At 69.7% G+C, this 55,915-nt stretch carries 56 protein-coding genes (2 of these 56 running past the window's edge); 28 read left to right on the forward strand and 28 right to left on the reverse strand.

What is annotated here, in order from left to right; translation table 11 throughout:
- Positions 1-97: the 5' end (the start) of a DMT family transporter gene (locus QSJ59_RS12615; RefSeq protein WP_285759655.1), read on the reverse strand. 794 nt of this gene lie to the left of the window's left edge; 97 of the gene's 891 nt are visible here — the first part of the coding sequence; its start codon is at positions 95-97; its stop codon lies off the left edge, out of view.
- A gap of 302 nt (positions 98-399) precedes the next feature.
- Here QSJ59_RS12615 and QSJ59_RS12620 point away from each other — a divergent pair, with 302 nt between their 5' ends.
- On the forward strand, positions 400-831 hold the full coding sequence (locus tag QSJ59_RS12620; protein WP_285759656.1) for an SMI1/KNR4 family protein: 432 nt from the start codon (positions 400-402) through the stop codon (positions 829-831).
- A gap of 62 nt (positions 832-893) precedes the next feature.
- On the opposite strand, the gene QSJ59_RS12625 is transcribed toward QSJ59_RS12620, so the two are convergent.
- From QSJ59_RS12625 to QSJ59_RS12635, 3 genes are all read right to left on the reverse strand, one after another.
- Complete coding sequence (locus QSJ59_RS12625; protein ID WP_285759658.1) at positions 894-2,120, reverse strand: MFS transporter; 1,227 nt, start codon at positions 2,118-2,120, stop codon at positions 894-896.
- Between the two features lie 67 nt (positions 2,121-2,187).
- Positions 2,188-3,678 carry an amino acid adenylation domain-containing protein gene (locus QSJ59_RS12630; RefSeq protein ID WP_285759660.1) on the reverse strand — a complete coding sequence of 497 codons (1,491 nt, stop codon included), beginning with the start codon at positions 3,676-3,678 and terminating at the stop codon, positions 2,188-2,190.
- On the reverse strand, positions 3,675-4,802 hold the full coding sequence (locus tag QSJ59_RS12635) for an acyl-CoA dehydrogenase family protein (protein WP_285759662.1): 1,128 nt from the start codon (positions 4,800-4,802) through the stop codon (positions 3,675-3,677). Before QSJ59_RS12635 ends, QSJ59_RS12630 begins: the two co-directional genes overlap by 4 nt.
- 301 nt (positions 4,803-5,103) lie before the next feature.
- Between QSJ59_RS12635 and QSJ59_RS12640 the strand changes: the two genes are divergently transcribed.
- Genes QSJ59_RS12640 through QSJ59_RS12665 form a run of 6 tightly spaced genes read left to right on the forward strand, consistent with a single transcriptional unit; the run spans position 5,104 to position 9,988 of the window.
- A complete protein-coding gene (locus QSJ59_RS12640) occupies positions 5,104-5,373 on the forward strand; it encodes an acyl carrier protein (RefSeq protein ID WP_285759664.1) in 270 nt (89 codons plus the stop codon).
- 4 nt (positions 5,374-5,377) lie between these two features.
- On the forward strand, positions 5,378-6,715 hold the full coding sequence (locus QSJ59_RS12645) for an NAD(P)/FAD-dependent oxidoreductase (protein ID WP_285759666.1): 1,338 nt from the start codon (positions 5,378-5,380) through the stop codon (positions 6,713-6,715).
- Between the two features lie 21 nt (positions 6,716-6,736).
- Positions 6,737-8,116 (forward strand): TrpB-like pyridoxal phosphate-dependent enzyme, encoded by a 1,380-nt coding sequence (locus QSJ59_RS12650; protein WP_285759668.1) that lies wholly within the window; start codon positions 6,737-6,739, stop codon positions 8,114-8,116.
- Positions 8,109-9,062 (forward strand): amidohydrolase family protein, encoded by a 954-nt coding sequence (locus QSJ59_RS12655; protein WP_285759670.1) that lies wholly within the window; start codon positions 8,109-8,111, stop codon positions 9,060-9,062. The genes QSJ59_RS12650 and QSJ59_RS12655 overlap by 8 nt, the downstream gene beginning before the upstream one ends.
- 9 nt (positions 9,063-9,071) lie before the next feature.
- Positions 9,072-9,506: a MaoC/PaaZ C-terminal domain-containing protein gene (locus QSJ59_RS12660; RefSeq protein ID WP_285759671.1), complete on the forward strand. Its 435-nt coding sequence runs from the start codon at positions 9,072-9,074 to the stop codon at positions 9,504-9,506.
- An 8-nt stretch (positions 9,507-9,514) separates the two neighbouring features.
- A complete protein-coding gene (locus tag QSJ59_RS12665) occupies positions 9,515-9,988 on the forward strand; it encodes an aminoacyl-tRNA deacylase (RefSeq protein ID WP_285759672.1) in 474 nt (157 codons plus the stop codon).
- Between the two features lie 11 nt (positions 9,989-9,999).
- Here the strand turns inward: QSJ59_RS12665 and QSJ59_RS12670 are convergent, their stop codons facing one another.
- Complete coding sequence (locus tag QSJ59_RS12670) at positions 10,000-10,578, reverse strand: LysE family translocator (protein WP_432707476.1); 579 nt, start codon at positions 10,576-10,578, stop codon at positions 10,000-10,002.
- Positions 10,579-11,259: 681 nt separating this feature from the next.
- Between QSJ59_RS12670 and QSJ59_RS12675 the strand changes: the two genes are divergently transcribed.
- The gene (locus tag QSJ59_RS12675; protein ID WP_285759676.1) at positions 11,260-11,832 is read left to right on the forward strand and encodes a response regulator transcription factor; all 573 of its coding nucleotides are present in this window, start codon (positions 11,260-11,262) and stop codon (positions 11,830-11,832) included.
- A 60-nt stretch (positions 11,833-11,892) separates the two neighbouring features.
- Here the strand turns inward: QSJ59_RS12675 and QSJ59_RS12680 are convergent, their stop codons facing one another.
- From QSJ59_RS12680 to QSJ59_RS12705, 6 genes are all read right to left on the reverse strand, one after another.
- Positions 11,893-13,614, reverse strand: a complete 1,722-nt coding sequence (locus tag QSJ59_RS12680) for a dihydroxyacetone kinase family protein (RefSeq protein ID WP_285759678.1) — start codon at positions 13,612-13,614, stop codon at positions 11,893-11,895.
- Between the two features lie 106 nt (positions 13,615-13,720).
- Entirely contained in the window at positions 13,721-14,590 is an 870-nt protein-coding gene (locus tag QSJ59_RS12685) for a dihydrodipicolinate synthase family protein (protein ID WP_285759679.1), read from the reverse strand.
- Between the two features lie 31 nt (positions 14,591-14,621).
- Positions 14,622-16,148, reverse strand: a complete 1,527-nt coding sequence (locus tag QSJ59_RS12690; RefSeq protein WP_285759680.1) for a tripartite tricarboxylate transporter permease — start codon at positions 16,146-16,148, stop codon at positions 14,622-14,624.
- Entirely contained in the window at positions 16,145-16,645 is a 501-nt protein-coding gene (locus QSJ59_RS12695; RefSeq protein WP_285759682.1) for a tripartite tricarboxylate transporter TctB family protein, read from the reverse strand. The genes QSJ59_RS12690 and QSJ59_RS12695 overlap by 4 nt, the downstream gene beginning before the upstream one ends.
- A gap of 5 nt (positions 16,646-16,650) precedes the next feature.
- Positions 16,651-17,628, reverse strand: coding sequence for a tripartite tricarboxylate transporter substrate binding protein (locus QSJ59_RS12700; protein WP_285759684.1), 978 nt, complete (start codon positions 17,626-17,628; stop codon positions 16,651-16,653).
- A 208-nt stretch (positions 17,629-17,836) separates the two neighbouring features.
- Positions 17,837-18,496 carry a GntR family transcriptional regulator gene (locus QSJ59_RS12705; protein ID WP_285759686.1) on the reverse strand — a complete coding sequence of 220 codons (660 nt, stop codon included), beginning with the start codon at positions 18,494-18,496 and terminating at the stop codon, positions 17,837-17,839.
- A 449-nt stretch (positions 18,497-18,945) separates the two neighbouring features.
- On the opposite strand from QSJ59_RS12705, the gene def reads away from it, so the two are divergent.
- Genes def through QSJ59_RS12720 form a run of 3 tightly spaced genes read left to right on the forward strand, consistent with a single transcriptional unit; the run spans position 18,946 to position 20,593 of the window.
- Entirely contained in the window at positions 18,946-19,614 is a 669-nt protein-coding gene (gene def / locus QSJ59_RS12710) for a peptide deformylase (protein WP_285759688.1), read from the forward strand.
- 53 nt (positions 19,615-19,667) lie between these two features.
- A complete protein-coding gene (locus QSJ59_RS12715; RefSeq protein WP_285759690.1) occupies positions 19,668-20,057 on the forward strand; it encodes a VOC family protein in 390 nt (129 codons plus the stop codon).
- A gap of 26 nt (positions 20,058-20,083) precedes the next feature.
- Positions 20,084-20,593 carry a hypothetical protein gene (locus QSJ59_RS12720; protein WP_285759692.1) on the forward strand — a complete coding sequence of 170 codons (510 nt, stop codon included), beginning with the start codon at positions 20,084-20,086 and terminating at the stop codon, positions 20,591-20,593.
- Positions 20,594-20,605: 12 nt separating this feature from the next.
- Here QSJ59_RS12720 and QSJ59_RS12725 read toward each other — a convergent pair whose 3' ends face one another.
- A complete protein-coding gene (locus QSJ59_RS12725) occupies positions 20,606-21,745 on the reverse strand; it encodes a carboxylate-amine ligase (protein WP_285759693.1) in 1,140 nt (379 codons plus the stop codon).
- 199 nt (positions 21,746-21,944) lie between these two features.
- Between QSJ59_RS12725 and QSJ59_RS12730 the strand changes: the two genes are divergently transcribed.
- Entirely contained in the window at positions 21,945-22,919 is a 975-nt protein-coding gene (locus QSJ59_RS12730; protein WP_285759695.1) for an LLM class flavin-dependent oxidoreductase, read from the forward strand.
- Between the two features lie 237 nt (positions 22,920-23,156).
- Here the strand turns inward: QSJ59_RS12730 and QSJ59_RS12735 are convergent, their stop codons facing one another.
- The gene (locus QSJ59_RS12735; RefSeq protein WP_285759697.1) at positions 23,157-23,789 is read right to left on the reverse strand and encodes a TetR/AcrR family transcriptional regulator; all 633 of its coding nucleotides are present in this window, start codon (positions 23,787-23,789) and stop codon (positions 23,157-23,159) included.
- Positions 23,790-23,890: 101 nt separating this feature from the next.
- Here QSJ59_RS12735 and QSJ59_RS12740 point away from each other — a divergent pair, with 101 nt between their 5' ends.
- The 4 genes from QSJ59_RS12740 (at position 23,891) to QSJ59_RS12755 (ending at position 26,577) form a co-directional block, all read left to right on the forward strand.
- Positions 23,891-24,466, forward strand: coding sequence for a dihydrofolate reductase family protein (locus QSJ59_RS12740; protein ID WP_285759698.1), 576 nt, complete (start codon positions 23,891-23,893; stop codon positions 24,464-24,466).
- Between the two features lie 79 nt (positions 24,467-24,545).
- Entirely contained in the window at positions 24,546-25,253 is a 708-nt protein-coding gene (locus QSJ59_RS12745) for an SRPBCC family protein (RefSeq protein ID WP_285759699.1), read from the forward strand.
- Positions 25,250-25,927: a DUF4166 domain-containing protein gene (locus QSJ59_RS12750; RefSeq protein ID WP_285759700.1), complete on the forward strand. Its 678-nt coding sequence runs from the start codon at positions 25,250-25,252 to the stop codon at positions 25,925-25,927. Before QSJ59_RS12745 ends, QSJ59_RS12750 begins: the two co-directional genes overlap by 4 nt.
- Positions 25,928-25,935: 8 nt before the next feature.
- Positions 25,936-26,577 carry a TetR/AcrR family transcriptional regulator gene (locus QSJ59_RS12755; protein ID WP_285759702.1) on the forward strand — a complete coding sequence of 214 codons (642 nt, stop codon included), beginning with the start codon at positions 25,936-25,938 and terminating at the stop codon, positions 26,575-26,577.
- Here the strand turns inward: QSJ59_RS12755 and QSJ59_RS12760 are convergent.
- The 5 genes from QSJ59_RS12760 to QSJ59_RS12780 all read right to left on the reverse strand — a co-directional run bounded on the left by QSJ59_RS12760 (position 26,523) and on the right by QSJ59_RS12780 (position 32,446).
- Positions 26,523-27,779, reverse strand: a complete 1,257-nt coding sequence (locus tag QSJ59_RS12760) for a macrolide family glycosyltransferase (protein ID WP_285759704.1) — start codon at positions 27,777-27,779, stop codon at positions 26,523-26,525. The two genes, QSJ59_RS12755 and QSJ59_RS12760, sit on opposite strands and share 55 nt — an antisense overlap.
- A 233-nt stretch (positions 27,780-28,012) precedes the next feature.
- Complete coding sequence (locus QSJ59_RS12765) at positions 28,013-28,750, reverse strand: SDR family oxidoreductase (protein WP_285759706.1); 738 nt, start codon at positions 28,748-28,750, stop codon at positions 28,013-28,015.
- Positions 28,751-28,881: 131 nt separating this feature from the next.
- Complete coding sequence (locus QSJ59_RS12770; RefSeq protein ID WP_285759708.1) at positions 28,882-30,954, reverse strand: xanthine dehydrogenase family protein molybdopterin-binding subunit; 2,073 nt, start codon at positions 30,952-30,954, stop codon at positions 28,882-28,884.
- Positions 30,951-31,943, reverse strand: coding sequence for an FAD binding domain-containing protein (locus tag QSJ59_RS12775; protein WP_285759710.1), 993 nt, complete (start codon positions 31,941-31,943; stop codon positions 30,951-30,953). Before QSJ59_RS12775 ends, QSJ59_RS12770 begins: the two co-directional genes overlap by 4 nt.
- Complete coding sequence (locus tag QSJ59_RS12780) at positions 31,940-32,446, reverse strand: (2Fe-2S)-binding protein (RefSeq protein ID WP_285759711.1); 507 nt, start codon at positions 32,444-32,446, stop codon at positions 31,940-31,942. The genes QSJ59_RS12775 and QSJ59_RS12780 overlap by 4 nt, the downstream gene beginning before the upstream one ends.
- Before the next feature lie 277 nt (positions 32,447-32,723).
- Between QSJ59_RS12780 and QSJ59_RS12785 the strand changes: the two genes are divergently transcribed.
- From QSJ59_RS12785 to QSJ59_RS12795, 3 genes are all read left to right on the forward strand, one after another.
- The gene (locus QSJ59_RS12785; protein WP_285759712.1) at positions 32,724-33,620 is read left to right on the forward strand and encodes an NADP-dependent oxidoreductase; all 897 of its coding nucleotides are present in this window, start codon (positions 32,724-32,726) and stop codon (positions 33,618-33,620) included.
- 183 nt (positions 33,621-33,803) lie between these two features.
- The gene (locus QSJ59_RS12790) at positions 33,804-34,145 is read left to right on the forward strand and encodes a hypothetical protein (protein WP_285759714.1); all 342 of its coding nucleotides are present in this window, start codon (positions 33,804-33,806) and stop codon (positions 34,143-34,145) included.
- 109 nt (positions 34,146-34,254) lie between these two features.
- Positions 34,255-34,608 carry a VOC family protein gene (locus tag QSJ59_RS12795; protein ID WP_285759715.1) on the forward strand — a complete coding sequence of 118 codons (354 nt, stop codon included), beginning with the start codon at positions 34,255-34,257 and terminating at the stop codon, positions 34,606-34,608.
- On the opposite strand, the gene QSJ59_RS12800 is transcribed toward QSJ59_RS12795, so the two are convergent.
- From QSJ59_RS12800 to QSJ59_RS12815, 4 genes are all read right to left on the reverse strand, one after another.
- The gene (locus tag QSJ59_RS12800) at positions 34,577-35,119 is read right to left on the reverse strand and encodes a GNAT family N-acetyltransferase (RefSeq protein WP_285759716.1); all 543 of its coding nucleotides are present in this window, start codon (positions 35,117-35,119) and stop codon (positions 34,577-34,579) included. The genes QSJ59_RS12795 and QSJ59_RS12800 overlap by 32 nt on opposite strands.
- Before the next feature lie 278 nt (positions 35,120-35,397).
- The gene (locus QSJ59_RS12805; RefSeq protein ID WP_285759718.1) at positions 35,398-36,552 is read right to left on the reverse strand and encodes an epoxide hydrolase family protein; all 1,155 of its coding nucleotides are present in this window, start codon (positions 36,550-36,552) and stop codon (positions 35,398-35,400) included.
- A gap of 603 nt (positions 36,553-37,155) precedes the next feature.
- Entirely contained in the window at positions 37,156-38,367 is a 1,212-nt protein-coding gene (locus tag QSJ59_RS12810) for an NAD(P)/FAD-dependent oxidoreductase (RefSeq protein ID WP_285759719.1), read from the reverse strand.
- 108 nt (positions 38,368-38,475) lie between these two features.
- A complete protein-coding gene (locus tag QSJ59_RS12815; RefSeq protein ID WP_285759720.1) occupies positions 38,476-39,402 on the reverse strand; it encodes an RNA polymerase sigma-70 factor in 927 nt (308 codons plus the stop codon).
- A gap of 129 nt (positions 39,403-39,531) precedes the next feature.
- Between QSJ59_RS12815 and QSJ59_RS12820 the strand changes: the two genes are divergently transcribed.
- The 6 genes from QSJ59_RS12820 to QSJ59_RS12845 all read left to right on the forward strand — a co-directional run bounded on the left by QSJ59_RS12820 (position 39,532) and on the right by QSJ59_RS12845 (position 45,660).
- Entirely contained in the window at positions 39,532-40,041 is a 510-nt protein-coding gene (locus tag QSJ59_RS12820) for a hypothetical protein (RefSeq protein WP_285759722.1), read from the forward strand.
- A gap of 231 nt (positions 40,042-40,272) precedes the next feature.
- A complete protein-coding gene (locus QSJ59_RS12825) occupies positions 40,273-41,424 on the forward strand; it encodes a Gfo/Idh/MocA family protein (RefSeq protein ID WP_285759723.1) in 1,152 nt (383 codons plus the stop codon).
- A gap of 92 nt (positions 41,425-41,516) precedes the next feature.
- Positions 41,517-42,683: a dihydrodipicolinate synthase family protein gene (locus QSJ59_RS12830; RefSeq protein WP_285759725.1), complete on the forward strand. Its 1,167-nt coding sequence runs from the start codon at positions 41,517-41,519 to the stop codon at positions 42,681-42,683.
- Complete coding sequence (locus QSJ59_RS12835) at positions 42,680-43,576, forward strand: sugar phosphate isomerase/epimerase family protein (protein ID WP_285759727.1); 897 nt, start codon at positions 42,680-42,682, stop codon at positions 43,574-43,576. The genes QSJ59_RS12830 and QSJ59_RS12835 overlap by 4 nt, the downstream gene beginning before the upstream one ends.
- Before the next feature lie 59 nt (positions 43,577-43,635).
- Complete coding sequence (locus tag QSJ59_RS12840) at positions 43,636-44,541, forward strand: 5-dehydro-4-deoxyglucarate dehydratase (protein ID WP_285760149.1); 906 nt, start codon at positions 43,636-43,638, stop codon at positions 44,539-44,541.
- A gap of 3 nt (positions 44,542-44,544) precedes the next feature.
- Positions 44,545-45,660, forward strand: a complete 1,116-nt coding sequence (locus tag QSJ59_RS12845) for a mandelate racemase/muconate lactonizing enzyme family protein (protein ID WP_285759729.1) — start codon at positions 44,545-44,547, stop codon at positions 45,658-45,660.
- A 144-nt stretch (positions 45,661-45,804) separates the two neighbouring features.
- Here the strand turns inward: QSJ59_RS12845 and QSJ59_RS12850 are convergent, their stop codons facing one another.
- Complete coding sequence (locus QSJ59_RS12850; protein ID WP_285759731.1) at positions 45,805-47,205, reverse strand: hypothetical protein; 1,401 nt, start codon at positions 47,203-47,205, stop codon at positions 45,805-45,807.
- Between the two features lie 437 nt (positions 47,206-47,642).
- Here QSJ59_RS12850 and QSJ59_RS12855 point away from each other — a divergent pair, with 437 nt between their 5' ends.
- Together QSJ59_RS12855 and QSJ59_RS12860 are read left to right on the forward strand one after the other, a co-directional pair.
- Positions 47,643-48,485 carry a glycosyltransferase family 2 protein gene (locus QSJ59_RS12855; protein WP_285759732.1) on the forward strand — a complete coding sequence of 281 codons (843 nt, stop codon included), beginning with the start codon at positions 47,643-47,645 and terminating at the stop codon, positions 48,483-48,485.
- A gap of 665 nt (positions 48,486-49,150) precedes the next feature.
- Positions 49,151-50,020: a 3-hydroxyacyl-CoA dehydrogenase family protein gene (locus tag QSJ59_RS12860; RefSeq protein WP_285759734.1), complete on the forward strand. Its 870-nt coding sequence runs from the start codon at positions 49,151-49,153 to the stop codon at positions 50,018-50,020.
- A 50-nt stretch (positions 50,021-50,070) separates the two neighbouring features.
- Here QSJ59_RS12860 and QSJ59_RS12865 read toward each other — a convergent pair whose 3' ends face one another.
- The 5 genes from QSJ59_RS12865 to QSJ59_RS12885 all read right to left on the reverse strand — a co-directional run bounded on the left by QSJ59_RS12865 (position 50,071) and on the right by QSJ59_RS12885 (position 55,511).
- Positions 50,071-51,363 (reverse strand): alpha/beta fold hydrolase, encoded by a 1,293-nt coding sequence (locus tag QSJ59_RS12865; protein WP_285759736.1) that lies wholly within the window; start codon positions 51,361-51,363, stop codon positions 50,071-50,073.
- 49 nt (positions 51,364-51,412) lie between these two features.
- Positions 51,413-52,447: a LacI family DNA-binding transcriptional regulator gene (locus QSJ59_RS12870; RefSeq protein ID WP_285759738.1), complete on the reverse strand. Its 1,035-nt coding sequence runs from the start codon at positions 52,445-52,447 to the stop codon at positions 51,413-51,415.
- Between the two features lie 72 nt (positions 52,448-52,519).
- On the reverse strand, positions 52,520-53,413 hold the full coding sequence (locus tag QSJ59_RS12875; RefSeq protein WP_285759740.1) for an NAD-dependent epimerase/dehydratase family protein: 894 nt from the start codon (positions 53,411-53,413) through the stop codon (positions 52,520-52,522).
- Positions 53,414-53,472: 59 nt separating this feature from the next.
- Entirely contained in the window at positions 53,473-54,330 is an 858-nt protein-coding gene (locus QSJ59_RS12880; RefSeq protein ID WP_285760150.1) for a DUF6807 domain-containing protein, read from the reverse strand.
- Positions 54,331-54,353: 23 nt separating this feature from the next.
- On the reverse strand, positions 54,354-55,511 hold the full coding sequence (locus QSJ59_RS12885) for a Gfo/Idh/MocA family protein (RefSeq protein ID WP_285759741.1): 1,158 nt from the start codon (positions 55,509-55,511) through the stop codon (positions 54,354-54,356).
- Positions 55,512-55,778: 267 nt separating this feature from the next.
- Between QSJ59_RS12885 and QSJ59_RS12890 the strand changes: the two genes are divergently transcribed.
- Positions 55,779-55,915 carry the beginning of an aldehyde dehydrogenase (NADP(+)) gene (locus QSJ59_RS12890; RefSeq protein ID WP_285759744.1) on the forward strand. Its footprint extends 1,396 nt past the window's final position, so the window shows 137 of its 1,533 coding nt (coding positions 1-137); its start codon is at positions 55,779-55,781; its stop codon lies off the right edge, out of view.

Consider the following 55,915-nt stretch of genomic DNA (forward strand, 5'->3'; position numbering starts at 1 on the left):
CGAGTTGGGCGGCCAGGTGGCGCTGGGCCACGGCTCCGCCCGCGTATCCCAGTGCCGAGACCGCCGAGAGTCCCACGGCGATGCACAGTGCGCTCACTCCCGCTCCCCTCGTGCGCGCTCGTGGTCGGTGACGGTCATGGCTCCACTGTGGCGGTGGGGCGTCTGCGGTGTCGTCGTCCAGGGCGAGACTGTTGCGGCTACTGCGTTGGTAGTAGCACTACGTAGAAGATGCCCTTTTTTCGGGGTTCTCATCGTTGTTGTGGTGGGTCGTGCCCGGGTGCGGGGCGGGTGATCGCGGTGGTGGGCGGGCTGGGCGGCTTGGTGAATTGCGGCACGGATTCGCGCGACTTGCGCCTGTTGATTTCCCGTGACGTATGCGGACCTGTGATCATTACCAGCGTGTGGCGTTTATTGATCGGTGACCTGTATCCCGACGCGGAATTCTCCGAGCCGGCGAAGGAGGCTGTGTTCTGGCAGATCGAGAAGGCGTTGGGCCTTCCCGTGCCGCTGGACCTGGTGGAGCTGCTGCGTGAGACCAACGGGGTCGCCAACGAGTACGGCGACGCGGTGGTGTGGTCGGCTGAGCGCATCGTGGAGGACAACCTCGCGATCCGCGCCGAGCCCGACTACCGGGAGTTGTATGCGCCCTTTGACGATCTGCTGTTCTTCGGCGACTCCGACATGGGGCCGCAGTTCGCCTACGTGCACACCGGTTACGGGGCGGGCATCGTGGTGTGGGACCACGAGACCGACGAGCGCACGCTCACGGTGGTGTCGCTGCGCGACTACCTGGTGCGGTGTTTCAACGACGGCAACGACTGGTTCCGCTGAAGCGGTCAGGGGCGGTGGTGGCACACTGGCCCCCGGAGACGGCGGCCGGTGCCGTTTGGGCCTCAGCGCACCGTTACCGGGGCGGGAGCGGGGGATCGGCCGGCGTGTCTGCGCCGGTCCAGCAGCCCTGAGGCGCCCATGAGGCCCAGGCCCAGCACCGCCAGCACCGACCCCACCAGGTTGGGGGAGGCGTAGCCGTAGCCGGCGGCGATGACCAGCCCGCCCAGCCACGCGCCCGCGGCGTTGGCCAGGTTCAACGCGGAGTGGTTGAGGGCCGCTGCCAGCGACGGGGCGCCGTGGGCGACGTCGATGAGGCGGGTCTGCAGGGCGGGGACCAGGGCGCTGCCGGCGACCCCGATGAGCAGGACGGTTGCGACTGCGGTGACGGGGTGGCGCGCGGTGACGTAGAACAGCGCCAGCAGCACGATCATGGCGGTGAGGGAGGCGTACATGGTGGCCATGAGGCGGCGGTCGGCCAGGCGCCCGCCCAGGACGTTGCCCACGGTCATGCCTACGCCGTAGACGGCCAGCACGAGGGGGACCGCGGCCACGTCCAGGCCGGCGACCTCGGTCATCATGGGTTTGATGTAGGTGTAGGCGGCGAACATGCCGCCAAATCCCACGGCTCCGGTGAGCAGGGCCAGCCACACCTGTACGCGTTTGAGTGCGCCCAGTTCCGAGCGCATGGTGGCCTGGGGGGCGGGTGGGGTGCGCGGGACGAAGACCGCGAGCAGGGCCAGGGTGAGGGCGCCCACGCCCACCACGATCCAGTAGGTGCTGCGCCAGCCCAGGGTCTGGGCGGCCAGGGTCGCGGCGGGGACCCCCACGATGTTGGCGATGCTCAACCCCACCAGGATCATCGAGATGGCCTGGGCGCGTTTGTGCGCGGGGACAAGGCCGGCGGCCACCACCGAGCCGATCCCGAAGAACGTCCCGTGGGGGATGCCGGTGAGGACGCGCGCGGCCAGCAGCGTGGTGAAGGTGGGGGCCAGGGCGGCTGCTGCGTTGCCTACGACGAACAGCACCATGAGGGCGATGAGCAGGAATTTGCGGTCCACGCGTGCGCCCAGGGCGGTCAGCAGCGGGGCGCCCACGACCACGCCCAGGGCGTAGCCGGAGATGAGGTGGCCGGCCGAGGGGATGGACACGCCGAAGTCGGCTGCGACTTCGGGCAGGATGCCCATGGCGACGAATTCAGTCGTTCCGATACCGAATCCGCCGGCGGCCAGGGCAAGGATCGCGAGGCCGGCCGGGCGCGCGGCGGCGGAGGTGGGGGCGGTGGTAGGCACGATAGGGGGGAACGGTCGAGGCGCCGACGATGTTCCTCATCGGGTCATCCCAGGTGTGTGAGTCGTGTCATGGATGTCGGTGTGGTGGGGGCTGGGCGGCGAGCACGCGCCGGTCCACCTTGCCGTTGGGGGTGCGGGGCAGGGCCCGGAGATAGTGGGCGGCGTCGATGACCATGGATCTGGGCAGCCGGGTGGCACAGTGGCTCTTGAGGTCGACGATGTCGGGACGGTGGCTGCCCGCGGGGACCAGGAAGGCCACCAGGCGGGCCTCCAGGCCGGCGCCGGTCACCACCACTGCCGCGGCTGCGAGGTGGGGGTGGTCGTGGAGGACCGACTCGATCTCGCCCAGTTCCATCCGGTGGCCGCGAACCTTGACCATGGAGTCGTTGCGCCCGAGATAGTGGTAGTCGCCCTTGCTGTCCTCGACCACTCGGTCGCCGGTGGGGTAGGGGCCGGTTTGGGGGGCGCGGCCCCAGTACCCGAGCATGACCGTTGGGCCGCGCACGACCAGTTCGCCTTCTTCGCCCGCCTCCACCCGGTCGCCGTTCTCGTCCACGGCCCAGACCTCGTTGTCGCAGCAGGCGCGGCCGATGGCCACCGGGTGGATCCGGTCGGCGGGGATCTGGTCGACTTCCCAGAAGGTGCACACGTTGGTCTCGGTGGGGCCGTAGAAGTTGAACAGGCGCGCGTGGGGCAGGTGCGCGCGCAGGCGGCGCAGGTGGGGAAGCGGGTAGGGCTCGCCGGCGAACGCCACGACGCGCAGCGCCGGGAGAGGCGTGTGCAGGAGGCCGCCGTAAAGGGCCATCAGCATGAGCGCCGACGGCACCGAGTACCACACGGTGATCTCGTTGTCCTGCGCGAAGCGCACCAGTGACCGCGCAGCGTAGGCGGCGTCCTCGGGGACCAGGTAGACGCAGGCACCGGACCGGAAAGCGGTGTAGAGGTCGAAGACCGACAGGTCGAAATGCAGGGGGGCGTGGCAGGACAGGCGGTCTGTGGCGGTGAGCCGCAGCTCGGCCGCGGCCCAGTCGACGAACGCCATGGCGTTGGCGTGTGACAGGCATACGCCTTTGGGGCGGCCGGTGGACCCCGAGGTGTAGAGGATGTAGGCGAGGTCGCCGGGGCCGTCCAGTGCCGGGAGCGGTGCGGGCGTGGATCCCGGCACGTCCCCGACGTGCAAGGAATCGGCGCACAGCAGAGCCGTGTGCGCCCCGGCCTCGGTGAGTATGCGCAGGCGGGGGGTGTCGGTTGCCACCGCGGCGGCGGCGCAGTCGTCGATGATGTGGCGGGCCCGCTCCAGGGGCGCACCGGGGTCGATGGGGACGTAGGCCGCCCCCAGGCGGAGGGCGGCTTGGGTCACGGCGACCGCGTGCACGGACTTGGTCATCCACATCGCGACCCGGTCGCCGGCTCCCACCCCAAGCCCGGCCAGTGCCGCGGCCAGCCGGTCGGCTTCGGTGTCGAGGTCGCGGTAGGTGAATGCGGCGGTGGCATCGACCACCGCGCGGGCGTGCGGGGTGCGGCGGGCGGCCGCGCGCACCAGGGCCTCCAGCCTCACAATCCCAGCTCCTTGGCGATCTGCTCCAGTTGGATGTCGCAGGTGCCGGAGAAGATCGTGGCGGCCACGGCGTCGTCGAGGTCGCGGCCCACTCCTGAGGCCGCGTGTACGCCGTGGCCCGCGAAGATCCGTGCCGTGTCCAGCGCGGCGGCGAGAGAGCCTTCGGCGACTTCGTGTTTGGCCATGGCCACCTCCAGGCGGGCGGGCCGATCGCGGTCCAGGAGCCAGCACGCCCGCCACAGCAGCAGCCTGGCTGCGTCGAGGCGGATGCGCATGCGCGCTATGCGGTGCGACACGGCCTGATTGGCGGCGATGGAGCGGCCGAACTGGCGGCGCTGGCGCGCGTGGGCGATGCAGCGGTGCAAAAGACGCTCGGTGCGGCCGAGGTAGGCGGCGAACAGGCAGGTGCGCTCCCAGCGCATGCCCTGTTGGAATATCGCCGCACCCTGGCCGGGGGCGCCCAGGAGGGCGGCTGCGGGCACCGTACAGCGGGTGAGGTGGACGTGCGAGGCCGGGCAGCGGCGCAACCCGGTTTTGGCGAAGGGCGCGCCGACGGTGAGGCCGGGGGCGGTGCGCTCCACCGCGAAGGCGCTCACCCCCAAGTGCCCCAGGGAGGGGTCGGTGACCGCGTAGACCACGAACACGTCGGCCAGGGGGCCGTTGCTGACGAACGTCTTGGTGCCGTTGAGCTCGTAGTGGTCGCCGACCCGGTGCGCCCGCGCGGTCATCGCCATCGCATCGGACCCGGCGGTGTCCTCGGTGATGGCGTTGGCGCCGATCCATTGCCCCTCGCACAGCAGGGGGAGCATCCTGCGACGGGTCTGGTCGTGTCCGTACTCGGCGATGGGCATCGCGCAGGCGAAGAGGTGGGCCAGGGCGCCGAAGAGCAGCCCCATGTCGGTGCCCGACCGGCCCAGGCCCTCTGCGGCGTGCGCCGTCTGCAAGAATCCCCGTCCGGCTCCCCCGTAGCGCCGGGGAACGCTCAACCCCATGACGCCCAGCTCGGCATAGCGTTTCCACTCGTCCTTGGTGAAGTATCCCGGCGCGGGGCAGGGCAGGGCGTCGGCGCCCAGCCGCATACGGTTGTACTCCTCGTTTTCCTGTTCGGTCCAGTCGAAGTCCACGGGCAGTACAGTAATCCGGTTCCGGGTCTTTTTCCTCAGTAATTGTGTGGCAACCGTGGGATTTTTTCTTCCGCCTATTGGGGGAGAGGAAGAGTCCGATGCGGCCAATTTTCTCCTCTTCATGGGCGATGGATTCACCCGAAATGGTGATGCGGGGTCGATCATTGAGAGTGGGGGAGTCGTGGGGAATCCAGGGAAAATCATCCGTATGCCGGACGCGTCGTGGCGCGTCGAGTGCGTAGGCTCTGCCGGGGCGTGTTCATCACCCCCCAGTCGCAGGGCGTTTGGACGGAGTCGTCACGTGGGTGAAACCGATATCCGTGAAATTCTGCTCGATTATTTGACGAAGGAGGTGATCGAGTCTCCCGGTGCTCGTGTGCGGCCCGACACCGCACTCCTGGAACTCGGAATCCTCAATTCGCTTTCCACGATGAGGCTCACGTCGTTCATCCATCGCAGGTTCGAGGTGGAGATTCCACTGGAGGACATGGTGGGCCGCAACTTCAAGGACGTGAACTCCATCAGCAGGCTCGTGGCCGGCCTGCTCGAAGGTTCCAGCGAACAGGGGTAGTCCCATGACAGATTTCGACATCGGCGTCATCGGCGGCGGTCCCGCCGGGTCCACCATGGCCTCCTACCTGGCCAAGGCGGGATTGTCGTGTGCGTTGTTCGAGAGCGAACTGTTTCCCCGGCCGCACGTGGGCGAGTCGTTGATCCCGGCGACCACCCCCGTCCTGGAGGAGATCGGGGCGTTGGAAAAAGTTGATTCCGCCGGGTTCCCCCGCAAATACGGTGCGGCGTGGACCTCGGCGGCCGCCGCCCAGATCCCCACGATGGGCTTCGAGCTCTCGCACGGGTTCCGTGCGGCCGACGTCATGTTCAACGAGCGTGATCAAAGCGGCGTCAAGCAGGATTACACCTACCACGTCGATCGCGGGGCCTTCGACCTGCTGTTGTTGCAGCACGCGGAGTCGTTGGGCGCCAAAGTTTTTTCCGGGGTGCGGGTCACCCGCGTCGACGTCACCCGGCCCGCGCCCGAGATCGTGTTCGCGATGGGGCGCCGTGAGCAGACGGTGCGGGTGAAGATGGTCGTCGACGCCAGCGGGCGCAGCACCCTGCTGGGGCGCCAACTCAAACTCAAAGTCGCCGACCAGGTCTTCAACCAGTACGCCATCCACACGTGGTTCGAGGGGCTCGACCGGTCGGCGCTGGCGGTCGGGGACAAACAGCAGGACTATATATTCATTCATTTCCTGCCCATCACCGACACCTGGGTCTGGCAGATTCCCATCACCTCCACCGTCACCAGTGTCGGGGTGGTCACCCAGAAGAAGCATTTCACCGACGCCAAACAGCAATGGGAGAAGTTTTTCTGGGAGTGCATGGAAAGTCGCCCCGAACTCGCCGCAGCGCTCAAGGACAGCAAACGCGTCCGCCCCTTCAAGCCCGAGGGCGACTACAGCTATTCCATGAAGCAGATCTGTGGCGACAGGTGGCTCATGGTCGGGGATTCGGCACGTTTCGTCGACCCGATCTTCTCCAGTGGCGTCAGCGTGGCGATGAACAGTTCGCGGATCGCTTCCCACGACATCGTCGCCGCAGCCGAGCACGGAGATTTCACCAAGCCGTCGTTTTCCGCCTACGAAACAAAATTGCGTCGTGCCGTGAACAACTGGTACGAGTTCATTGCCATCTATTATCGGCTGAACATTCTTTTCACGGCTTTCGTCGCTGATCCGCGTTATCGCGGTGACGTCCTGCGCATGCTCCAGGGCGACGTCTACGACGGCGGTGAACCGGTGGCCCTGACCAAGATGCGCGCGATCACCCGGCAGGTGGAACAGGACCCCGACCACCTCTGGCATCCGCACCTGGGGACGCTGCGCGCCTTCAGCCAGAGCGCCATGTTCTGACCGCCGAAAGGACTCCGACCGGTGAAGAAGTTCCTGCTGAACGAGAACGAGATCCCGAGCCACTGGTACAACGTGCTCGCCGACCTGCCCACCCCGCTGGCCCCCTATCTCCATCCGCTCACCGGTGCGCCGCTCACCCCCGCCGACCTGGAGCCGCTGCTGGGGCGCGAGGTCATCGAGCAGGAGTTCAGCACGCAGCGGTGGATCGAGATCCCCCACGAGGTCCGCGACATCTACCGGATGTGGCGCCCCTCCCCGCTGTGCCGTGCCGAGCGTCTGGAACGAGCCCTGGACACCCCCGCCAGGATCTATTTCAAATACGAGGGGACGTCGCCGGCAGGCTCGCACAAAGCCAACACCGCCGTCCCCCAGCTCCACTACGCCGCCCGGGAAGGCGTAGGGCGCGTCACCACCGAGACCGGGGCGGGACAGTGGGGCTCGGCCCTGGCCTTCGCCGGGGCCCTGTTCGGTATCGAGGTGGCCGTCTACATGGTCAAAGCCTCCTACGAGCACAAACCCTACCGGCGTAGCCTCATGCACACCTGGGGGGCCACCGTCACGGCCTCGCCCTCGGCACTGACCCGGGCCGGACGCCGTGCACTGGAGGCCGACCCCGATTCCCCCGGCAGTCTGGGGCTGGCCATCTCCGAGGCGGTCGAGGACGCGTTGGGGCGTCCCGACACCAAGTTCACTCTCGGGTCGGTGATGAACCACGTCGTGTTGCACCAGTCCGTCATCGGACTGGAGGCCAAACGCCAACTGGAGATAGCCGAGGACTACCCCGACGTGGTGGTGGGATGTGTGGGCGGCGGCTCCAACTTCTCCGGGCTGGCGTTTCCCTTCCTGGCACCCGACCCCGCGCGAAACGGCCCCGGACCCCGGTTGGTGGCCGCCGAACCCGCGGCCTGCCCGACGTTGACGCGAGGCCGTTTCGGTTACGACCACCCCGACACCGCCGGTCTGGGCCCGCTGCTGCCGATGCGCTCGCTGGGCAGTGCCTTCATGCCCCCGCCCATCCACGCCGGTGGTCTGCGCTTCCACGGGGACGCGCCCGCGCTGTGCCACCTGTACGAGAACGGTCGGGTCCAGGCGCGCGCCTTCGAGCAGAACGAGGTCTTCGCCGAAGCGGTGCGTTTCGCACGCACCGAAGGGTTCGTCATGGCCCCGGAGTCGGCGCACGCGCTCAAAGGCGCAGTGGAGGAGGCGCTGGTGGCCCGCGAGACGGGACAGGTCCAGACCATCCTCTTCGGGCTCTCCGGTCACGGGCATTTCGACCTGGCGGCCTTCGACGCCTTCCTGGCGGGCCGGTTGGAGGACTACGCGCTCAGCGACGAACAGATCAACGCGTCGCTGAGCACCATGCCCGCCCTCCGGCCGGCCGGAGGGCGACACGGTGGATGAGGGGTGGATCGACGTTCACCACCACGCCTACCATCCGCGCCTGGTCGCGGAGTTGGCCGCGGGTGGAATACGGTCCATGGCGCCGGGGGTGCCGGTCCCCCAGTGGCGGGCCGCCGACTCCCTGGCGGTCATGGACCGGTGGGGGATCGGCGGCGCCGTGCTGTCGGTGCTGCTGCCCGATGCGGTTCTCCACCACGGCCACGGACTGGTGCGGCGTGCCAACGAGTGGACGGCCCAACTGGTCGGTGATCACCCGGGGCGGTTCTGCGCGCTGGCGTGCCTGCCCCTGCCCGACGTGGGCGCCACTCTCGCGACGATCGACCACGCCTTCGACGACCTGGGGATGAACGGCGTCGTCGTGGGCACGCCCCTGCCAGGTGGCCGTCTCCTGGCCGATCCGGAGTTCGTCCCGGTGCTCACGGAACTGAACCGTCGTCATGCCGTGGTGTTCATCCACCCCAACCCGGGAGTGGGGTGCGTGTGCGCCGCCAACGGCGGCGCGGCGATTCCCCCGCCTTTGGTGGACTTCGTGGTCAGCACGACGCGGGGCGTGCTGGACCTGGTCTACCGGGGGAGTGTGCAGCGCCATCCCCACATCCGTTTTCTCCTGGCCCACGCCGGGGGGATGCTTCCCTACCTGCTGGAACGGTTGGAATTGGCCCAGGTGTGGGTGGCGGGGGGCAACCCGAACGCCACCGCTGATTCCGTGCGTCGCACACTGGCCCGGTTCTACTACGAGGTCGCCCAGTCGGCCTGGCCGGGGGCGTTGGAGTGCCTGGGTGCGGTGACCGACCAGGACCACATCCTCTTCGGCTCGGACTTTCCGTTCATGCCCGACAGCGTGGTGGGGCGAACGCGCGCGGCCGTCATCGCCCAGCCGGGCCTTTGCACCGAGCAGGTGGCACGTGCGGGGGCCTTGACGCTGTTTCCCGGTTTTGCGTCCTGAGGCATGGGGGTGGCCGTGGTCCGTTACTTCGAGTGTTTCCGTGTCGGGGACGTGCACCGGTTGGGGGCGTGGGCGGTCACCGAACAGCAGATCGTCGAATTCGCCACCGTCTTCGACCCCCAGCCCCGACACGTCGACGTCGACGGCGGAGTGGTGGCCAGCGGATGGCATGTCGCAGGGATCTTCATGCGGCTCTACGTCGATGCGTTGCTGAGTGCGACCGCGGCGGAGGTTTCCCCGGGGGTGGAGGAGATGCAGTGGCTGGCACCGGTGCGCCCGGGGGCGGTGCTGTGCGGACGGGTGCGGGTGCTGGGGGTGCAGCCGTCGATGTCGCGGCCGGACTGCGGGGTCGTCCACCAATGCGGAGAGTTGGTGGACGAGAATTCCGTTCCCGTTCTACGTGTTGTGTTCTACGGCCTGATAAAAAGATCGCCTGCCCTATGATCAGCGTCATGAATCACTCTTTCGCTCTCACTCCGGGAGAGATCCTTTCCGCGAAGTCGATCCCTTTTTCTGCTTTTGAGCACGTTCCGATCCGGACATTGGACGACATCGAACGCGAACTCGCTCTTCCCCCGGAATTGCTGCTTAAGACGATGGCGTTTCGCGTCGCTGATTCCCACCTGGTGCTCGCCGCGCTGCCGATCCTGTCGCGTGTCCACTACGGGCGTCTGGCCCGGTCTGTGAACGTCTCCCGGTCGCTGTTGCGTCAGGCCGAGGAGGCCGACTTGCAGGAGTTGGGTATGGAGCCGGGGGGTGTCAGCCCATTGACCCGGCTTCCCGGTGTCGTCGTGGTGTTCGACAGCGCGGTGCAGAGGATGGACACCGTCTACTGCGGTAGCGGTCGTGCCGACGCGACCATCAAAATAAAGGCCGGGGACCTGGCGGCCGCCGTCGACGCGCGGTTCGCCGAGATCGCGCACTGAGGGGGTGGTACTCAGCGGGCGCTGAGCAGCACCCGTCCCGCCAGCGCGATCAGGACCGTTCCGGTGACGGCCTCGAGTCGGCGCCGGATCGCCGGGCGGCGAAACCATGTGCGGGCGCGGGCCACTCCGGCGGCCAGTCCGAGGTACAGCGTGGTTTCCACGAGCACCTGGACCAGCGCCAAAATCGCGGTCGTCTGCAGAAACGGCTGCGAGGGCGCGATGAACTGCGGGTAGAAGGCGAACATGAAGACCGCGGCCTTGGGGTTGGCCAGCTGGACGACGAAGCCTTCGGTGAACGCCGCCCGCCAGGCGCCACGGGGGTGGGGCGGATCGGAGTCGGGGGGGTGCGTGGTGTCGGGTTCGGGGGAGGCGCGGAAAACGCTCACCCACGAACGCACCCCCAGGTAGAACAGAAAACCCGCACCCGCGACCTGAATTACCAGGTAGGCGGTATCGGAGGCCGCCACCAGCGCCGCCAGTCCGGCTCCTGCGGCCAACGCCCACACGTAGATCCCCAACTCCAGCCCCACCACCGTGGCCACGGTCGGCCAGAACCCCTGGAGGGCGGCGCGGCGAAAGATCAACGCCATGGCGGGCCCCGGAGACGCCGAAATCAGGACGACGGCGAGTAGGAATGCCGGTAGTACCCGAACAATTTCCACGAAAGGGGCCTTCCGTATTCGCAAAACATGGCGCCGGGCAATGAGCATACCGAGCCCCGTGCGACTGCGGGGGACGTCCGCAATTCGTGTCCATCGGTGGGGATTCGGTAGGAGTGCGGCGAAAACCCGCCGGAAGACGTTGATTGATTGCGCAGATCTGGGGAGGCGTAATGGTTGTTCGGGCCCGCGGCCCCGAAAACGGCACGGTGTGCGATTGGATTTTCGTGTGCCCGGGGCGGGCGGCGTGCTGTCGGTGCGTCCATCGGGCGAGGGGCCGAAACCGGCCATTGCGTCGCCCCGTCGATCGGCGGGGCACGGGACCTCTCTTGATGTCGGAGGTGGCGCGTGGGGGAGGGGGACGCCTGCCGGCGGCCGTCCCGGCAGGCGGCAGAGGGTTAAGCTGGCAGCCAGGTCAGGGTGTCGTCCAGTGGGCGCGGTTAAAATCCACGATTACGCTTCCGGTGTGCCGGGCCGTGGCCGGCCCCAGTCGCCATAAATGCAGAAAGCGAGATTTCTTCTTTCTTTGGGGGTCCCTTGGAGACAGATTCTCGTGAAGTTTCTGTTCTCATTGTCGAGAGTCGGCATTTTTCGTTCATCGGGCTGAACAGCATGATCGACGGTTCGCCGGGGGTGTCGGTGACAGGGCGTGCCTCGTCGTTGGAGGAGCTCAGGCAGCACGTCTGCTCCACCCCCATCGACGTGGTCGCCGTGGGCCACCTCTTTGAATGCCAGGACACGGTGCGTGCGGTCGACACGATCGTGGCGCAGGCCGAGTCGCCGATCAGGCTCGTCGTGCTCCTGGACCCCGCTGAGAGCCTGCGGGGGGAGGGGCTGCGCTGCGAGTTCGCGACACTGCCCACCGATATCAGAGTGGAGGAGCTCTCCGCCGCGATACGCGTGCTTTCCGCGGGGTACGTGATCCGTCTACCGGGCGCGGGCGTTTCCGCGGCGGAGAGCGGTACGCGGGGCGGTTCGTTCGCCAAGGAGATCGATGCGATAACCCGGCGGGAGTCGGACGTGTTCTCGCTTTTGGCGCGGGGACACAGCAACGCCGAGATATCGCGGTTGCTCTCCATCAGTGAGAACACCGTGAAGTCCCACGTGCGCAGCATCCTGGCGAAACTGGGGCTTCGCAACCGTGCCGGTGCGGTGGTCTACGCGCACGAGAACAAGATTTTTTGACGCGCCCCGTCCTGTTTGCGTGGTGGCCTCCTCCCAGAGGCCACCACGGACGAAAGGGGATCAGGACAGGTGGGTGCGCACCGTTTCGATGAAGCGCAGCACGGCCACCGACCCTGGGTCGCGTTCGCCGACGCTGCGCTGGCCCACCCAGGCCGCGCGCCCGCGTGCGGACGCCAGGTGTGCGGTGTCGGTCACGGCGCGCTGTGCGGTGTCGGCAGCCAGCGCGGCAGCCTGGGCGGGGGTGAGCGTGTCCGACGCACCGGCCAGGGCCTGGTGCACCGGGAGCAGTACGTCCACCAGCGTCTTGTCGCCGGGTTGTGCGCCGCCGCGCTCCTGGATGCGTCGGGTCACCGCATCGGTGATGCGCGCCGCGCCGGCCACGTCGACGTCGCCGTCGGTGGTCTCGGCGCCCGCGGCCATCAGACCCGATCCCACCAGGGCGGCGAACGTCGAGGGGTTGGCCGAGGCGAAGGCGGTACCGCTCACGGTGAGGATGTCGGCCGCGTGGGCGTCCTCGGGGAGCTCCAGCAGGATGGAGCGCACCGCCTCGGCGCCGGCGGACACCGTGATGCCCAGGTCGCCGTCGCCCAGGGCGGCGTCCAGGGCACGCAACTCCTCGGCGTGGGCGGGCAGGTGGGTGAGGATTTCCAGCAGGGCGGCGCGCAGCCGGCTGGGAGTACCGGTGCGGCGCACCGGCGGGGCGGTCGCCGGCGTCGGCGAAGCGGCCAGTGGAGCGTCGGTGGGCTCGGGTGCGGACGATGCGGTCGGGGCGACCTGGCCCTGGGAGAAGAACGGGGAGGCGGCCGGGGCGTCGAGCAGGTCGGCGAGTTCCTCGTCCAGGCGCACGATCGACAGTGACGCGCCGGCCATCTCCAGGCTGGTGGCGAACTCGCCGATGTAGTGGCGGTGGATGAGGACGCCGCGCCGGCCCAGGACCTGGTGGACGCGGCGGTAGATGAGGTAGAGCTCCTCCAACGGGGTGGCGCCCAGGCCGTTGACCAGGACTGCGACCCGGTCGCCGGGAGCGGGGTCGAGTTCGGTGAGGATCTCGGCGAGGAAGCGGTCGGTGATCTCGTCGGCGCTTTCCAGGGGGCCGCGGTGGCTTCCGGGTTCGCCGTGGATGCCGATGCCCACCTCCATCTCGCCGTCGTCGAGGCTGAAGGTCGCCTCGCCCGCCGCGGGCAGGATGGTGGGGGACAGGCCCACGCCCATGGTGCGGGTCGCGTCGACGGTGCGTTGGGCGACCGCGCGCACCTGTTCCAGGTCGCAGCCGTTCTGCGCTGCGGCGCCGGCGGTCTTGTAGGCGAAGAACAGTCCGGCCACGCCGCGCCGGCTGGACTCCTTGCCCGCGGGCGCGGAAAGGATGTCGTCGGTGCCCAGGACGGTGGCGGTGGCGATGCCCTCAGGGGCGACCATGTCGGCGGCCAGGTCGAAGTTGTAGATGTCGCCGCCGTAGTTGCCGTACAGGTAGAGCACGCCCGCACCGCCGTGGGAGGCGCGGGTGGCGGCCGCGACCTGCTGGGCCGAAGGCGAGGAGAACACGTTGCCCACGGCCACCCCGGTGGCCAGGCCGTGGCCCACGTATCCCAGGAACAGCGGCAGGTGCCCCGATCCGCCGCCGGTGACGATGGCGACCTTGCCGGGCAGGGGGGCGTCCGCGCGCACCAGGGCGCGGCGGTCGGTCGAGGCGGGGGCCAGCCGGTCGGGGTGGGCCAGCAGCAGCGCCTCGGTCAACTCGTCGACGAAGTCGTCGGGCCGGTTGATGATCTTCTTCCATGCCACGGGGTTCAGCTCGCTTCCTGCTCGCGTGATGGTCGCGCGGGTCAAAAGGGGGGCCGCCGCGCGCGTGCGCCCTCCGCAGATGCGCGGCGGCCCGGTCTGGGAAAGGTCAGCCCAGTTCGTGGGCGGTGTCCTTGAGGATCTGCAGGTCGTGTGCGCTGACGGGTTCGCAGCTGACGCGCACCGGGCCCGCGGGCAGGCCCTGCACCTCCAGTCCGGCCTTGAGGTGGGCGATGCTGCCGCCCTTGACGGCGGCCACCGCGCGCTCCACCTGGGGCTGGGCCGCGCGCGCGGCTTCTGCGTCGCCGTCGCGCAGGGCGTCGCGCAGGGCGATGAAGGGCTTGGGGAAGACCGAGGAGACTCCCGAGACCACGCCGGTGCCGCCGGAGTGGATGAGTTCGGCGAAGGCGATGTCGTTGCCGGAGATGATGGTGAAGTCGGCGGGGGCGGCGGCCAGGAACGCCGAGACCGAGGCGTCGCTCTCCCCGCTGATCTTCACGCCCGCCACACCCACGTCGGCGAGTTTTTGCAGCTGGTCAGGGGTGACCGGCGTGGTGGAGCGCAGCTGGAAGAGGTAGGCGAACACCTGGGCGCCGCCCGCGGCGGCCACGATGCGCTCGTAGTAGCGCGCGACCGCGTCGATGGGCGCGGGCAGGAAGAACGGGGTGATGGCGGCCAGGCGCTGGGCGCCGGCACCGGTGATGGTGCGGGTCAACTGCTCGGCCTGGCGCGGGGTGGCCGCGCCCACGTGGGCGTAGGTGCGTTCGGGGCCGAAGACTTCCAGGGCGATGGTGAGGACGTCCAAACGTTCCTCGTCCTCCAACGCGGTGAACTCTCCGGTGGTCCCGGCGGCGAAGACGGCGTCGGCACCGCGGGCGTTGATGGACTCCAGCAGGGTCTGCACGCCTTCGCGGTCGAGGCGCTCGTCGTGGGTGAAGGGGGTCGGGGCCGCGGTGATGACCTGCGCTTGGGTGGGCATGGCTCTCTTTCGGGTGGGACGGATGACGGTTCTAGGGGGTGAGGGTGTCGCGGTCGGCCGTGTCGGGCTGTGTGGCGCGGGTGCGGGCACGGCGGCGCTTCCAGGACTCGCGCAGCGGGGGCACGACCAGGGCCAGCACGCTGATGGTGAGGATGGTCATGGCCAGTGGGCTGGTCAGGATGTTGGAGACTCCACCGATCTCCAGGGAGCGGCGTAGGTTGCCCTCGGCGAGTTTGCCCAGGATCAGACCCAGCACGACGGGGCCGGCGGGGATGCCGAAGCGCCGCAGGAACAGGCCCACGAGGCCGAAGGCGAGCATGATGCCCACGTCGAAGATGTTGTTGCTGATGGCATAGGTGCCCACCATGCAGAACACCAGGATGACGGCCCACAGGAAGTGGCGCGGCAGGTCCAGCAGCTTCACCACGCCGCGCATGCGCAACAGGCTGATGCCAAGGGTCAGCACGGTGGCGATGAGCATGATGCCGGCGATGCTGTAGACCAGGTCCGGTTGGTTGGCGAACAGCGAGGGGCCGGGCTGGATGCCCCACACCACCATGGAGCCGATCATGACGGCCATGACGGAGTCACCGGGAATACCCAGGGCCAGGGTGGTGGTGACCGAACCGCCCAGGGTGGCGTTGGAGGAGGTGTCGGCGGCGGTGATGCCTTCCAGGGAGCCCTTGCCGAACTCCTCGGGCGTCTTGGAGGCGCGTCGGGCCTGGTCCCATCCCAGGATTCCGGCGATGTCGCCTCCGGTGGCCGGGACCACGCCGACCACACCGCCCACACCGCTGCCCACGGCCAGTGGCTTGAGCATGGTGCGCCAGTCCTTGCGGGTGGGCAGCCATTTGCCGAACTGGGTGATGGGGGTGACGCCGGAGCGCCGGTGGGTGAGGATCTGGTCCAGGACCTCGGCGATACCGAAGAGGCCGATGATGGCGGCGATGAAGGGGATGCCCTCGGAGAGTTCGGGGACGCCGAAGGTGAAGCGGGCGACACCGGTGATGGGGTCGCGGCCCACCGCGCCGAGCAGCAGCCCCAGGACACCGGCCATGAGGCCCTTGGTGATCTTGCCGCCGGACACGCCGATCATCATGGTCAGGCCGAACACCACGAGGGCGAACATCTCGGCGGGGCCGAAGTTCAGTGCCAGCTGCGACAGCGGGATGGCCGCCACCATCAGCAGGGCGATGCCCACCAGGGTTCCCCACGCCGAGGCGAAGGCCGAGGCGGTCAGGGCCAGGCCGGCGCGGCCCTGTTTGGCCATGGCGTAGCCGTCGAAGGTGGTGGCGATGGAGGCCGGGGTGCCCGGGGTGTTGATGAGGATCGCCGGGACGCGGTCGCCGAAGTTGGCGGCCACGTAGATGGTCAGCAGCACCGCGAGCCCGGGAATGGGGTCCAGGGAGAGGGTGAATCCGCTGGCCAGGGCCACGGCCATGGTCGCGGTCACGCCGGGGAAGGCTCCCACGAGCATGCCCAGGACCGCTCCGGCGGCGATGCACAGTGCGACGGTGGGGTCCAGCAGTGCGCCGAACCCTTCGATGAGCGGGCTCATAGCGGAACTCTCAAAAGGACGCCGAACAGGAGGTACAGGACCGCGGTGGTGATCACGGGGAAGATCAGGAGCGCCTTCCAGCCGCGGCCGCCACCGATGTAGGTCAGGCCCGCGAACAGCACGGCGGTGGACACCCGGAAGTCCACGAAGTACCAGAGCACTCCGTAGCCCAGGATGGCCGCCAGGATCGCCACCAGCCGAACGGCTCCGGCGCGGGTGGCCTCTTCGGGGGCTTCGAGGGCGCGCGGACGTGCCCAGGACAGGCCGGCGTGCAGCAGGCTCAAGCCCATCAGGAGCAGTGCCAGGCCCTCGGGCCACCAGCGCGGGCTGAACTGGGTGAGCCGGTTCCCCTCGGGAATCTGCATGCTCAGAACGAGGGCGGCGGCGCCCACGGCGAGCCCGGCCAGGGCCGGGACGAGTTCACGGAGCCGAGAGGGGGTCCGCGCCGCCTCCGGCGCGGACCCTTCCCCGGTGCCGGGGATCGGTGCGGTGGACATCGTGATCAGGACCCGTCGGAGAGCAGCTGCTCGAAGCGGTCGGTCTCGGACTCCACGAACTCGGCGTACTCGGCTGCGGGCACGTTCACGGGGATGTTGCCCGAGTCGGTGATGATGGTGGTGAACTCCTCGGAGCCCGCGGCGGCGGCGAACGCCTCTTCCAGCGACGCCTTGACTTCTTCGGGCAGGCCCTGGGGGGCACCGATCCCGCCCCAGCCACCGATGACGACGTCCACGCCCTGCTCGGCGGCGGTCTGCACGTCGGGCAGCGATTCCGAGGGCTGGTCGTCGAAGATGGCCAGGACGCGCAGGCGTCCGTCGGCCTGGGCCGGGGAGGTCTCGGAGATTCCGGCGATCACGGCGTCGACCTGACCGCCGATGGCGGCGGTGACGGCCGGGGCGCCGCCGTCGAAGGGCACGGGCTGGAACTCGGTCCCGGTGCTCTCGCCGAGGTCGTCGGTGGCGGCCTCCCAGATGGAGCCGGCCCCGGAGTTGGACACGGTGATGGACCCGGGGTTCTCCTCAGCGGCCTTGACCAGGTCGTCGAGCGTTTCGTAGGGGCTGTCGGTGGGGACGGCGACGGTGGCCGGCACCGACACCATCTGTCCGATCAGGTCGTAGGAGGCGGGGTCGACCTCGTAGCCCTGGAAGCCCAGCATGACGGTTTCCACGGGCAGGTAGCCGATCGTGTAGCCGTCGGCGGGGCGTCCCGCCAGGTGCTGTAGGCCCACCGAGCCGGCGCCGCCGGTGCGGTTCTCCACGATGATCGACTGGCCCAGGGTGTCCTCCATCTGGGAGGCGAGTGTGCGTGCGGCCAGGTCGGAGGCTCCGCCGGCCTGGTAGGGCACGACCAGCGTGATGTCCTTGCTGGGGTAGTCGGCGGCGTCCTCGGAGGTTCCGCCACGGTTGGCGCAGCCGCCGACGGCGACCACGGCCGCCAGGGCGAGGAGTCCTCCGGTGACGCGGATGGTGGTGGTGGGCATGGTGATCCTTTCGGTGGTGGGGTGAGGTGTGTGGTTGTCGCGGCGGGTGCCGTGCGCGGTGCGGCGACGTCGTGGTCGCCTCGTGCGCGGGCCGGGCCTGATGGGCCGTACGGGCCGGTTGTGTACGGCACTGACGCCGTGATGTGCCCCGGACACCGGGGAAGTGGAAGTGATGGTGCGGTGGGCCGGTGGGTTCGGCCCGGGGCCGCTATTGCTCCAGGTAGCGCTGGCGCAGTCGGCGCCGTGCGTTGTCCAGGTGGGAGTGGAGTTCTCCGAAGACCTGTTCGGGGTCGGCGGCGCCGATGAGGCCGGCGAGGAGTTCGTGTGCGGCCACCGAGGGCTGTAGGTCCTCGTAGCGTTCGTTGGAGGCCAGCAACAGCATTTCTATGGTCGGGCGGTACTGCGCCCACACGCCTTCCAGTCGCCTATGCTCGGCGGTGCTGTAGAAGACGGAGTGAAATTCCAGGTCAGCGGCGGTGAAAGCCTCGGGGTCATGGTTTTTGGCGGCGGTGCGCATGACCTCCAGGGTTTCCTGCAGGCGGGCGGTGAGCCCGGGGCGGTTCTTGTCCAGGGCGATTTCCAGGGCCAGGCGTTCCATGGACTCGCGCAGGGAGAACAGTTCGTCGATGTCTTGCACGCTCAGCCCCACGACCGTGGCACTGCGCCGGTTGGTGTCGATGAGTCCTTCGGCGGTGAGCGTTTTGATGGCGTCGCGTACGGGGCCGCGACTCAGGTTGAACTGCTCGGCCAGGTGGCCCTCGACCAGAGAGGTCCCCCGTGTGTAGCGCCCGGTGATGATCATGCGCCGCAGCTCGTGGGCGACCTGGTCTCCCAGGGCCCGCTGCTTGATGGGCAGGATCTCCGACATGGCGACCTTTCGGTTAACTGTTAACGGTTAACCAGATTGAACCACAGTGTGACCTGTGTCAATACCGCGGGTGTCCCAGGTCGCGCCACGCCTGGCGGGACGCCTTGCCCGTATGGGTGTTCCGGCCAGAAAAAAACCTTTTGAACTGCAATGACTCCATAGAGTGAGCGCCGTGGCGTGGGGGTGGGGAAAGGAGCACTGGTCGCCCTGTCGTGCCTGTTCGCAGTGGTGGGCGCCACGCCGCAGGGCGGCAGGGAGTCCCGCAGTGGGTCTTCGATCATCGATCGTGATAGCTCCGGCCGGGGATTCACACCAGCCAACACCGCCGCGGTGCACCACCGAGCGTCTGGCCGGCGTACACGGCGCCCGCTGGTACCTTGCAGATGCCGCGAAGCGCCCGGGCGCGGGCCCGCGCATCCATCGAGCCACCTGGAAAGACGAGCGAAGCAATGGCCGAGCAACACGTGTCCGAACCCGAAGCCGATACCCGGGTCCGGGTCCAGGGCCAACCCGTCGACTCCTACCCCGAGTGGGCGCCCGAGGCCGCGCGCGGCAAGGTCCTGCGCGTCACCGCGGTGGGCGAGGAGGTCCTGCACCGCCGAAACGCCGAGGTCACCGAGTTCGGCACCCCCCAACTGCACACCCTCGTCGACGACATGTTCCGCACCATGTACGTGGCCGAGGGTGTGGGACTGGCCGGCAACCAGGTGGACGTCGACCTGCGGCTCTTCGTCTACGACTGCCCCGACGACGACGGGGTGCGTCACGTCGGCCACGTCATCAACCCCCAGATCCAGACGCACGGAACCGAGGAGGACGGTCTGGTCGTGGAGTCCGAGGGGTGCCTGTCGGTTCCCGGCCCCCACGCCGACCTGGCCCGCGCACCCCGCGCCGTGGTCACCGGCTTCGACCGTGACGGCGCGCCCGTGACCCTTGAGGGAACCGGTTACTTCGCGCGATGCCTCCAACACGAGACCGACCACACCCTGGGGCGCCTCTACATCGACCGGCTCTCCACCCGTGAACGCAAGAAGGTCCTCAAGACCATGAACGACATGCGCGACCACGTCATGGAGCGGCGTGCCGAGAACGCCGAGGCCCTGACGTTCACCGAGTGACCGGCGGGCGTGCCGCGCGCGTGCGGCACGCCCATCCGCGTAGGGTCGCTGCCATGGTCAACGTCCTCAGCAGCCGCATCCTGCTGCGCCCCAGCGACCTCCAGCGCAGCAGGGACTTCTACCGTGACGTCCTGGGCCTCGCCGTCTACCGGGAGTTCGGGCCCGCTGAGCACCGGGGAACGGTGTTCTTCCTGGGCGGGGGGTTCCTGGAGCTGTCGGGAAGCGGACAGCAGCTCCCCCAGGACTGGCCCACCCGGCTGTGGCTACAGGTCCCCGACATCGCCCGGGCCCGTGCGGAACTCGCCGAGCGCGGCGCGCCCATCACCGGCGAACCCAAACGTGAGCCCTGGGGCCTCGTCGAGATGTGGACCTCCGACCCCGACGGACTTCCCATCTGCGTGGTGGAGGTCCCCGACGACCACCCCATGCGTTACCGGCCCTGACCCGCGCCGCCTAGGATCGTTCGGTGATGAGCGCACACGACCCCGTCGCCGACCTGATCGTCGCCGTTCCCGTCTTCGCGCCCGCGGGCGACACCGCGCGCGGGCGCGTCAGCGCCACCACCACGCCGCCGGGCGCCACCCGCCCCGATCGGGTCGTGGTGGACTTCGGGTGGCACTCGGACAGCGCCGAACTGGACCTGGAGATCACCACGCGTGCCTGGCCGGGACCGCACCCGATCCCGTCGCAGCGGCTGCGCGCCTTCTGCGCCGAACGCGCCTTCATGCAACGGCTGACCCATCAGGTCCCGGCCCGGCCCGACCCCGCACCGGACGTCCAGTGGTCCGCCCTGGATCTTGACGTGGACGGCCGGACCACCGCTTTCACCGTGTCGTGCAGCGCCGATGCGTGGGTGGCTGCCGCGGCGCTGCACGACGGGTGGCTGCTGCGGCTGTTCGCGCCCGCGGCCCCGCACGCATTGGCGCTGCGCCGCATCACCGACCCGGCCGACCTGCACCCCCTGCTCGGGCGCTCCTGAGGACCGCCGTCGTCAGCCGATGGGGTCGGCCATGTTCAGCGCCTCGATGCCGGCCGTGGCCGCCATGACGTGTTCCACGACGTCGCTGAGCTCTCCGGCCCGTTCGTAGGCCAGCCGCTGACGGTGCGCGCCACCGCCCAGCGTGCCCAGGAGTTCGGCGGTGGAGCGGGCGAAGTCGAGGTCGCCGGTGCGCTCCAACTCGGGACGCACCCGTTCGATCAGCGATCCCAACACCGCGATGGCGGGGGCCAGACGTCCGGTAGCCGGGTCGAGGCACTGTCCGTTCAGGCCGTCGCGTGCGGCACGCCACATGTGGGCGCGCAGGATCTCCCCGGCCAGGCGCGGCGCGGGCACACCGGAGCGGACCTCCGTGAGGAACGCCGCGACCAGTCCGCGCACCAGGACCGCCAACAGGGTGGCCTCCTCCACGGTGGCGGCGACGTCGCTGACGCGGACTTCCAGGGTGGGCTGGTCGTCGGAGGGACGGGCGCCCCAGTACACCATCCCGCGGTCCAGGGCGGCACCGGAGGCCAACAGTTCCTCGATCAGCCCTTCGTAGTGCTTCTCGTCGGTGAAGAAGGGCGGCGGTGCGGACGAGGGCAGGCGCGACCAGCGGATGTAGCGCCAGCTGGCGTAACCGGTGTCGGCCCCCTCGAAGAACGGCGAGTTGGCGGTGAGGGCCAGCAGGACCGGCAGCCAGGGGCGGAGGTGGTTGGAGACCTGCAGGGCGGTGGCGGCGTCGGGGACGCTGACGTGCACGTGGCATCCGCAGGTGTTGGCTGCGTCCAGCATCGGGCCCAGCTCCCGACGCATACGGGCGTAGCGGTCGCCGGGGGTCAGCAGCGCAGGGGTGTTCTCCACCAGCAGTGGTGCCCCCACCGCAGCCAGACTCAGGCCCCGTTGGGCGGCGGCCTGGGCCAGGCGGGCGCGGGAGCCGCGGAGTTCGGCCATGAGGGAGGGGGCGTCGTCGAAGACGGTGCTGGCCGACTCCACCTGGTTGCGGTTGAGTTCGTGCTGGAGCTCGGCCGAGCCTTCGGCGGCCCGGGGCAGCACCTCGGTGCTCGCCCCGGCCAGATGGCCGGTGGAGTCCAGGAGGAGGAACTCTTCTTCCACTCCCATCGTCGGGTGGGACGTGGCGGGCCGGTCGGTCATCGTGCCTCGTTTCTACTGCGATGCGCGCGTGCCGAGGCGGGCGCGGGGAGGTGGGTGAGCCACCATGGGTGGGGACGGCGGCGTCATGGATGCGGCTACCCCGGGTCGGGGGCCGGAAACAAGGAGTAGGACTGTACCCGTTGGCGTCCCTCGCCCGTATCGTGTTCCGCTGTGTCCGGACCTGTCGAGGAGTTCCGCTGTGAACCGTCCCCAGTTGGGGGTGCAGATTCCCTGCACCCTGCCTGCCGCACGCACCACCGACCTGGCCCGTGCGGTCGAGAGTGCGGGGTTCGACGAGGTGTGGTTGGTCGAGGACTGCTTCTTCACCGGGGGAATCGCCACTTCGGCAATGGCGCTGGCGGCCACCGAACGGGTGCGGGTGGGAATCGGGATCCTGCCGGCCGTTGCGCGCAATGCCGCGTTCACCGCGATGGAGCTCGCGGCACTGGCGCAGGCCCACCCCGGCCGCCTCACCGCGGGACTGGGCCACGGGGTGGGTGCGTGGATGCGCCAGATCGGGGCTGCACCGGCCTCCCCGCTGACGGCATTGGGTGAGCACCTGGACGCTGTTCGCCGTCTGTTGGCAGGTGAGGAGGTCACCGTCCAGGGACGTTACGTACGTCTGGACGCCGTACGTCTGGATCTGGTGCCCGAACAGCCCCCTCTGGTGCTGGCCGGTGTGCGCGGCCCCAAGTCGTTGGAGGTGTCGGGGCGCTACGCCGACGGAACGCTCCTGGCCGAACCGGTCAGTCGGGCCTATCTCACGGCGGCTCGCGCCTCGATCCAGCGGGGGCAGGGGGTTGATACACGCCCCCACCCCGTCACCGTCTACACCTTCTTTCACACCGATGACGATCCTGTCCGGGCCCGCGACGCGCTGCGCCCGAAGCTGGCCGCTGCTGTCGCCAATCCCGCGTGGGCGGCCCACCTCGAACCGCTGGGCCTGGGCGAGCGTCTCACCGAGGTCGCAGCACTGCCCGAGGAACAGCGCGGCGCGGCGATCCCCGACTCCTGGATCGACGAACTGGCCGTGGTCGGCACGATCGAGGACTGCGCCCGACAGATCGCCGGACTGCACGCGGCCGGCGCCCACAGCGTCGTTCTGACGCCCATCGGCGACACCGTGGAGCAGCTTCGGCGCGCTGCCCCCTTGAACCGCATCCTGGCGGGTTGACCGGGGGAGAGGCGCAACCGTTCCTCTCGCCGCCGCAGAGAGAGGGGCGGGCCGTCACAGGCGCTTGCGGGCGTGAAGAACGGCGTCGTGGCCGGTGCCCGCACGTGGCCCGGGCCTCGGCGACGACGAGGTCCCCCCGTCGGTGCCCGGGGCGGATACGACTTCCTCGGTCGTGAAGTGCACGTGCGGGGCTGTGGCGTGCCGACCGGCACCGCGTCGATTACGCGGACCCGATGGTCATTTCCGCAGGTTTTTCGCCGATCCGGCGGGTCGATCGTCGTGTACGCCGTCTGTTCCCTCGGCGGGCAGGACGCGCTCTACCACGGCGGTGACCAGCTCGTGGATCTGTTCCTCGGTGAAGACGTCGGGCAGGGTGAGGCGTTCCACGATCAGCCAGTTCATGGCCAGGTAGAGCAGTACCACGGTGGTCGCGTCCCCGGGAAGGCCGGAGTCCAGGTGGTAGGTGATGTTGGCGTCCACGTCGGCGCGGATCGTGCGGGTCAGGACCGCGCGCAGTTCCGGGCGTCGGGTCGCCTCCAGGCGCAGCTCCAGTAGGGCCAGGTAGCCCGAACGAAACGCCGTGACCCGGTCCACCAGGTCGCGCATCAGGTGCGCCACCTGCTCGCGGTCGCGCGGGCCCGCGAGTCTCGTGGCCACGAGGGCGGCGTCGGGCTCCAGGCGCTGGTAGATGCGCCCGCCTACCTGGGTGAACAGGACATCGCGGTCGGCGAAGTAGTTGGAGGCGGTGCCCGTGGGCACCTGGGCCTCTGCGTCCACGGCGCGAAAGGTCAACCCGCGGGCGCCCTCGCGCGCCAGGACCTCGATCGCCGCGTCCACGAGCGCTGCGCGGCGCTGGGGGTTGCGAACCATTGGGCCTCCTCGATGAAATCACTTGCAACAACTACAAATAAAGTACTACAAATGTACTTGTTGCGGGGATGCTCCCCGTCGCACACGAAGGCGAGGATCGCATGCGTACGCTGACCTACTACGTCGCCGTCACTCTCGACGGCTACATCGCCGCACCGGACGGCAGTTACGACTTCTTCCCGTGGTCGCAGGACCTGACCGACCACATCAGTACGCGGCTGCCCGAGACCGTTCCCACCCACATCCGTGCGCAACTGGGCATGGGAGAGGTCCCCAATCAGCGGTTCGACACCGTTGTCATGGGGCGCGGAACCTACCAGCCGGCTCTCGACGCCGGCATTACCAGCCCTTACGCCCATATGCGCCAGTACGTCGCCTCCACCACGCTCAAGGCGATCGACGACCCGGCCGTGGAGTTGGTGCAACGCGATCCGCTGGCCCTGGTGCGCACCCTCAAGAAAGAGGAGGGGGAACTGGGGATCTGGCTGGCCGGCGGAGGAGTACTGGCAGGCGTCCTCGCCCCGGAGGTGGACGAGCTGGTCATCAAGCGCTACCCGATCGTCATCGGGGCGGGCCTGCCCGCCTTCGACGGGGAGTTCGCGGTGTTGCCCTTCCGGCTGGAGGACACCCTGACCTTCGCCAACGGCACGACTCTGTCCGTCTACACCCGCGCGTGAGCACGACCCCGGGCACAGCCTCTTGAGCGGTTGCTCAAAACCCTCTACGCTGCTTTTGAGCAACCGCTCAAAAGTATTCGTGGAGATCCCCATGGGCCTGTACGTCGAGACGCTGGTGCACGCGGATCTGGACCTGGTGTGGCAGCGCACCCAGTCGCCCGCACAGCACCAGCGCTGGGACCTGCGCTTCACCCGCATCAGCTACCTGCCCCGCGCCCCTGGCACGCCCCAACGCTTCCACTACTCCACCCGGGTCCTGCCCTTCCTGGGCATCGGGGGCACCGGAGTCACGGCAGGGGAGCGCACCCGCCCCGACCGGTCCCGGGTCTGCGCCCTGCGCTTCGCCTCCGACCACCCGCTCTCGCCCATCACCCGGGGCAGCGGCTACTGGCGCTACGTTCCCACCGGCCACGGCGTACGCTTCCTCACCGGATACGACTACCGGCCGCCTCCGGGCCGCCCGAGCGAACTGGCCGATCGTCTGGTGATGCGCCCTCTGATGGGCTGGGCGACCGCCTGGTCCTTCGACCGGCTGCGATTGTGGTGCGAGCGCGACATCACCCCCGAGCGCGCCCTGGCAAACGCCCTGGCCGAGATCGTCGGACGCGTGACCCTGGCCGGTGTCGCCGCCTCCACCCTGCCCGTGCTCCCCGCCTTGGCCGCCACAGCACTGCTGATCGCCCTTCCCCCGCTGCCCAGCACCCCGGCAGCGCGTCGCTGCCGCCGCTCGCCCGGACGCAGGACCAGCACGCCACCTCCCCTTCTCGCCCGCCTGGAGTTTCCGTGAGCTCACTGTTCCAGCGCTGCCTCGGCGCCGAATTCGACCGCCTGCACCCCCAGGTCCAACGCCGCTTCTCCGTCGGACTGGTCAGCGGACAGGCGTGCATCGGTCAGGGCACCATGAACCGGATCTGGCACGGCCGATCCTTCGTCAAACCCTTCCTCGCCCTGGGCGGCCACCGCAACATCCTGCTCCCCCGAGCCGGCCGCGACATCCCTTTCACCATCGAGAACGTCCCCTACCGCGACTCCCACGGCAGAGAGACCGTGACGTTCGTGCGTACCTTCGCCTTTCCCCGCGGGCCCCGGCGGTTCGACGCGACCATGGTCTTCGACCCCGACCGGGGCTGCATCGTCGACTACCTGGGTACCCACCAGCACCTCGCCAGCGACCTGTACGTCCACGCCGACGACGACGGTGCGATCGTCATCCGCTCGGGCTCCCACCGCTTCCGCGAGGGCATCGTCGACGCAGAGGTGCCCGCGCTCATCGGCGGTGACGCGGTGGTGCGTGAGTCCTACGACGACGAGGCCGGGTGCTTCCGCATCCAGGTGCGCGTCACCAACCGCTATTTCGGTCCGCTCTTCGGCTACGAAGGGACCTTCACCGCCGACTACCTTCCCGCGTCCCAAGCGCTGCGTCCGGACCTGCGCCCGGTGCGCGAAGAGACACGCGTATAGTTTCGCCCATGAGCCAGGACACCCGCGCCAAACTGCTCACCGGTGCCCTGGACACCCTGGTGCGCAACGGAATCGCCAAGACCTCGGCCCGCTCCATCGCTGCTGCGGCCGGCGTCAACCAGGGCCTCGTCTTCTACCACTTCGGCAGTGTCGACGAACTCCTGGCAGCGGCCTGCCGACACGGTGCCGAGCAGCGAGTCGCCCACTATCGACCCCGCCTCTCCGAGGTCGCCACCCTCACCCAGCTCCTGAGCCTGGGCCGCGAGCTGCACACCGAGGAACGCGCGGCCGGGCACGTGGCAACCCTCGCCCAACTGCTGGCGGGCGCCCAGAACCAGCCGCGCCTGGCGGTCGCGGCCGCGGCCGGCCTGGACCTGTGGATCGTGGAGATCGAACAGGTCCTGGACCGGGTCCTGGCACCCACCCCCATCGGAGCCGTCCTGGACACCCACGGTCTGGCCCGGGCGCTGGCCGCGGGGTTCGTGGGCCTGGAACTCTACGAAGGGGTCGACGACGACGGTGCCCGGCGCGCGTTCGACGCTCTGGAGCAGCTCGGCGAGCTGATCGCCGTTCTGGACGGACTGGGGCCGGTGGCTCAACGCGCTGTGCGCATGCGTCTGCGGCGCGCGGCCGGTCGTCGCACCCCCTGAAACCTGGCGCCAGGAACGTCCCTGTCTGTCAGGGCAGCATCGGCGGCACGGGCCGTACCGCCCTCCTCCCGCAGCTCACGACGGATGGCCGCGCTGCGCCGCGCCACCTCCGGGTCCCCCGTCAGCTCCAGCAGGGCCGTACGCAGCGCCTCGGGGGTGGCCTGCTCGGTGTCCAGGCGGCGTCCCACCCCCAGATCCACCAGGGCATCGGCGTTGCCGAACTGGTCGACGGCCTGGGGAACCGCGATCATCGGCAGCCCGCAGTACAGCCCTTCCGTGCTCCCGCCCATCCCGGCGTGCGTGACGAACGCGTCGCACTGCTCCAATACCGCCAACTGCGCGACCCATCGGTGGACCTCGACATTGGCCGGAACCTCACCCAGCCCGGCGATGTCCACGTACCGGCCGACCTGCAGCACCACGTGCCAGCCGGGAAGAGAGCCGAACGCTTGCGAACAGGCGCGGTAGAAGGCGGGCTGATCGGTGAACGCCGACCCCAGCGACACCAGCAGGACCTTCTCCGCGTCGTCGGGGCGCGTCCACACCCCCTGCTCGCTGCGGGAGCCGAAGCACGGCCCGATGAAGGTGTAGCGCTCGGGGTCCACGGAGTCGGCGTGGGGCTGAAGCGCGCGCGGGATCAACACCAGCGCGTGCTCCGGTCGGCCCATGAAACGGTCGGGATCCGTGCCGGCCAGGCCGTTGTCAGCCAACCATGCCGCGAAGCGCCGGTAGTGCTCGGCGCCGCGCGGGTCCTGTTTCATCGCCGCGACCTCCGCGGCCATGTCCTGCTCGTACTCCTGCCAGGCCACGTAGGTGGGCGACAGTTGCAGACTGGGGCGGTCCCAGTTGTCGGCGAGCACCCGGGCGGCAGCACCGGCGATGTCGTACAGGAAAAGGTCGGGCCGGTCACCGTCCAGAGCGGGGCGCGCGGCGGCGAGCATCGCCATCGCGTCGTCCAGGAAAAGGTCGGCGATACCGATCCGATCCTCCGGCCAGGCACTGCCCCCAGTTCCGACCGGCAGCCTCGTGGAGTAGGGAACGAGGTCGGCGCCGGTGGCGGTGACCGCCTCGGTGGACATCGGGTCGTTGATGTAACTGACGCGGTGGCCGCGTGCCACCAATTCCCGGATGATCTCCAGGCTGGGATTGACGTGGCCGGGGGCCGGGATACTGGCCATGGCGATATGGGCACGACGGGACATGGGGACTCCTCGACGGGTGACTGCGTTCTCGACGAAAGGGCACGACGGGCCCGGTCGGCCCGACGAGGAACGATCCTCGAAAGTCAGGCGCCCGGGACGGCTGCTCCGTCACTCGTAGATCTGAAATCCCATGCGCGTCACCCTAGCGGTGCGCCGCCTCAAGGGCACGTGATTATTCGGCCGGCGGCCGACCGGTACGCCCCATCCCAAATCCGGCGGAGCAGCCAGATGCTCTAGAGGCGCTGGATCCAGTCCGCGTAGTGCGTGGGAGCCAGAATCGCTTCCCTCCCCGCGGTCAGTACGTCTCCGGCGATCGCGGCGAACATCCCGGCCCGGTCGTCGGTGACCACGGTGCGCCCGTCGGGGTGCGCGGCCAGCGTGATCCTGCCCAGTTCGTCGAGGGGGAAGAGGTCGGGGCCGGCGATGTCGCGTGTGCCCTGCCACGGGATGCCGGTGGCGGTGGTGGCGATCGCGTCGGCCACGTCGGCCGCGGCGATCGGCTGCAGGCGGGTCGTGGGCAGCCGAACGGTGCCGTCGTCGGTGGTCCAGGACAGGATCGTGTCGACGAACTCGAAGAACTGCGTGGCGCGCACGATCGAGTAGGGGGTGGGTCCGGCCGCGAGGATGTCCTCTTGGGCGGTTTTGGCCCGGTAGTAGTCGAGTTGCGGTAGCCGGTCGACACCGACGATCGACAGGAGCACGTGGTGGCTCACCCCAGCCGTTCGACATGCGGCCGTCAGGGTGTTCGTCGAGGCGGTGAAGAATTCCACGGACGCAGCGTCGAACGTGGGGGAGTTCGTCAGGTTGATCACGACGTCGGCGCCCGACAGCGCTTGTTCCAGTCCCTGCCCGGTGAGTACGTCGACCCCCGTCGACCTCGACGCCGCCACGGCATTATGCCCGTCCGCGGCCAGTTTCCCCACCACTTGGGCACCGATCAGACCGGTGCCGCCGATGACCGTGAACCTCATGGCGTCCCCCTGTTCCTGTCGCGCATCGTTGTGCGGTTTCCCGTTGTCGTAGCGAAAACACTGCCGCCGCGGGTGTCCGCGTCCCTGGTGGGCGCCGGGGCCTGCGCCCACCAGCCAACGGCGTCGCCTCCCTAGCCGCGGGAGCCCAAGAGATAGGCGTCCACGGTGATCGGCAGGTCGCGGACCCGTACTCCCGTCGCATGGTGGAAGGCGTTGGCCACGGCCGCCGCCGTGCCCGTGATCCCGATCTCCCCGATTCCCTTGGCGCCCGTGGGGTTGGCGCGGTAGTCGGGGGTGTCGATCCACTCGGCGCGAATCTCCCCAATATCGGCGTTGACCGAGATGTGATAGTCGGCGAAGTCCTGGGTCACGACGTGGCCGAACCGCGGATCCACCACGCTGTGCTCGTGCAACGCCATGGACACCCCCATGGTCATCCCCCCGATGAACTGGGAGCGCGCCGTCAACGGGTTGATGATGCGTCCCGCGGAGAAGACCCCCAGCAGGCGCGGCACTCGAACCTCCCCGGTGTCGGCGTGCACGTGTACCTCAGCGAACTGCGCCCCGAAGGAGTGTGCGGAGTAGTTCTCGTCGGCGCCGTCACTGCCACGGGCCGTTGTCCGTGCCCCCGGGGCGGGAGTGTCGCCGTGCTCCTCGCGAAACGCCCGGGCGGCCGCGGTGATCGCGGTGCCCCACGACACCGTGCCGCTGGAGCCGCCGGCCAAAGAGGCGGCGGGCAGAGTGCTGTCACCGATGTGCACGCGTACCGCGTCGACGCCGACCCCGAGTGCCTCGGCCGCCAACTGCCCCAGCACCGTCCAGGCCCCGGTCCCGATGTCGGAGGCGCCGATGCGCAGCTCGTAGCGGCCCTTCTCGAAGCGGATCTCGGCCGAGGAACCCGGCATGAGCAGTGCGGGGTAGGTGGATGCGGCCATTCCGGTTCCCACGAGCCAGCCGTCGTGCCGTCGGACACCGGGAGCGGGGTCGCGATCGGCCCAGCCGAAGAGGCGGGAACCCTCGCGCATGCACTCGGCGAGCGTGCGGCTGGAGAAGGGCTTGTGCGTCCCGGGATCGACCTCGGGTTCGTTGCGCAGGCGCAGCTCGACCGGATCGATGTCCAGGGCACAGGCCAGTTCGTCCATGGCGACCTCGGGCGCGAACATACCGGGAGCCTCCCCGGGGGCGCGCATCCACGTCGGGGCGTTGGTGTCCAGGGCGGCCAGGCGGTGGGTGATACGCCGGTTGGGTGCGGCGTACATCATCCGGCTCGGGTCGCCCGCACGCTCCACGAACTGCGTGAACCGTGCGCTCTGCGCGGTCACGTCGTCGCCCACCGCGCTGAGACGGCCCTGGGCATCGGCCGCCAGACGCACCCGTTGCAGGGTGGGCGAGCGGTACCCCACCAGGGTGAACATCTGGCGGCGGGTCACCGCGAGCTTGACCGGGCGCCCCGGAACGGCCATGGCCGCCAGACAGGCCAGGACCACCGGTGCGTGCAGCGGTCCCTTGGCCCCGAAACCTCCGCCCACGTAGGGGGCGATGACACGGACCCGGTCGCGCTCCAATCCGAACAGCGACGCGATGGTGGTGTGGACCATGCGTACCGCCTGGGTCGACTCGTGCAGGATCAGCGAGGTGCCGTCCCACAGCGCGATCGTGGCGTGCGGTTCCATCGGGTTGTTGTGCTGCATGGGAGTGGAGTAGACGTGGTCGATCACCGTGTCGGCCTCGGCCATGGCCGCTTCCAGGTCGCCCTGGTGGGTGTCGGTGTCGTCGGGAGCAAAGAGGTCGGTGCGCGCGGCGGACAGGTGCACGTCGTGCTGGTAGACGTCGTAGTCGACACCGACCAGGGCAGCTGCCTCCCGCGCGGCCTCGGGCGTCTTTGCGACCACCGCTGCCACCGGCTGCCCCCGGTAGGCCACGCCGTCCGACTGCAGTACGGCCAGCTCGGTCTCGTCTCCGGGGTCGATCCGGGTCGCGTTGGTGTGGGAGAGCACCGCCAGCACCCCCTGCACGGCCAGGGCCGCACCGTCGTGCACGGCGCGCACCCGGCCGCGGGTAATGGTGGACTGCACCAGATGCAGGTAGGCGGGTTCCTTCATGGGGTACTCGAAGGCATAGCGCGCGGTCCCGCGCACCTTGTCGGGGCCGTCGACACGGCGCATGGCGCTTCCCGCGTCTCCGGTTGCGATGGCCTGGGTCATCGGGAATCCTCCTCGCACAGGTCGCGCAGGACGGCGGTGATCGCCCCGCGCAGCAGGGGCAGTTTGACCGCATTGCCCTCCAACGGGCGGGCCCGGGCCAGCTCCGCCTCGGCCGCCGCAGCGAACGCCTCATCGTCGGCAACGGCACCGCGCAGCGCGGACTCGGCGCGTTCGGCACGCCAGGGCTTGTGCGCCACACCCCCCAACGCCAGACGCGCCTCGGTGATGCGCCCATCGGCCACCTCAACCGCCGCGGCCACCGAGACCAGTGCGAACGCGTAGGACGCGCGGTCGCGGACCTTGCGGTAGCGCGAGCGTCGTGCGATCGGCGCCGCGGGCAGCTCCACGGCGGTGATCAGGTCGCCGTGCTCCAGGATCGTGTCGTCCTGGGGGCGGTCACCGGGCAACCGGTGCAGGTCGGCCAGTGCCACGCGTCGCGGCCCCGTCGCGCCCTGTACCTCCACGACCGCGTCGAGCATGAGCATGGCCACCGCCATGTCGGAGGGGTGGGTGGCACTGCAGTGCTCGGAGGCTCCGAAGATCGCGTGGTGGCGGGTGTATCCGCCCAACGCGGAGCAGCCGGAGCCGGGCTCGCGCTTGTTGCAGGGGGTGGTGGTGTCCTGGAAATACACGCACCTGGTCCGTTGCAGGAGGTTGCCGCCGGTGGTGGCCGCGTTGCGCAGCTGCCCCGAGGCCCCGGCCAGCAGCGCCTCGGAGAGCACCGGGTAGCGCTGGCGGATCAGGGGATGGGCGGCCAGGTCGCTGTTGCGCACGCCCGCGCCTATCCGCACGCCGCCGTCGCCGAGTTCCTCCACCTCGTCCAGGTGCAGTCGGGTGACGTCCACGAGCAGTTCGGGCGCGGTGATTCCCAGTTTCAAGTGGTCCACGAGGTTGGTTCCCCCGCCCAGGAACACCGCCCCCGGTTCGGCGGCGACGGTGGCCACGGCCTGGGCGACGTCGTGGGCGCGCTGGTAGTCGAAGGGTTTCATGCGCGCCCACCCACTTCGCGGATCGCGCTCACGATGTGGGAGTAGGCCCCGCAACGACACAGGTTTCCGCTCATACGCTCACGGATCTCGTCGTCGTCCAGCCGTGGCTCGCTTCCCTGCGGGGTGGCCGCGCTGGGGTGGCCGGCATCGAGCTCGGTCAGCATGCCTGCCGCCGAGCAGATCTGCCCCGGAGTGCAGTATCCGCACTGGAAGGCGTCGTTGTCGATGAATGCCCGGTGAAGCGGGTGCGGCTCGTTGTCCCCTCCCAGGCCCTCGGCGGTGACGATCTCGGTGTCGTCGGTGGTCACCGCCAGGGTGAGGCAGCTCAGTGTCCTGCGCCCGTCCAGTAGCACGGTGCAGGACCCGCACTGGCCGTGGTCGCACCCTTTCTTCGTCGAGGTCACCCCGAGGCCCTCGCGCAGTGCGTCCAACAGTGTTGTGCGGGTGTCAACCCGGAGTGAGTACCGCTCCCCGTTGATCCGCAGCTTGATCTCGGTTTCCATCAGCGCCTCCCTGACCGCAAGCGTGGTGACTACCGTGCTGTCCGTCGAGCCGGAGGTTAAACGGAGCGCTTGGTGACTTATGGCGACGCAGTGACGCCGTAGAGGTAGGGGCGGAGCCCGTGGACGACACTCCGAGGCGCTGTCGGAGACCGGATCGGGCGTCCGCGGGGAGTTAACGTGGCGGCAGGCAGGTGGCCGCTGTGGTGTCGGCCGGGCGTGCGGTCCGCTCCGCGTCACCGCGTCCCAACCGGATTCCCTAGACAAGGACGACCATTTCGTGCGTGCCATCAGCTTCTCCGAGTACGGTGCCCCCTCGGTCCTGAGCGTTGTGGAGCTCGTCGAACCCCAACCCGGTCCCGCCCAGATCCGTGTCGCGGTGCGTGCGGCCGGGGTCAACCCCCTCGACTGGAAGCAGCGCTCCGGCATCATGCCGTTGGACCTGCCCAGTGTCCCCGGGGCCGAGGTCGCCGGGACCGTGGACGCGGTGGGTGCCGACGTCACCGATGTCGTGGTGGGTGACGAGGTCGTGGGGTGGTCGATCAGTGGCGGGTACGCCGAGTACGCGACGCTGCGCACCTATGTGGCCAAACCGTCGGCGCTGTCGTGGAGCCAGGCGGTCAGCCTGCCCGTGGCGGGAGAGGCCGCCCGGCGGGGGCTGGCCGCCCTCGCACTGAGCCCGGGGGAGACGTTGCTGGTCAATGGCGCTTCGGGTGGTGTCGGGAGTATCGCCGTCCAACTCGCGGTACAGGCCGGCGTCACCGTCATCGGGACCGCAGGGCCTGGCAACCAGGATTACGTCGCCTCCCTCGGTGCGCGGGCCACGACCTACGGAGCGGGCTTGGTGCAGCGGGTACGCGCGCTGGCGCCCAAGGGGGTCGACGCGGTTCTGGACGCGGCCGGGCACGGCGTACTGCCCGACGCCATCGACCTGACCGGGGGGACCGAGCGGGTGGTGACCCTGGCCGATCCGGTGGCGTTCGACCTGGGTGTGGCCTTCTCGGCGGGAACCGCCGGGGACCAGAACGCGCGGGTCCTGGCCGAGCTCGTCGACGCCGCGGTCACCGGACGCGTCTCGCTGTCCGAGGCGGTGGTCTTCCCTCTCACCGAGGCGGCCGAGGCCCAGCGCGTCAGCGAAGCCGGCACGACCCGCGGCAAGATCGTGCTCACGCCCTGAACGAAACGTGACTGCGGCAACGGTGGCGAAGTCGCGCACCGTCCCCGCGCGAAAACGGCAGCCCGCTTGTCGTACGGGTGGAAAACCGAGAATCGGGAAGTTCGGCGCCCCCACGTGCGTGGGAGGGCAGGCACTTGGCGCCTGAGGGGACAGGGGATCGCGTGGCCGTGATCGCGGCAGCTGGTGGGCCGCGCCGCCGTATTCGAGGCGGGCGATCCCCCGCGCACCGGAGTCCTCGCCTTCTGGCGCCCCGACGGTGCCGCACTGCCCCAGGGCGTGGGAGAACCGGGCGAACTGGAAGTTGTGCTGCCTCAAGGGGCAGAGACGGTGCGCCGTTACCACGGCGCCGGGCGTTCGCTGGCGGACCTGAGCGAGGGGTTCGCGCTCACCACCTACACCACCATGCGCCTGGACGCGGCCCTCCTGGGAGCGGTGCCGTGGGGGCTGGTTTGCCGCTACCTCCGACAACAGCCTCTCTGCCGGTGTCAATGCCCGGACGTCGCTCAGGTGCCCGCGGAGGTGTGAACGCCACTGCAGGAACCACGTGGTCGCGAGACGTCTTCCCCCGGTGGTGTCAGCCGGGCCCACGGTGACGCCGGAGGTGAATTCCTACAGGCACTGCGACAATGTGGGCATGCGCATCGACAGAGTCGTTCCGAATCTGCTCGTGACCGATCTTTCCCGTGCCGTCGCCGAGCACACCGCGGTGCTCGGGCTCGAGGTGCTGATGGATCACGGATGGATCGTCACGCTGGGCGACGAGGAGGGGCACCAACTCAGTCTCATGTCTCACGACGCGTCCGCAGCAATCAACCCCGACGTCTCCGTCTTCGTCGACGACATCGGCGAAGCGCTCACCCGCGCGCTGCGCGCGGGGCTCGAGATCGTCCATCCTCTGACCGCTGAACCCTGGGGCGTCACCCGTTTCTTCTACCGAGGGTGCGACGGCAGGATCATCAACGTGGGCACACACACGCCGCTGCGGTGACGAGGGGGCGGTTGCACGGATAGGTGGCCCTCCCGTCAGAGCGAGACCAGCATCCGGCGTTGTTGCGCTGGGTGGTCGGCGTTGAGACTCTGCGCGAGAAAGCGCTCGTCCAGGCGTTTGTGAGGCGGTAGCTGTATTCCGTCACATCGTGCACAAGTCCGGTCGCCAACGAGATCTCCTGCCCGATCTGCATGAAACCGTTCTTCTCCAGCACTGACCGGGAGCCGGGATCGGTCTCTGCGACCCGCCCATACACGGGGTGAGTCTGCTCGATGCGGAGGAAACCAGTGAGGGCGACACCGGCGATGCCCTGCTCCCCTCGTTCGGGTGCGATCCAGCAGGAGACCTCTCGGTCTCCTTCGATCCAGAAGCTCGAGATCATGCCGACCGGCACACCCGACTGCTTGATCACCCGGATGAGGTTCGTCGGTTCGGCCCGCACTTTCCGATAGTGAGCATCGAACGCCTCGCGGTCGCTCGGGTCGCTGCGCGTGAACGCCGCCCTCTCCACGCCGCCGGGTCGCCCTCCCACGCAAAGATTGCATCCAGATCAGCGTCCCCCAGCTCACGCAATCGAAGCTCCACCGCAACCCGTCCCCTGCCGGCGCGCCTATCCCGCCATGCCTTGAATGTATGCGCGGCCCACGAGCTGGGGCTCGAACCCGAGGCGTTCGAGGCCGCTCCGGCCGAGATCGACTTCACCGTCCTGGACCTGGCCGCCCGACGGGCATCCCGAGGAAACGGGAAACGCAGCGATGTTGTCGAGACGCCGCGCCCAGGGGCGCCGTATCAGTCGCGCAGTGTTCGGAAGAAGGCGCGGACGTCGTCGACGAACAGACCGGGAACCTCGAACGCGGGGAAGTGTCCGCCTTGGGCGTGTTCCCGGAAGAAGACGTCGCTGTCGTCGCCGGGGCCGAGGACCTTGCGGACCAGAGGGTCGCTGTAGAACAGCGAGGAGGCCCTGGGGACGCCCGAGGTGTTGCCCCATCCGGGGTTGTCGGCGTGGGCCAGTTCCCAGTAGAAGTCGCCCGCCGCGGGGCCGGTCCTGGTGAACCAGTAGAGGCTGGCGGTGATCAGGACGTCCTCGCGACTGATCGGTGTGGCGGGGTTGGCCCACTGCACGAACTTTTCGGCGATCCAGGCCAACTGCAGGATCGGCGAGTCCGCCAGGCCCGCGGACAGGGCGTTGGGTGCGGTCGAGTGCAGCACCTTGTAGCCCTTCATCTGCGACCAGCTGCGCTGTGCCGCTTCGAGCCCGGCATGTTCCTCCCGACTCAGACCGTCAGGGACCGGGAGGTCCTCGCCGGCCATGCCGAGCTGGAGACGGTCACCGTGGGTGTGCGCGCCGATCACCCGGTCGGGCATCAGCATCGTCACCCGGCCGGTCACCCCCGCACCGAGGTCGCCGCCTTCCACGCCGAAGCGCTCATAGCCCAGGAGGGTCATCAGCCTTCCGAAGGCCATGGCGGTGCGCTCCAGGTTCCAGCCGCGCGCCGAGAGCGGGCTGGAGAAGACGAAGCCGGGCAGCGAGGGGATGACGACATGGAACGCGTCGGCCGGGTCCGCGCCGTGCGCGCGCGGATCGGTCAGCGGCCCGGTGGCTTCCAGGAACTCCACGAACGAGGTCGGGTAGCTGTGGTTCAGCAGTAGCGGTGTGGCGTCGGGCTCTGGCGAACGGATGTGCAGGAAATGGATGGTCTGCCCGTCGATCTCGGTCACGAACTGGGGGAAGGTGTTGAGCCTGGCCTCGTGGGCGCGCCAGTCGAATCCGCCCGCCCAGTAGCCGGCCAGCTCGTGAAGGTAGGCTGGCGGGATGCCTTGGTCCCACTCCGACCCGGCGCCGGGGACCGGGTACGGCGATCGGGTACGCGCCAGACGATCATGAAGGTCATCGAGATCGGCCTGTGCGATCTGGATACGGAACGGGATGATGTCAGTACACATGGTGACCGATCATATGGTCGCTTCGGGTTGATTTCCGTGAAGGAGTGCCGCGTCGGTCGGGTCGCATGGGCACGCGGGGACCACCCGGCCGACCCTTGGGGGCTGTGCGGGGGTGGCGGCCCATAGGGGTGTGCACCGGGGGCGGACCGGAGGGGGACGCTGGACCGGCTGCCTGCGCGACTTGAGCACCGTGGAGACGTTGTGCCCGATCGCGATGATCGGAGAGAGTCCGATGTGGTACGTGCCACCCATCGCCAGGACGCACCCGGACCAGCCCGGGGGGTTCTACTCGTCCCCGCAACACCCTGTCTTTCAGGGAGCTGCGGGGACCGTGGATTTTGAGCTGCTGAAGTTGGAGTTCTTCAAAGCGCTGGACAAGACAGACGGCAACGTCACGGGTGCCGCCCGGGCGGTCGGGGTGCGTCCTGGCGATGCTCGTGCCCCGCCATCCGACGGTGTTGCCGGGCGGAAACCCGTCCCCGTCATCAGCAGGCCCGCGAGTAAGTAGAAATACGGATTGCGCCCACGAAGACCTTGACGACCTTGGGCGCCGCAGGTCGGAGTGAGCGGGGGCACGGCGCGGGAGATTCGGACAATATAGCGCTAAAGCCGCCTCGTGGCGTCGTCGTTCTTCCCTGCCCGAGAGGTGGGGGAGACGCGTCGTCCGGATGCCTTCCCGGCTCGACCCAGAGGCATCCGCGCGTTGGCCGACGCCCCGCGCACCACGGCCTCCTTGACCAGCGCCGCGGCCCGTCCGGTCAGCACCGTCGAGCGCGGGGTGTCGTCGGCGCGCACCGACTGGATGAGGCCGTCGCGGCGGCCCAGGCTCACGCACTGGACGTGGTAGCGAAACGCCAGCGGTGTGGGGGGCCGACCCGCGGCCCGGTCGGCGATCGCCCGACCCGCCGTTATGCCCATGGGCAGCCCGGTGGCACACGACATGCGCAGCGTCGCGCCCCCCGGGCCCCGAACGCGTGCCGCGTCGCCCACCGCGTAGACCTCGGGATGCGACACCGAACACTGCGTGGCATCCACCAGCACCCGGCCGTTCTCGTCCACGTCCATTCCCGCCTCGCGGGCCAGTCCCGGCGTCGCGAACCCGACACCGCACAGCACGGCGTCGGCCGCCAGTGTCGTGCCGTCGCCCAGCACCAGGCCCCCCGCCTCCACTCGCAGTACCGTCCGGTGCTCGACGACGCGCACCCCGAGCCGGGTGAGGCACCGGTGGACGTGCGCACGTCCGCGAACAGACAGCCCCGGCCCGAGGCGCGCACCGGTGATCAGGACCACGCGCAGCCCCCGGTGCGACTCGGCCAGTTCCGCCGCCGCCTCGATCCCGGTGAGACCGCCCCCGACCACGGCGAGGACGCCGCCGGCAGCCGCGAGCCGTGGCAGGACCCGCAGACCCAATTCCGTCGCGGTCGCGACGTCGTCGAGGGAGTGGGCGTGTTCGGCCGCGCCTGGCACGCTCGTGGGGGCGGCGGTGCTGCCCAGGGCGTAGACCAAGGTGTCGTAGCCGATCGCGTGGGCCGTTCCGTCGGCGGTACGCACCTGTACGCACCGCTGGTCGAGTTCCATCCCGGTGACCCGCGCGACCACCGGCTCCACAGCCGTTCCCGCCAGGACCCGCTCCAGTGGCCACTCGGGCAGCGGCTGTCCTGCGGCGAGCTGGTGCAGCCGCACCCGCTCCACGAACCGGTCGCGCTGGTCCACCAGCATGACCCGGATGTCGTTGTCCCGCGCGCCGCGGGCGGCACGGGTTGCTGCTGCCAGTCCCGCGTATCCCGCGCCGAGCACCACTACCTGATGGGTCATGTCGCCGTCTCCTCGTCTTGGTGGAGAGGGCACCGCTTCCGTCGCGGTGCGCTCCCCCCATGAACCGGCGAGGCTCCTGATCCGTGACGACCCTTTTCGTGGTGCGCGTCACACAGGATGCCAGTCCGTCCCCGGCTGGCGCGTCAGGAAGGCGAGCTTGTCGGGGTTGGCCACGATGCGCAGGGTCGCCACCCGCCCGTCGGCCACCTCCGGGGCCAGCACCGAGACGGGGACACCGCCTAGGAGCACCACCAGTGCAGGGACCCCGTTGATCTCGGCTATGACGACCGTGTGCTCGGCGGTGGCCATGCCCGCGAGGCGGCCGAGGAAGTGGGCGACCCTGGTCCGGCCGGTGATCGGGCGGCGGGCCGCGGTGACCTTGCCCCCGCCGTCGGAGTAGCTGACCACGTCATCGGCGAGAACGGCGTGCAGACGGTCGATGTCGCCGCCCTGTGCTGCGTCCAGGAACACCTCGACCACCTCCCGCCAGCGCTGCACCGACGGCTCGAAGCGTGGTTGCCCCTCCGCAAGGCGCACCCGGGCACGCCGGTGGGCCTGCCGTGAGGCGGCCTCGGTGATGCCGACGACCTCCGCCGCCTCACGGTGTCCGTAGCCGAAGGCGTCGCGCAGGACGAACACCGCCCGTTCGACGGGAGTCAACCGTTCCATCAGACTCAACAGGGCCAGTGAGACGGTCTCGCGCTGCTCGACGGTCTCAAGCGGCCCCAACGGAGCCGGGGCCGCTGTCCCGGTGGCCACCGGTTCGGGCAGCCAGGGGCCGACGTAACGCTCCCGCTGGACACGGGCCGAGGACAGCCGGTTCAGGCACAGATTCACCGCGACCCTGGTCAACCAGGCCCCGGGAACAGCGATGTCGGACCGGTGCGCGCCGGCCCAGCGCAGGTAGGCGTCCTGGACGACGTCCTGCGCCTCGGCCGCCGACCCCAGCATCCGATAGGCCACGGAGAACACCCGTGACCGGTGCTCCTCGAACTCCTCCGCGCCGTCGGGCAGTGGTTGCGGGTCCGTTCCCATGCCCCGCAGCATGCCACGTCGCGCGTTTTTCATGTTCGACCCGAGCGAGAACGGGTAGCGCCCCAATTGGGGCAATTAATCCTTTTGCCCCGCCTGTCCGTGTCTCCCCACCGTGAACAGTGAGCCCCCGTGGACTCCCTTGGCACCGTCCTTCCGCTGCTCGTCGCCTTCTCGCCCCTGACCGTCGCCCTGGTGGGCGCGGTGGTCGCAATGGTCTGGGAACGCGACGACCATCTCTTCCGGCGTCGGACGGAGGCGTTGCGCGGGCTGAGGCTGAAGGAGCGCTATCGCGCGATACGGCCGGTCCGCAAGGGCACCGCGTCCCACGACCCCGCCCTGGCGGAGATCTCGCTGCACGTGGCCCGTGCGCAAGTGGCCACCATCGGGGGTCCGGTCGGCAGGCTCCTTCGCGCCACGATGATCGCCGCCTCCCTGCTGGCGGTGGTCGTCGGCATGGGGATGGTGCTCGCCCCGGGGGTGTCGAGCACCGTGGCTGCCGCGCCCTGGGCGCACCTGGGGTTGTTCGGCCCCCAGCTCTGGGCGATGCGGCCCGCACGCCTGCGGACCGCCGAGCGGGCCGTGGCCGCCAACGAGGCGGTGGTCGATCGGCAGCGCGCGCAGGAGCAGTACGCCGCCTGACCGCCGGGCTCCGGCTCGCGCACGCAAGACGGAGCCCGGGGCCTGAAGCCCTGCCGTGTCGGTGGTGGGGGTGGGCTGGCACCGGCGGGGGCCGGTGCCAGCCCACCCCCACCACCCCTTTCCCACGTCTCCGTTTCCTGTTTCGGCCGCGTGCGCGCTGGCGCCACTGGCGTCGGGGGCCGCTTTGCCGTAACTTGGAAAGCGCTTTCACACGGAAAGGTGAGACGACACATGGGTGATCACGTGGTGGGTATCGCCATGAACGGCGTTACCGGACGCATGGGATACCGGCAGCACTTGACCAGATCGGTTCTGGCGATCCGCGACGCCGGAGGAGTGCTCCTACCCGACGGCTCCCGGGTCATCCCCGAGCCGGTTCTGGTCGGACGCTCCGAGCAGAAACTGCGCGAGATCGCCGCACGGCACGGCATCGAGCGCTGGACCACCGACCTCGACGCGGTGCTCTCCGACGACTCGATCGAGATCTACTTCGACGCCCAGATCACGCACGCCCGCGAGGCAGCGGTGCGCGCCGCCATCGCAGCGGGCAAGCACATCTACGCGGAAAAACCGACCGCCGGCACCCTGGACGCAGCACTCGAACTGGCCAAGCTCGCCCAGGCAGCAGGGGTGAAGAACGGCGTGGTGCAGGACAAGTTGTTCCTGCCCGGCCTGCTCAAGCTGCGCCGGCTCATCGACAGCGGCTTCTTCGGAACGATCCTCTCCATCCGCGGCGAGTTCGGCTACTGGGTGTTCGAGGGGGACTGGCAGGAGGCCCAGCGCCCCAGCTGGAACTACCGGGCCGAAGAGGGCGGCGGCATCGTGCTGGACATGTTCCCGCACTGGCACTACATCCTGGAGCACCTCTTCGCTCCGGTGCGCTCGGTCACCGCGCACACCGCCACGCACATCCCCGACCGTTGGGACGAGCAGGGCGAGCGCTACACCGCCACCGCCGACGACGCCGCCTACGGACTGTTCGAGCTGGAAGGCGGAATCGTCGCCCAGATCAACTCCTCCTGGTCGGTGCGCGTCGACCGCGACGAACTGGTGGAGTTCCAGGTGGACGGCACTCACGGCAGCGCGGTCGCGGGCCTGCGCGAATGCCGCGTCCAGCACCGCTCGACCACGCCCAAGGCGGTCTGGGACCCCGACGCGGTGGACCCCGGACAGTACCGCAGCCAGTGGGACCGGGTGCCCGACAACGAAGAGTTCCCCAACGGGTTTCGTGCCCAGTGGGAGCTGTTCCTCAAGCACGTGCGCGCCGACGCGCCCTTCCCGCACGACCTGCTCTCGGGTGCGCGGGGGCTCCAGCTCGCCGAAGCGGGCCTGCGCTCCTCGCAGTCGGGCGCACGGGTCGCGCTGGACGAGATCACGCTCTAGCACCCACCCGCCCCGCTATGCGCCGATCCCGACGCCGCACCTGCTCCAGTTTCCGCAGCGTCGGGATCGGCGGGGAAACCGAAAGAGGAACGATGACCACACCGACCCTGCGCCTGCCCGGCCCCGCCGGGCAGCTGGAGGCATACACGGCCGGCGCGGCACCGGCCCTGCCCGCATCGGCGGCCGCACCCCGCTCACGGCGCGCCTACGCCGCGGCGCACGTCGTCGCCGACCCCCTTGCCGGCAACGCTCCCGGTGCGCCCGCCCGGCTGGACTGGGACGCCACCCTGGCGTTTCGCCATCACCTGTGGGACCTGGGGCTGGGCGTCGCCGACGCCATGGACACCGCCCAGCGCGGCATGGGGTTGGACTGGGCGACGACCGCCGAGCTCATCAGCCGCAGCGGTGCCGAGGCGCGCGCGCGCGGCGCAGCCCTGGCGTGCGGGGTCGGCACCGACCAGATCGCACCCGAGCACGCCTCCTTGGAAAGCGTTATCACGGCGTACTCCGAACAGCTGGCCGTCGTCCAGGAAGCCGGGGCGAGCCCGGTTCTCATGGCCAGCCGCGCGCTGGCAGCCACCGCCCAGGGCCCAGAGGACTACACCAAGGTGTACGGTCGGCTCCTCGCCCAGGCCGACAGCCCGGTGATCCTGCACTGGCTGGGTACGGCCTTCGACCCGGCCCTGGCCGGGTACTGGGGCTACGCCGACCCGGCCGAGGCGATCGAGCCGGTGGCGGCGCTCATCGCCGAGCACGCCGGCTCCATCGGCGGCATCAAGGTGTCGCTGCTGGACGCCGACCTGGAGGTACGCCTGCGCCGGCTGCTGCCCGAGGGCGTGCTTCTCTACACCGGTGACGACTTCAACTACCCCGAGCTCATCCTGGGCGACGACCAGGGGTACTCCCACGCGCTGCTGGGGGTCTTCGCCGCGATCGCCCCCGCGGCATCGGCGGCCCTGCACGCCCTCGATGCCGGCGACACCGATCGCTACGACGCGCTGATGGCGCCCACGGTCCCGTTGGCCAGGCACGTCTTCGCCGCACCCACCTACTACTACAAGACCGGGATCGCTTTCCTGGCCTGGCTCAACGGGCACCAACCCGGTTTCACCATGGTCGGTGGGCTGCACAGCGCACGCGATGTGGTGCACCTGTCCACGGCCTTTCGCCTGGCCGACGCGGCCGGCGTCCTCGGCGACCCCGAACTGGCCGTTGCCCGCATGCGTGCCCTTTTGGACGTCTCGGGGGTCGCCCGATGACCACCGCTCCCGAACAGATCACCATTGCCGACGTCCCCTCCGGTGCGCCGGCCGCCGTCCCGACCCCACAGCCGGGTGATCCCCGGCTGGCCCGGCTCTCGCTCAACCAGGCCACGGTCAAGTACCTGAGCGTCGCCGAGGCCGTTCAATGCTGCCTGCGCGCCGGGATTCCTGCCATCGGCCTGTGGCGCGAGCCGGTGGCCGAGATCGGAACGGCCGCAGCCAAGCGCCTGGTGCGCGAGGCGGGACTGCGCGTCTCCTCCTACTGCCGCGGCGGGTTTCTCACCGGGCTGGACCGGTCGGGGCCGCTGGAGGACAATCGGCGCGCTATCGACGAGGCCGCCGAAGTGGGCTCCCCCTGCCTGGTGATGGTGGTGGGCGGGCTGCCCGAGGGTGACCGCGACCTGGTGGGTGCGCGCGGACGCGTGAGCGAGGCCATCGCCGAACTCGCTCCCTACGCCGCCGAGCGCGGTGTCCGGCTGGCCCTGGAGCCGCTGCACCCGATCTTCTGCGCCGACCGCGCGGTGCTGTCCACGCTCGGCCAGGCGCTCGACATCGCCGAGCGTTTCCCGGTGGAGTCGGTGGGTGTCGTCGTGGATGCCTACCACGTGTGGTGGGACCCCGACATCGACCGCCAGATCGCGCGCGCCGGCGCGCGTATCGCCTCCTTCCAGGCGTGCGACTGGGTGCTGCCGCTCCCGGCCGATCCGTTGCTGGGCCGCGGGATGGTCGGTGACGGCCACGCCGACGTCGGGCGCCTGCGCCGCCTCGTCGACGAGGCGGGCTACCGCGGTGACATCGAGGTGGAGATCTTCAACGGCGACATCTGGGCTGCGGACGGTGACGCCGTCGTGGACACCCTGGTTCGCCGGCACGTCCAGTACGTCGTGTGACCAACGAGTCGACCAACCGCCCCGGGGGAGTTCCCCGGGGCTCCACGGAGGAGAAAACCATGGACTTCGACGGGATCCTGTTCTTCCCGGTCACCCCCTTCGACAAGCGGGGGGCGGTGGACGAGGCCGAGCTTGAGCGGCACGTCAGCAACGGTTTGGAGCACGGTGCGGGCGGCGTGTTCGCGGCGTGTGGCACGGGCGAGATCCACGCGCTCTCGGCCGAGGAGCACGGCCGGGTCGTGGCCCGCTCGGTCAACGTCACCGCGGGGCGGGTCCCGGTGGTCGCGGGTGCGGGCGGCAGCGTGCGCACGGCGGTGGAACAGGCAGCAGCGGCACGCGACCTGGGCGCAGACGGCGTGCTGCTGCTGCCGCCCTACCTGGTCAGCGCGCCCCAGCGCGGGCTGATCGAGTACGTGCGCACCGTGACCGAATCCGTGGACATCCCGGTCATCGTCTACCAGCGCGCCAACATGGTCTTCACGCCCGAGAGCGCTGCCGAGCTCGCCGACCTGCCGGGTGTGGTCGGTTTCAAGGACGGTGTGGGCGACCTGGGGCGTATGCACCAGATCGTGCTGGCGATCCGGGAGCGTCGCGGGCCGGGTTTCACCTTCTTCAACGGTCTTCCCACGGCCGAGCTGACGTTCAACGCCTACAAGGGCGTGGGCGTTCCGCTGTACTCGTCGGCGGCGTTCGCGTTCGTCCCCGAGGTGGCCTCGGCGTTCTACACCGCCGCACATGCCGGCGACCCGCTTGCCGACACGCTCGTCAAGGTGTTCTACAACCCGCTGGTCAAGCTGCGCGACCGTACTCCGGGATATGCGGTTTCCCTGGTCAAGGCGGGCGCGCGGTTGCGCGGTGCGGCTGTTGGCGGGGTGCGCGCGCCCTTCACCGAACTGTCGGAGGCAGAGGAGGCCGAGCTGGCGGAAATCATCGACGCCGGACTGGCCGCGGTCAAGGAGGGCTGATCCGTGCGTATCGCCGAGGTCACGGCCCAGGCGTACCGGCTGCCGTTGCACCGTGCCTGGGATGGCGGGGTGGACCGCAACGACATCGTGGTCACCCGGGTGGTCACCGACACCGGTGCGGTGGGCACCGGCTTCGCCTGGACCCCGCTGATCGGCGCACGGGCGGTGCTGGCGCTGCTGCGCGACGACTGTCCGGCGGCCCTGCTGGGCCGTTCGCCCGCCCCAGGTCCCCGATGGGACGACCTGCGCTGGCACCTGAGAGAGGCCGGTTACGGGGGACTGACCGCCATGGCGGTGGCGGCGGTGGACATCGCGCTGTGGGATCTCGCCGCGCGTACGGTCGGGGCGAGCCTGGTGGAGCACATCGGACGGCGCCGGGACTCGGTGGGCGCCTACGGCAGTGGGGTGAATCTGGACTACGAGCTGGACGAACTGCGCGAACAGGTGCGCGGCTGGTTGGCCGCCGGGCACCGTGCGGTCAAGATCAAGGTGGGCTCGGCCGATGTCGAGCGCGACGTCGAGCGGGTGGCGGCGGTGCGCGAGCTGATCGGCGACGACCGGTTGTTGATGCTGGACGCCAACCAGCGCTGGGACCTGCCCACGGCCGTTCGGGCGCTGAAGGCTCTGGCACGGTTCGATCCCTACTTCATCGAGGAGCCGTTGCCGGCCGAGGACCTGGGCGCGCACGTGCGGTTGCGCGCGCGTACCCCGATCCCCTTCGCGATCGGGGAGAACCTGCGCACCGCGGCTGAATTCCGTGCCGCCGTCGACGCGGGGGTGTGCGACGTTGCCCAGCCCAACGCGGTGCGGGTCGGCGGGGTCACCCCGTTCCTGCGGATCGCCCGGGAGGTGGCCGGGGCCGGTGTCCCGGTCGCACCGCACCTGTTGCCGGAGCTGTCCACGCAGCTGGCGCTGTGCGTGCCGCGGGCATCGATGGTCGAGGACATCGACCGGGGGTCGCTTGCGGCCCTGGGGGCGCTGGACGGCCCCAGCGGTGTGCTGGTGGAGTCGGGGAGCGCGAGCGCCGATACCGGTCCGGGCCACGGCCTGCGGTTCGCCTCGGGTCTCGCCCCGGTGCCCGGGGACGACCCCCTGGCAGTGCTCTCCGGAACCGGGTGAGCGTGGTGTCCCTCCCGTCTTGGCCGCGGGAGGGACACCACTTCGTGTCCGGCGCGGATCAACGGCCGAGGCCACGGAGGGCGAATCGGCGGACCTGTCCTCTGCTGTTGCGTCCGGGGGACCGTTCGGCCGGCCGCACAGGCGTCACAGCTGCTTGACCGCAGTCAAGGCCGCATTGACGTGACGGGCCAGCGACAGTGTGGTCGGAGCGGCCCACGCCGGCGGGGCGGCCACAAGGGCGGCCACCGCACCGATCCAGGCGGTCCGCCGGTTCCGGTCGGCGTATTCCTCCGCGAGCGAGGTCGCGTACAGGTGCACGGTGGCGTAGTTGAGCCCCTCGATCAGTGCCTTCTGGAGGGCGAGGTCGTTGGCGGCGCCGGCGATCGTCGCATGGTTGTCCTTGCTGCCGGGGGTGAAGTACTGCAGGCCGGTGGGGCCGTCGGCCTGGACGACGACGGTGATCGGGTTGGCGAATGCCTTGCCGTGGACGGGCGGGGGCGTCCACTGCTCGTGCCAGCTCTCGCCGGGGCCCGCGCCGTACATCTGGAAGTAGAAGAGGCCGCCTCCGTTGCCGGCCGAGTTCTCCCCGATGCGGGAATAGTTCTCCAGCGTCAGGTAGTCCGTCCCGTCCACTGCGACGACGCCGCCCCAGTGGGAGCCCCACACCACCTGGCTGAGACTGACGAGGTGGCTGCGCAGTACGTTGTTCCGATAGTCCTGGACCTGGTGACCGGATGGGGCATGCGGGTGGGAGGGGCCGAGCGAGCCGCTGTAGAGCCCCTGCCCGACCTTGGTGGGGCGGGCGAACTCGTTCACGCCCAGCGCCTGCATCTCGGTGACCAGGTTCGGGTTATGCGGGATCGGCACCGTTCCGGCGGCTGCCGCGCGGGTGGCAGTACCGAAACACTGCGCGATGGTGTCCTGCGCGAGGATCGCAGTTGCGGCCGGGGGGAGCGGCAGGTCCTCCGCCGGCACTGCGTGCGCCAGGTGGTTCGCGACGTGGTACTCGAAGAACAGTTGTTGAGTGGGCGTGCTGCCGATATGGACCTTGTTGCCCAGAACCGGCAGCGGCATCCGCAGCGATCCGGTGACCTCCTGGACGGTCACGTCGCAGTTCTCGGTGGTCGTCATGTCGTTGCCGGAGACGTTGGCGCTGAGGTTGGCCGCTCGTACCCGGGGCAGGGTGGTGGAGGCGGCCGCTCCCGGGAGCGTGAAGGTGATCGTCCCGGGCGGGTCGAGGAAGAACTGGAACAGCGATCCCTGCCGGGCGAGCTCCTTGTTCCACTTGGCGAGAGCCACGGGAGTTGCGAAGAAATGCTTCGGCTGACGCCGGGAGAGGTCGGCGTCCTCCACGGCGAACAGCCCGTTTGCGGAGACGCGTAGTCGCGGGTTCGGCGAGTTGACGATGTTCGGGGCACCGGCGGCGAGGAAGCTGTATCCCACCCCTGCCGCTGCGTCGGCCACCCATTCGTTCGCCTCGAACGTCTGGTTCGTCGTGTAGGTCGGAGCCAGTGCTCCTGCTCCGGCGAGGTTGTACACGTGCACGCTGGGACCCCCAAGCGCGTCGGCCAGCGCCGCGCGATCTGCGCGGGCGCACCGCCCCCTTGACCTCCGGCCCGGGTTGCCCGCGGACGCTTCCCGCTCTTGATAACACCTGGTGCGGCACGCGGAGGGCGATTTGCCGCAAACGGTCTTTTTCCTCGAAGCGTTGACATCTCTGTCGGGTGGCCGATTCCGGATCGGCCGGTACGCCGGTCCTGCGTTCGTCGGTCGATCGCTGCCCCGGAGCGTGTGCGGGACGTGCGTGTCGTCGATGGCGAGGGCAACGGCCCCTGCCGTACCCGCGGTTGTTCTCGGCGGTCGTTTGCACGTCCCGCTTCTCTTCACCTTGCCGTCAGATCTCGTTCGGGTGACGCCGATAGACATCTGGTGGCACCGGGCGGCAGCGCCTGTCGCGCGGGCCGTCGACCGTGAGGACGGCCATGAGGATCTCGGTGATCGTTCCAGCCTTCAACGAGGAAGCGGTGATCGGCCGCTGTCTGGAAGCACTGCTCGACCAGGTGGTCCCCGCCGACGAGATCGTGGTCGTGGACAACAACTCCACCGACCGCACCGCGCTCATCGCTGGGGGCTATGCCGACCGCGGGGTCAGGGTGGTGCACGAGCCGCGTCAGGGTCTCGTTCCGGCCCGCGACCGCGGTTTCGACGAGGCGACCGGCGACATCCTGGGACGGGTGGACGCCGACACCCTGGTCGAGCCGGACTGGGTGCTGCGCCTGACGGAAGCGTTCGCCGATCCCGGAGTGTCCGCCGTGACCGGGCCGTCATGGTTCTACGACGCCCCCATGCACCGGGCCGGGCTGGCCGCGCAGCGGCTGCTGTGCCACCGGGTGAACCGGATGCTGTCAGGCCACCCCATGCTGTGGGGCTCCAACATGGCGCTGACCCGCGAGTGCTGGCAGGAGCTCCGCGCCCACGCCTGCCCCGGCCCCGACCTCTTCGAGGACCTCGACCTCGCCATCCACCTGCACCGTCTGGGACGGCGTGTGCACTACGCGGACCGGCTGCGGGCGCCGGTCTCCGCGCGCAGGCTCGCCGGTTCCCTCGGGGGCCTGCGCCGCTACCTGCGCACCTGGCATCGCACGTATGCGCTGCACGACCAGCACCGGGCAGCGGCCGGGGCCCGCGTGTTCACGGCCACCGGCCTGGTGCTGTTGTTCCCACCGGTGGCGCTGCTGCTGCGCGCGTACACGCCCTATGAGGGGACGCTGTCGCCGCGCCGCCTGTTCGCGCGCTCCACCACAGCGGTCCGCCCCATCCCCTAGATCACGGTTTTCCGATCACCGTGCGCCGCCCCGAAGCCGTGGCCCGACTGCCCGAGCCGGCTTCGTCCTCGACACGACGCGGGAAGGGGCAGGTACATCGCCACATGCTGGGGTGGCCGGCCGCAAGCGACCGTGCCATGGCATCTGTCATGGCAGGAGCGTGCAGAACGCTGAAGGGGCCCCTGATTCGTGACACTTCGTGACGGCCCGGACCGGTCTTAGGTTCGAATCATGGACCCCGACGACACGCTTCAGCGCTCTCGAACCAACACCGTTCGCCCCCGTGCTCCGAGACCGGTACCGCCGGGCGTGGAGTACCATCGCGTCCTCGCCGGAGACAAGTGCCGCATCGGACGCGGCACTCTGGCGATAGCGCTCGTGGTGGGTGGAATGTTCGTCTTCGCCTATCGCCTTGCCGAGGCGGCCGCCCTGGCCCTGGTCACCTGGCGCACCGGTGGCAAAGAAGGTCCGACCTTCAGGTTTTCCGGTACGACACACCGGCTCCGTGCGAAAGGACCCGGGCCAACGTCTTTGCTCTCGGGGCCGACGCCCTACCGCACGCACTTGCCACCGGACCGACCGTTCGGTTAGTAATTCGGTGTCGGTACAAAGCCGGCAGTGACCAAACCGCCCGGAGAGTCCGGCGCCCGAAACGGAGTGCACCAGTGAACGCTTTTCCCGCCACAGCCGGCGTCGTCGGGGGAGGACGCATGGGAGCGGGTATCGCCCAGGTCCTCCTCACAGCAGGCGCGCAGGTCACCATCGTCGAAAGCAGCCCCGAGGCGGCCGGGGCCGCCAGGGGCAGGGTCGCCTCCGGGCTGGCCAAGGCCGGTCGACGCGGCGTGCTCGACGGTGTCCCCGACGACCACCTGTCCCGACTCGCCACGGTCACCGCGGTGAGCGGTCTCGACCCCGAATCGGCGCTGGTCGTCGAAGCGGTCCCGGAGCAGGTCGACCTCAAGGCGGACGTCCTCTCAGCGGTGGAGCGTGTGGTGCGCCCGGAAACGGTGCTGGCCACCAACACCAGTTCCCTGCCCATAACCGAGCTCGCCGCGGCACTGGAGCGGCCCGGACAGTTCCTCGGCATGCACTTCTTCAACCCGGTGCCGGCGTCGGCACTGGTCGAACTGGTCGTGTCTGCGCAGACGCGCACCGACGTCCTCGACACGGCCCGCGGCTGGATCCGCGGGATCGGTAAGACCGAGGTCGTGGTGCGGGACTCACCCGGGTTCGCCACCAGCCGCCTGGGTGTCCTGCTCGGGCTGGAGGCGATCCGCATGTTGGAAGAGGGGGTGGCAGAGGCCGCCGACATCGACACCGCGATGGAACTGGGCTACCGCCACCCGGCGGGGCCGCTGAAATCAACCGACCTGGTCGGCCTTGACGTGCGCCTGGCCGTCGCCGAGCACCTCAGTCAACGTCTCGGTGAGCGCTTCACGCCCCCGGACCTGCTACGACGCATGGTGGCGGAGGGGAAACTGGGGCGCAAGACCGGACAGGGATTCTACGCCTGGCCCCCGCACGACACCGTATGAAGAAGGGGCCCGGCGGCGCTTCCCGAAGGCCGCCGGGCACCCGCCCGGGATCAGGCCGCCCCGCGCGCCATCGCGATCAACCGGTCCAGGACCCCGCCGCCACTGGCCCGCAGCCCGTCGTGCTCCCACTCGTTGGTGACCCAGACCCGGCAGCCCTTGATCGCCGCTGCGGTCTCCAACGACAACCCTGCGTCGACGTACATGTCGTCGTGGTAGACAGCCGCGGCGACCGGCACGGTCGTGGTGGCCAGGCGCTCGGCATCATAGAGGGACGGCCACTCGGTGCGCGCGGCCAGCAGGTCGGCAGCCGCCCGCAACGGGCGCAGCGCCGGGTCCAGTTCGAACTGCCAGGGATAGATCATCTCGCCGGTGAACAGCAGGGGCGCCTCGGAGACGAGGTCCGCGTCGGCGGCGAAGGAGGGGAATTCCGTGCGTACGCGGTGGGCCGCCCAGTCGGTGGCCCCGGCGCCCTGCGCGTAGATCGCCTCGTGCAGGGCCGCGTAGAGCGGAGTGGAGGCAAAGCTGAGCTGTTCCTTGACCTCGGTCAGGAACGCGTCGCTCAACCAGTCGCCACCGTCGGCGAAGGCATCCTCGAGCAGGTAGTGCAGGGAGTGGCTGCCACTGCCGCGCCCCAGCATCTGCCCGAGCGCCTGGAACGCCTCCACCGTGAGTCGGCCCCCGCCGGGCAGTTCCACCTCGTTGTCCCGCAGGTGGGCGGCGATCCGTTTGACCGTGGCGGCGTCATCCGGGTAGCGCGCGTAGTGCGCCGCGGTCTTGGCCGCCACGTGCGGGTAGGTGGCGCGGTAGACGGTGGCGGCGTCGGCCTGAAGACCGGGCAGCCCCCCGGTGATGAAAACCTCGCGCAGCCCCTCGGGCGCGATCGAGAGGTAGGTGGTCGCGCAGAACCCACCGAAGCTCTGCCCCAGAACGCTCCAGGTCTGCTCGCCGATCAGCGCGTGCCGGATCAGTTCGGCGTCGCGCACGATGGAGTCGGCACGAAAATGCCCCAGGTAGGCGGCCTGTTCGGTCGGATCGCCCAGACCGGCGAGGGTGCGCCGGTTGACGGGGGTGGAACGCCCGGTGCCGCGCTGGTCCAGCAGCAGGACCCGGAACTCACCGAGCGCGCGCCCGAGCCACGTCTCGGCGCCGATCGGCCGCGGCGAAGGGCATCCCGGCCCGCCCTGGAGGAACAACAGCCAGGGAAGATCGTCGGTCTCCCGATCCGGTGCCACGACCTCGCGCGCGTAGACCTCGATGGTGGCGCCGTCGGGAGCGGCGTGGTCGAGGGGGACGGTGAAGGTGTGGTCGGTCATGACCAGGCCGGGTTGGCGCAGAGTGCTCATGGTCACCGACGCTAGCGGACCACCGGGAGACCGGCGATGCGCGTCCGGCCTATGCCTGGGACGGCGGCGCGGTGCTCTCGCGCTGCACGACCTCGCCCAGCACCGGGATCACCCGGGGCGATGCGGCGTGCTCCTCGCGCAGGGCGAGGCGTGCGGCCTCCTCGCCCATCCATTCCAGGGGGAGGCGCACCGTGGTCAGAGCCGGGGTGAGGTCGCGCAGCGTGGGGATGTCGTCGAAGCCGGCCACCGACAGGTCCTGGGGAATGCGCAGCCCCGCGTCGCGCAACGCCGCCATCGCTCCAGTGGCCATCACGTCGTTGACCACGAACAGGCAGGTGGCGTCGGTCCCCGCAGCGAGGAGGCGACGGGTGGACTCGTAGCCTCCGTCCCGGGTGAACGCGCCGTGCACCACGTTGTGGTGGGCCAGTTCGATCCCCGCGTTGGACAGCGCGGCATGGAAACCGTCGAGACGGTCCCGGGCGGTGCGCAGATCGGTGGGGCCGGCCAGGATCGCGAATCGGTGGTGCCCCTGGGCGATCAGGTGGCGGGCCAGTGCTGCGGCACCGTTGTGGTTGTCCGGCACGATCGTGTCGGCGGGCAGCCCCTCCTGGGTCACGCATGCCACCCGGCCACCCTGCCGGGTGAACATCGCGATCTCGGCGGACAGCCGCCGGGTGCTCTCCTCGTCGATGGAACGGCTGCCCGCGAGCACCACCGCGCGGGCCCGGTGCGAGCGCAGCGTGGCCAGCAGGTCGGACTCGCGCTGGGGTGCGCGCCCGGTGGTGCCCAGGACCACGATCAACCCCTCCTGCTCGGCGCACCCGGTCACGCCCGCGGCGATGCTGGAGAAGTAGGGGTCGGAGATGTCGTGCACGATCAGCCCCACCAGGGAACTGGTGTTGCGGGCCAGGGTCTGGGCGGAAGCGTTGGCGAGGTAGCCGAGCTCACGGGCACTCGCGGTGACCCGTTCGCGCAACTTCTCCCCGACCTGGCGCGTACTGCCGTTGATCACCCGCGAGGCGGTCGCCAGGGAGACCCCGGCATGGCGGGCGACCTGCTCCAACGTCACATACCCGGTCTCCACGACGGTCCCTTCCCCTGCACGTACCTCTTGGAAAACATTTTCCTGGACGATCGTAGAGGTATCAGGGGGTTGTCAAGCATCCCAGCCGTGAAGTTCGGTGCGCCACTGCCTGGTCGGGCGCCACCCCAACGCCCGTTCGGCAGCTCCCGAACTGAACGCCGCACGGCCCTGGGTGAGGCCGCCGGCCAGTCCGGCCGTGCCGGGGTGGAACCGCGGAAGCAGCTCGGCCAACGGTTCGGTGGCCAACGGGTCCTCCGCGATCGCGTGCAGGATCTGACCGTTCCCGACCTGGTCGGGACGCTCCACGACCAGCGCGAACAGCTCTGCGGCGTCGCGGGCGTCGATGTAGTTGAACAGCGACCCCGCGGCCAGCTCCGGCTGGGCCAGCCGCTCCAGCAGGGTGTGCCCCAACTGGGTCGGCGCGCCCGCCCACTCCTCCGGAGCGATCACGTATCCCGGCCGGACGCAGGACAGGACGCAGCCGCCGCTGCCGCCCCGGACCAGGGTGCGCACGGTCTCCTCGATGATCGCCTTGCTCAGCCCGTAGGAATGCCATGGCGCCACCGGGTGCTCCTCGTCCAGCGGGAGGTAGCGGGGCGCCCAGCCCTCGGTGTTGTAGCCGAAGACAGTGGGCGAGGAGGCGGCCACCGCGGACCGTGCCTTGTGGGCGATGGCCGAGCTGAGCACCGCCCAGACCAACCGGGTGTTGATGTCGAGGATCTCGGTGTCGGGGCGTCCGAAGGGCACCGCGATCCCCGCCAGGTGCACCACGCCTTCGGGTCGGGCCTCGGCGAAGACCGCTTCGCGGGCGTCGTTGTCCAGCAGGTCGGCGACTCGCTGCTCGATTCCGGCCGCCTCGGGCCCGGGCGCCACGTCGACCGAGGTGACGGAGTGTCCACGGGCGGCGAGGGTTTCCACGACGCTGCGGCCGAGCCGGCCGGAGCCGCCGGTGACGAGGACGCGCATGGCTGTAGTGCCTTTCTGCGTTGGTTGATCGGGGGAAGCGGAAGAGGGGCGCAGCAGCGCTACGCGGGTGCGCCGACACGCTCGCGCGCGGTCGCGACCAAGGCGGCCACTGCCGCGGTGCCGGGGTGGCCGTCGACCACGAGGGTGACGGTGCGGCGCTCGACCGCACCGTCGACCGGCACCTCCAGCACCCGGTCCCAGGCCAACGAGGTCCCGACCCCCGGGTATTCCGCGGCGCGCAGGAACCAGGGGTCGCGCTCCGCTCCGGCCTGGAAGAACACCAGTGTCCAGGGCGCGCCCTCAGGGGTGGTGCCGGCAAGGGCCAGCCACTCCGCGCGGGACTCGTGCAGCGCCTCCTCACCACCGGGCTCGGAGCCGAAGCAGCGCGGGGGCGTTTCGGACATCGGCGCGCGCCAGAAGAACCCTCCGTACGCGGCTCCAGGACGGCCGTTGGTGGCAGGACTGCCGATGGTGAGCGTGCGCCCGCTGGTGTTGCGCACCGTGCTGTTCAGGTCGAGCGCCCATGTGGTTGAGTCGATCCCGTGGGCACTGGTCGCACGTTCCTCCCTCAGTAGTTCGGTGCCCTCGGTGTCGGTCCACGCCACCACTGCGGTACGCCCGGCATCGGACTCCACCGTCCACGCGACGTGCTCCTGGCGGCCGTGGTTGTCCAGCAGTACCGACCCGCGGTCACGGGTGAAGGTACGTCCGCCCCAGAAGCTCGTCCCCGACACATCGGCGATCGTGATGCCCACGCCCAGGTGATGCAGGTGGTCCTCGGGCAACACCTCGGTCACCACCGTCTGGGCCAGGGTGCGCACGGGGTGCAGGTAGGGGCGTGGCGACAACACGGGATCGACAGCGGCGCCGCTGTCGATGTCGGCGACCGCGGCACCGTCGAGGCGCAGGCGGGCCATGAGCGTCGCGGGGGTGGTCTCGGTCAACGGGTCACCTTTCCAGTGGGCGCCCACGGGACGCCGATCTCGGAGAACATGGCGATACGCTCGGCGCTTTGCCGCACCAGCTCCTCTACTCCCGGAACCACGCGGCGCACGGCACCGTCCTCGACGGACACCTGCTGGGCCGGCGCGGGGATGGGGGAGGGATCGGGAGCGCGCCGCACCGCGTCCAGGACGGCCATGAATCCTTGGGTCGCGTCCGGTGGGACCAGCAGGTCGGCGCCGTCACGCAGGTGCGCCACCAGGTTCTCCAGCAGGTCGGTGCGCGGGTGCGTGGTGGTCACCGGCTCGTGGCCGGGACGCTCCAGGGTGACGCGGTCCAGGGTGTACTCCAAGACGATGCGACCGCTCGCGCCGTGCACGGTGAGGGAAGGCACCCGGTGCTCAGCAGCGCACAGCGTCACGGCCACCGAGATCGGAGTGCCGTCAGGAGCGTGCAGTCGAACGCAGGAGGTGTCGTCGCTTTCGATGTCGTGGGCGTGGAACATCTCCAGCTCGATGTCCGCAGGGGTGCTGTCCCCTGCCCCGGCCACCGCCAGTGCCGTGGCAACGGCGTGCGCGAACGGGTTGGTCAGCGCACCGTCCACCACATCGCGTCCGTCCAGGCGTCGCCGCCCGGCCCACGCCGCGCGCTCATAGTAGGCGGAGGTGCGAATCCAGGTCCCCGCACCGCCGATACCGCGCACCGCGCCGATCGCTCCATCGGCGATCAGGTCGCGCACCGCGCCCACCGCCGCGGACCCCAGGCTCTGGAAGCCGATCTGACAGGCCAGCCCGGAGGCGGCCACCGCCGCGCGCAGGTCGTGGAACTCCGTCAGCGTGGAGGTGGGGGGCTTCTCCAGGAGCAGGTTGGCGCCGTGGGACAGCGCGGTCCGGGCCAACGGGAGGTGTGTGTGGATCGGGGTGACCAGGATGGCGACCTCGGCTCCGGTACGGCCCAGCAGGTCACCCAGATCGTCGGAATAGGCGACGTCGCCCAGCCCGGCCAGTGTCTCCTCCTGCACCGGCCGGTGGTCGCACACGCCCACCAGTCGCACGAGGCCGGTCTCGGTCAAACGGAGCAGGTTCCCCAGATGGGAGCGTCCGTGGCCGTGGACCCCGGCGAGCACCACCGAGACGGGGCCGCCGGCGGGGCTCATCGGCGCGCCCACTGCGAACGGGGGAGAGGCGTTGTGGCGGCCACGACATCGACTCCTTCGGCTGATATCGTCATGGAAAGCGCTTGCCCAATGTAGGTCTCCCCGGAAGCCGGTGTCAACGATGTGCACGTCGGGCATCGGTGAGCGGGGAGGCCCACCGGCCCGACGACTGCGTATGCCCAGGCGTCACCCCTCACGACCGGGCGCCCGGGCCCGCAGCGCGAACAGGGCCGAGCGAACGACTTCAGAGAGGCAGGGACCCAACCGATGCCGGACACCACCCCCGTGGACGTCGCCAGTATCGATCCCCGTACCGGGACCGCGGTCGAGACCGTCGCCCCCGTCACCACCGATTCCCAGGTCGACGCACTGTGTCGTGCTGCTGCCCAGGCAGCCCCGGCGCT

Origin of the sequence: Nocardiopsis ansamitocini (genome assembly GCF_030268225.1) — a bacterium.
In the GTDB taxonomy this organism is placed as follows: domain Bacteria; phylum Actinomycetota; class Actinomycetes; order Streptosporangiales; family Streptosporangiaceae; genus Nocardiopsis_D; species Nocardiopsis_D ansamitocini.

Excerpts from the sequence above, each read along its gene's own strand:
- def (WP_285759688.1), top strand. The coding sequence starts at position 18,946 with ATGGCCGAGCAACACGTGTCCGAACCCGAAGCCGATACCCGGGTCCGG.
- QSJ59_RS12805 (WP_285759718.1), bottom strand. The coding sequence starts at position 36,552 with ATGTGTACTGACATCATCCCGTTCCGTATCCAGATCGCACAGGCCGAT.
- QSJ59_RS12815 (WP_285759720.1), bottom strand. The coding sequence starts at position 39,402 with ATGGGAACGGACCCGCAACCACTGCCCGACGGCGCGGAGGAGTTCGAG.
- QSJ59_RS12695 (WP_285759682.1), bottom strand. The coding sequence starts at position 16,645 with ATGTCCACCGCACCGATCCCCGGCACCGGGGAAGGGTCCGCGCCGGAG.
- QSJ59_RS12705 (WP_285759686.1), bottom strand. The coding sequence starts at position 18,496 with ATGTCGGAGATCCTGCCCATCAAGCAGCGGGCCCTGGGAGACCAGGTC.
- QSJ59_RS12855 (WP_285759732.1), top strand. The coding sequence starts at position 47,643 with ATGAGGATCTCGGTGATCGTTCCAGCCTTCAACGAGGAAGCGGTGATC.
- QSJ59_RS12760 (WP_285759704.1), bottom strand. The coding sequence starts at position 27,779 with ATGTCCCGTCGTGCCCATATCGCCATGGCCAGTATCCCGGCCCCCGGC.
- QSJ59_RS12885 (WP_285759741.1), bottom strand. The coding sequence starts at position 55,511 with ATGAGCCCCGCCGGCGGCCCCGTCTCGGTGGTGCTCGCCGGGGTCCAC.
- QSJ59_RS12775 (WP_285759710.1), bottom strand. The coding sequence starts at position 31,943 with ATGAAACCCTTCGACTACCAGCGCGCCCACGACGTCGCCCAGGCCGTG.
- QSJ59_RS12740 (WP_285759698.1), top strand. The coding sequence starts at position 23,891 with ATGCGTACGCTGACCTACTACGTCGCCGTCACTCTCGACGGCTACATC.
- QSJ59_RS12755 (WP_285759702.1), top strand. The coding sequence starts at position 25,936 with ATGAGCCAGGACACCCGCGCCAAACTGCTCACCGGTGCCCTGGACACC.
- QSJ59_RS12700 (WP_285759684.1), bottom strand. The coding sequence starts at position 17,628 with ATGCCCACCACCACCATCCGCGTCACCGGAGGACTCCTCGCCCTGGCG.
- QSJ59_RS12675 (WP_285759676.1), top strand. The coding sequence starts at position 11,260 with ATGATCGACGGTTCGCCGGGGGTGTCGGTGACAGGGCGTGCCTCGTCG.
- QSJ59_RS12830 (WP_285759725.1), top strand. The coding sequence starts at position 41,517 with ATGACCACACCGACCCTGCGCCTGCCCGGCCCCGCCGGGCAGCTGGAG.
- QSJ59_RS12795 (WP_285759715.1), top strand. The coding sequence starts at position 34,255 with ATGCGCATCGACAGAGTCGTTCCGAATCTGCTCGTGACCGATCTTTCC.
- QSJ59_RS12865 (WP_285759736.1), bottom strand. The coding sequence starts at position 51,363 with ATGAGCACTCTGCGCCAACCCGGCCTGGTCATGACCGACCACACCTTC.
- QSJ59_RS12685 (WP_285759679.1), bottom strand. The coding sequence starts at position 14,590 with ATGCCCACCCAAGCGCAGGTCATCACCGCGGCCCCGACCCCCTTCACC.
- QSJ59_RS12780 (WP_285759711.1), bottom strand. The coding sequence starts at position 32,446 with ATGGAAACCGAGATCAAGCTGCGGATCAACGGGGAGCGGTACTCACTC.
- QSJ59_RS12715 (WP_285759690.1), top strand. The coding sequence starts at position 19,668 with ATGGTCAACGTCCTCAGCAGCCGCATCCTGCTGCGCCCCAGCGACCTC.
- QSJ59_RS12735 (WP_285759697.1), bottom strand. The coding sequence starts at position 23,789 with ATGGTTCGCAACCCCCAGCGCCGCGCAGCGCTCGTGGACGCGGCGATC.
- QSJ59_RS12720 (WP_285759692.1), top strand. The coding sequence starts at position 20,084 with ATGAGCGCACACGACCCCGTCGCCGACCTGATCGTCGCCGTTCCCGTC.
- QSJ59_RS12810 (WP_285759719.1), bottom strand. The coding sequence starts at position 38,367 with ATGACCCATCAGGTAGTGGTGCTCGGCGCGGGATACGCGGGACTGGCA.
- QSJ59_RS12765 (WP_285759706.1), bottom strand. The coding sequence starts at position 28,750 with ATGAGGTTCACGGTCATCGGCGGCACCGGTCTGATCGGTGCCCAAGTG.
- QSJ59_RS12840 (WP_285760149.1), top strand. The coding sequence starts at position 43,636 with ATGGACTTCGACGGGATCCTGTTCTTCCCGGTCACCCCCTTCGACAAG.
- QSJ59_RS12725 (WP_285759693.1), bottom strand. The coding sequence starts at position 21,745 with ATGACCGACCGGCCCGCCACGTCCCACCCGACGATGGGAGTGGAAGAA.
- QSJ59_RS12665 (WP_285759672.1), top strand. The coding sequence starts at position 9,515 with ATGAATCACTCTTTCGCTCTCACTCCGGGAGAGATCCTTTCCGCGAAG.
- QSJ59_RS12770 (WP_285759708.1), bottom strand. The coding sequence starts at position 30,954 with ATGACCCAGGCCATCGCAACCGGAGACGCGGGAAGCGCCATGCGCCGT.
- QSJ59_RS12670 (WP_432707476.1), bottom strand. The coding sequence starts at position 10,578 with ATGGCGTTGATCTTTCGCCGCGCCGCCCTCCAGGGGTTCTGGCCGACC.
- QSJ59_RS12875 (WP_285759740.1), bottom strand. The coding sequence starts at position 53,413 with ATGCGCGTCCTCGTCACCGGCGGCTCCGGCCGGCTCGGCCGCAGCGTC.
- QSJ59_RS12835 (WP_285759727.1), top strand. The coding sequence starts at position 42,680 with ATGACCACCGCTCCCGAACAGATCACCATTGCCGACGTCCCCTCCGGT.
- QSJ59_RS12690 (WP_285759680.1), bottom strand. The coding sequence starts at position 16,148 with ATGAGCCCGCTCATCGAAGGGTTCGGCGCACTGCTGGACCCCACCGTC.
- QSJ59_RS12645 (WP_285759666.1), top strand. The coding sequence starts at position 5,378 with ATGACAGATTTCGACATCGGCGTCATCGGCGGCGGTCCCGCCGGGTCC.
- QSJ59_RS12825 (WP_285759723.1), top strand. The coding sequence starts at position 40,273 with ATGGGTGATCACGTGGTGGGTATCGCCATGAACGGCGTTACCGGACGC.
- QSJ59_RS12880 (WP_285760150.1), bottom strand. The coding sequence starts at position 54,330 with ATGGCCCGCCTGCGCCTCGACGGTGCCGCGGTCGCCGACATCGACAGC.